Raw genomic sequence first — 55,780 nt, 5'->3', positions numbered from 1 at the left:
AGAGGCCCGTCGAAATACCGCACGGCGCCCAGGAGCAGGTGGGGCCGACGCTTCTCCTCGGGCAACCGCTCGATGAGCGAGAGCAACTCCTCGTCGCGGGCGACCCGGTCGGCCACTTCCTCCTAGAGGGGGAGTGCCCGCGGGCTTCCCGCACCGCGAAGTCCCTGTACCGGCCTGCTGTGTCCATGCTCCGCACCGCACAGCCAGGAAGGCACGACGGGCTCCTCCTCCCCCTACGACCTCCGGGGCTCAGGACCTCCGACTCCGGTGCCTGAGCGGCCCGCCGCGAAAACGCCTCGACACCGGCCCGGGAAGCGGGAATGCTTCGTGCGATGACTACCACGATCGACGACACGCCGCCCGCGTGGGACGAGCGCACCCAGCTCACCACGTTCCTCGACTACGCACGTGACACCGCCCGCGCCAAGTGCGAAGGCGTCTCCGAGGAGAACGCCCGCAAGGCGCTCCTGCCGGGCTCTCCGCTGATGACGCTGAGCGGACTGATCAACCACCTGCGCTGGGTCGAGTACTACTGGTTCCAGGTGGTCTTCCTGGGCGAGGAGGACCAGGGCCCCTGGACCGCCGAGGACCCCGACCGCGAGATGCGCATCGCCGTCGACTTCCCGCTCGCGCAACTCCTCGACGAGTACGCCGAACAGAGCGCCCGCTACCGTGAACTGGCCGCCGCCCACAGCCTGGACACCAAGGCCAAGGGCACCGTCCGCAACGGCCTCCACGTCGACCTGCGCTGGATCCTCCTCCACCTCACCGAGGAGACGGCCCGTCACAACGGCCACCTGGACATCCTGCGCGAGATGCTCGACGGCACCACCGGCTGAACCGGCAGACGTCGCCCCCCGCATGAGGAAACGATTGCATGAAGAAACGATGCTGTCCGACGGGGCCATCACGCTGACGCTCCTGCGCCTGGACGACACGGAGGCGCATCTCGCGGGAACGGCCGACCTGCGTCAGCGCAGTCGGCGGGCTCGTAGCACGACGTCGTGGGTGTGGTGCGCACCGGCGCCGCCTTCCGGCACCAGGCGGGGACGCTGCTCGTCCACCTCCACCCGCCAGTCGGCGTCGAGGAGCGCGGAGACCATCGAGGGCCAGACGTAGTCGGCGGGGTCGAAGGCGCTGTCGTGCGAGGAGTGGGTGTCCATGCCCGCGTGGTGGACGAGCAACAGCACGCCCCCAGGCGCGACGGCCGCGAGCAGCGCCCGTTCGGCCGCGGCCTCAGGGGTGCGCAGCAAGGCCGGGTACTGGGCGGAGACCAGGTCGAAGGAGGCCGGCGGAAGCGCCGCCTCGGTCAGCCCCGCGTGGACCCAGCGAACGCCCACACCGGCCTCCCGCGCATGGGAGGCCGCCCGCCGCAGCGCCACCCCCGAGACCTCGAGGGCGGTCACCTCCCAGCCCGCGCGGGCGAGCCAGATGGCGTCCGCCCCCTCGCCGCAGCCGACGTCGAGCACCCGCCCGGGAGCCAGGCCGGCGACCTCCTCCACGAGCGCCCCGTTGGGCTGCCCGCTCCAGAGCTGCTGCCGCTCGGCGTACCGGTTGTCCCACTCCTCCCGCACGGCGGGGTCGCCGACGTAACCGTCGGACAAGGACGGGGAGGACTCTGCTGTGATGTCATCGGGCATGCCCCTACCGTTACGCCGTCCTTCCCCACCGGACCACTCATGTTGCCGATCCGGCAAAAGCGCGGCCGCGTCGCGCCTCGCGGAGGCCGCACCGGGATCCCGCCCGGACCAGGAGCCAGTCCCTACTCCGCCCCCTCCGCCCCCTCCGGTCCCGCGTCGAGGTCCGGTTCGGGCACGACGTGCATCGCCGCCTCCTCCGCCCCCGCCGCGCCGCCGTCGATGCCGACGTCCGAAGCCAGGGGCGCCTGCTCGACGTCCTCCCGAGTACCCTCGTCCGGTGCGACGAGGCGCCCGGCCCTGCGGTCGCCGACCTCGCTGTCGAGGGGCTCCCCGGCACCCCCTGGCAGGTCGCCGACGCCGTCGGCATCCGTCTCGTCGGCGGTACCGGTGTCGGGCGTCTCCTCCCGGAGCCGATCGTCGAGGGGCTCGCCCTCCCGCTGTTCTCCGGCGGTCGTACCGGCCTTCTCCACGCCGAGCGGCCTCTCCGGGGGTGAGTAACCCTCGTCGAGCATGGCGTCGTAGTCGCGTTCGTCCAGGACGTTCTGGAGGTCCAGGGGCGCCGCGTCCTCCTGTTCCTCGTTCCCGCCGGTCTGTTGGTACACCTCGTCGCCCATGGCCTCGTCCGACATGGCGGACACCCCTTTCCGGCGGCTGCCGCACCGGCTTTGGGCACCTTCTACGACGACGCCGCCCCGCGAGGCCCGTGCGCCGCCTGCCGCGGCCATGCCCGGCATCCCCGGTCTTCGGCAGCAGCTTCGGTCGTTTCTCGTACGACACCGCCGCTACCCGCCCGGACGCACTTCAATCCCGTCGCCACCGGCCCCGCCAGGGCATCCGGCCAGAACGTACGGGGCGATCAGCCGACCGGACCAGGCGGACGCGCACCTGCCGTGCCCGGTTCCGTACGCTCCCGCCCATGGCCCGAGCACCGGTCCTAGGATCGGACCCATGATCGACCATGCGCTGCGGATCACCGTGCTCGGCTCCGCGACCCCCTTCCCCCGGCCGGGAAACGCCTGCTCCGGCTATCTCGTCGAGGGCGGCGGCGCCCGCGTGTGGGTGGATGCCGGAAGCGGCACGCTCGGAGAGCTCCAGAGGCACGCCCGGCTCGGCGAGATCGACGCCATCTGGATCTCCCACCTGCACGCCGATCACAGCGCCGACCTGCTCACCGCCTACTACGCCCTCCTGTACGCCGGACTCGATCTCGACCTCCCCGTCCCCCTCTTCGGACCGCCCGGCACCGCCGACCGGCTGGCGGCCTTCCTGACCAACGGCCCCGAACGAAGCCCCGTCGAGCGGGCCTTCGCCGTCGAGGAGCTGTACGACGGGCATGCCGCCGCCATCGGAGGACTCACCCTGCGCGCACGGGCCGTCGAGCACGGCATGCCCGCCTTCGCACTCCGCGTCGAGGACGATCAGGGGCGCTCCCTCGCCTACTCGGGCGACTGCGCGCCCTGCCCCGCCCTCGTCGAACTCGCCCGGGACTGCGACCTCTTCGTCTGCGAGGCCGACGGTGAGGGACCAGGCCACCACTCGGCCGCCCAGGCCGGCCGGAGCGCAGCCCAGGCCGGTGCCGGACGGCTCGTCGTGACCCACGTCGGCCCCGGTACGGAGCCGGCCGAGGCCACCGCACACGCCGCCGCCGAGTTTTTGGGGGAGGTCCGGCACGCCGATCCCGGCGCGTGCTTCACGGTCGGGGAAACCGGAACCCGGAAGCCGAAGGCGGACAGCCGCTAGCAGGTGGCCGCGCCGCAGGGAAGACGAGCGCGACGATACGGCCGCTCCGCCCCCGCCGCCTGGCCCGCCGGCCCACGGAACCCGCTCGCCGTGACCGTCCGGCGTCCACCGGCTACGGGACGCTCTCCAGCCACGTGATCCGGGTGATGGTCACCGCGTCCGGATCCCCGGTGAACCATTCGACGAGCACGGGGTGACCAGGGACGTCGAGGTCGTACACATCGCCCCACTGGTCGGTGGGGCTCGCCCCCGGCGGCACGGTGCCCCGCTCGTGCGCCGCCGCGACGACGGCCAGGACCCGGACGGTGGCGGTGAACGTCTCGGGCGCCTTGGCGGACATGGCCGAGAGGACCGCGGCGGCCTGATCGGTCAAGCCGTGACTCACCAGGCCCCGCTCAGCGAGCCCAGGACATCGTCGAGCGTGCGCACCCCACCACGGTCGCCGGTCCGCAGCGCGGCCGCCTGAGCACGGTCGGCGTCCGTACGACGGGTGTCGGCGACCGCCCGCAGATGCCAGCGCTCCATCACGGCCAACTGCTCGTCCCCCGCCTGAGCGGCAAGCAGCTCCTCCAGGAACACCCCCTTGCGGCCCGGCGCGAGAGCGGCCGCGATCGCGTTGGCGGTACGGGGGATCCCGGGCTCGCCAGGACGGGGCAGGGCACCCATGACAGGCTCTCCTTCCGGTCGGCCGAAGCCATCTGAGCAGGCGTCCGATCTCACCGTAGACCAGCACACCACCCGTGAGGCGCCCCGTGCGTGAACTGCCGTCAGACCCCTTCGAGCGCGTTCGACCACGACGGGTGGCGCGGGCGACGAAGACCGGCCGTCCCGCGGACGCCGACGCGATCCCCGCCGGTGGCACCGACTCCACGGAGAGCGACCATGGCGGCTTCGTCGAACAGGCCGTGGAGGAGTCGCGAACCGGACTGCTGCGGCCGCCGGTTGCCGTCGTACACCTTGAAGGCGTACGGGCGACCGGTGTTTTCGTCCGGATCTCGTGGACCGGTTCCCTGAAGCGTTCCCACCGGCCATGCTTGATCATCCATGGGGCCGGTAGCAGGGCCACCATGATCGGCTACCAGCGATGTTCTTGGGGGATGCATGCCGCGTATAGGGGTCTATCTCGCGCACCCACGGCCTGGCAGTTTCAACCACGCCGTGTTCGACACGGTGGTGCGACACCTGCGTGACCTCGGATGCGAGGTTCTCGCGCACGACCTCTGCGCCGAGGAGTTCGCAGCCGGGCTGTCCGCCGATGAGACGGACACGGTCCGGTCCGCCACGCGTGCTCACGATGCCCAGGTGGCGCTCCATCAGGCGGAGGTGGCCACGCTCGACGCCATGGTGTTCGTGCACCCGAACTGGTGGGGCATGCCACCCGCTGTCCTGGCGGGTTGGGTGCAGCGGGTGCTCGCGCCCGGAGTCGCCTACAAACTGGGAACCGCGGAGGGGGAGCCCGTGGGGCTGCTCAGAGCCGGCCGGGCGCTCGTCCTGAACACCTCCGACACTCCCGCCGACCGAGAGGAGACCGAGTTCGGGGACCCGCTGCAAAGGATCTGGGCGGCATGCGTACTGCCGTACATAGGAGTCGCCGACGTCCGCCGGGTCGTCTTCCGGACGGTCACCGACTCGTCCGGTGAAACCCGCGCCTCCTGGCTGGACCAGGCACGTCACCACGCCGCCGCGCTCCTGACCTGACCGCACGGCCTGCCGCGCCCGTCCGCTGTACCGCGCCGGGCGCCCGTACGGGAGCCCGGCAACGGTTCGGGTCAGCGGCAGGCTCCACCTCGGAGCACCGCCAGGCGGACGTGGACCCGGCGCCTGTCACGGCCGGAGAAGGACCGGGACGCGACACGGGCGGCGAGGGGGCCGGCCACCCCGCCGCCCTCAGAACCGTCGAACAGCACGGTCGGCCCTGTGCCGGCCTTCAGCGGTCCGCAGAGTGCGGAGTGCCCCGGTTACTGAAGAACGACGGTCGCACCGTAGCTCCTGAGCAGCCGAACGATGTCCTCGACAGAGGAGAGCCCTTCATCAGGGTCCGAGACGACGTCCGCCAGTGCTCGGCGCGCGGTGTCTGCTTCGTGCCGGACCCGGGTGAAGGGAAGGGCCACACCGAAACCACCCAGGCAGTCCTTGAACGCGTTCCACTCCCGGCCGAAGCAGCCCCCGGGCCCCACGAGGGCCTCCGCCATCACGCGGTGAAGGCCGGGGACGTCGGTGACGGGCGTCGCCGCCCGCTGAGACAGACGCGCCTGCGTCCTTCGTGGCACCAGCACCACAGCCGCCATCAGACGCCGGCTCCGCGCATGGACCGTCGGACAGGACTCGGAGCCGGTTCACCTCGGCGGGTCCTCTCCCGTGAGCCCGTCGACGGATTCGCGGATGAGGTCGGCGTGACCGGCGTGGCGGGCGTACTCCTCGATGAGGTCGAGAAGGATACGGCGGAGGTTGGGGCGTCCGCCGCTGCGGGTGGTGTAGGCGCCGAGCTGGTCCAGCCCGCCCGTGCTGAGCGCTTCGTCGACGATGGCACGGGAGCGGGCGACCGCTTCCTGCCAGAGGGCGAGCAGTTGTTCCGGTGTGTCCCCGGCGGCGGAGCGGTAGTCCCAGTCGGGAGTGCTGTCCCAGTCGACCGTGTCCCAGGGAGCCCCGACGGGGGCGCCGAGCCACAACCGGGCGAAGTGGCTGTCCTCCACGTGCGCCAGGTGCTTGAGGAGGCCGCCCAGGGTGACGGCGGACGTGCCGAGTGTGGCGCGAAGGCCGGAGGCGTCCAGGCCGGAGCACTTCCAGGCCAGGGTGGCCCGCTGGCGTTCGAGGGCGCCGAGGACGGCTGCTGCCTCGGTGCCGGCGAGCGGAGGTTCCGGCCACGCTTCGGCTGCGATCTCAGTCATGGCCGCAGACCCTAGCCCACGGAGCTGACAGCGCGGCCGACGGCTGAACTCCGACGCTCTGCTCCAAGGCGTCGACTTCGCGCACTTCCCCAGGGCGGCAGTCGCTCCGTGTCACCCGGCTCCGCGGGACCGTCCACGCCCGGGGCCCCGCAGCCTCCGGAACGCGCATCGGAAACCGGCCCTGGAGTCGGGCTTGACCCTCACGTCGGGTGAGGCTGGAAGGTGGGCGCATGAGCGACTACTACAACGGCGGCCCGGAAGCGAACCGGCTCGTCGAACGGCACCGTGAAGCCTTCACCGCCTCGTACTTCCCCCTCACCCGGCAGATGCAGGTCTGCCTCGGCCGCACGTACGAGACCGATCCGGGTTTCGCCGCCCACTACGACGCCATCCGCCCCGGCCTCGCCGCCTGGTTCCGCCGCATCATCGACGCCGGCGCACGTGCCCACGGCATCGACCCCGACACCGCGACCTGGCAGTAGGACATGGGGAGGGCCGCCGCCCGGCCCTCCCCATCCGCCGCGCCACGTGAGGCCGAGAGCTCGGGGACGCCGGACGCGAAGGCGAACGAGCAGGCCGAGGAGTCGCTCCGGGAAGAGGAGGGACGGCGTGCCACCGGGCCCCGCACCGAGCGGGGACGCGGTCCCGAGGGTGAACGGGGCGCCGGGACCCGATCCGCGTACCCACCCGCCCCGGCAGCACCTCGTCCCCTCCTGCCTCGGCCCGCCCTCTCGGCCTTTGCCGCCTTCGGGTGACGGATTCCGGATCCGTGGAGCGTCATTCAGCCGGCGGCCGGGCTCGTCGTGGGGAGGGACCTGAGCCGCGGGCGCGCGGACGGCAGGCTCACCGGGCGCGGGGAGCGGCCCGGGCGGTCGTGGTCGATGTGGTGAAGCAGGCGGCGCAGGGCGGTGTGGGCCTGCGGGGCGTCGAGTCGGGCTTCCAGGTGGGCCAGGGCGCGGTGCGCGCGGCGGCGGGCGCGGCCGGGGTGGCCGGCTCGGTGGTCCGCGAGGGCCCGGGCGGAGTGGGCGAGGGCCGTGGCCCAGGTGTCGTGGCCGCCGGCCGGTTGCGCGAGGGCCTGGCGGGCGGTGCGGGCGGCCAGGGCGGGGGAGGTGTGGGCCTGGACGACGGCCAGGGCGGCGAGGCTGACCATGGGGCCGGGGCCGCCGGGGGCGTGTGCGGGGACGGTGTCGGCGGCCTGCCGGTAGTGGGCGGCGGCCGCGGTCAGATCGTGGCGCTTCCAGGCGAGTGTGCCGTGCGCGTGGGCGATGCGGCCGATGAGCGCGTCGTCCCCGGCGAGCACGGCCGTCGGCCAGGCGAGATCCAGGAGGCGACGGGCGGTGGCGGGGTCCGCGTCGGCGGCGAGCCACCCGGCCAGCCACTGTCCGCGGGCCGCCGACGGGCTGTTCGCGGGCAGGAGAGGGAGCAGGGCGAGGAGGCGGATGACGGCCTCCGGGCCACGGCTGTGCGCCGCCCACCAGAACCAGACGTGGAGGACCGTCTCCACGGCCGTCTCGGCGTGACCGGGATGGCGGACGGCGTGGTCGAGGAAGGCGTGGAGGTCGTCGAGCGCGTCGCGGACGAGCCGGACGGCCTGCTGCTGAAGGCCGGCGTCCCACAGCGCTTCCGCGACCGCGGCCGTGCTCCGGCAGTGCCGGGCGTACCGGGCCCGCGCCGCGGGGGACTCGCCCGTCGCCGTGAGGCGTTCGGCGCCGAAGTCGCGGGCGGCGCGGGCCATCCGATAGCGCGGCTCGGGAACGGTGCCGGTCCCGCCGTCGGGGTGGAGCACGCCGACCGCGCTCAGCTCGGCGAGCGCGGGAGGAACCTCGGCAGGGGAGAGGTCGCCCCCTTCGCACACGAAGACCGCCGCCTGCTCGGTGAAGGTGCCCGCGAACACGCTCAGACGCCTCCAGACCGTACGTACGGCCGTGTCGCACAGCGCGTGTACGGCTCCGATCGACGCCCGCACCGACCGGTGACGCCGGAGGGGCGCCCCGGCAGCCGACAGCCAGCACTGCCCGCCCCGGAGGCGGTCGGCGAGCCGGCTCACGGTGAGGTCGCCCAACTGCGCCACGGCCAGTTCGAGCGCCAGGGGTACCCCCTCCACCAGCGCGCACACCCGGTCGACCGCTCCTCGGTCCGCCTCCTCCGCCCGGCCCCGCCGGGCCGCCAGGGCGTGGAACAGCTCCGCCGCCGGCGAGAGGCCTCCTCGTGAGGCGTCGGACGCCAGCGGGCCGAGCCGCAGCACGTGCTCGCCATCGAGCCCCAGCGGCCGGCGCGCCGTGACCAGGACCCGTAGAGCCGGGACGTCCCTCAGCAGCGACCGGACAAGACCGGCGCACTCGGCGAGCACGGGATCGACGTCGTCCAGGACGAGCAGCAGCCCGCCGCCCGGCAGAGACCGTACGGCGGCTGCCAGGTCCGGAGCCCCGTGACCGCTCTTCGTACCGGTCACCGCGTCCAGCGCCCGGGCGATCCGCGCCGCCGGCGCCCAGGGCCCCACGGGAACACCGTCATGCCACCGGACACGCGCCACGGCCTGCCGCGGACCGTCCTGCGGACAGGCGACCGCCTCCAGTGCCAGACGGCTCTTCCCGACCCCGGCCGCGCCCGTCACGGTGACGAGCCGGCACACCGCCAGCGCCGCCCTCAGCGCCGCGAGTTCACCCTCCCGTCCGATCAGCCCGACGCACCCGTGGGAGGACGCCACGGACCGGACGCCGTCACCCTGGCCTGCTGCCCACACGTTCGCCACTCCCACCGTCGTCGGATCGGTTCACCGCTGTGACGCCGGCCCAGGACCGTCGAGGTTCCTGCCGGGAACCCGCAGGTCTCCGCTGCAGAACCGTCACTGCAGGGCTGCAGAACCGTCACTGCAAAGGCGTCACCGCACCCCAACGCCCCACCGCCGTACGAGGTAGCGCCAAGACGCCGGACATCACCCGTCCCAGTGAAGCCGGAACCGCTGCGGGGCCGGTCAGTGGCCGCGCGGGGCGTACATGATGACGGCCATGCCGACGAGACAGACCAGGGCGCCGATGACGTCGAAGCGGTCGGGGCGGTAGCCGTCGGCGACCATGCCCCAGGCGATCGACCCGGCGACGAAGATCCCGCCGTACGCGGCCAGGATGCGGCCGAAGTGGTCGTCGGGCTGGAAGGTGGCCACCACCCCGTACAGGCCGAGTGCGAGGACGCCGGCGCCGATCCAGATCCATCCCTTGTGCTCGCGGATTCCCTGCCACACCAGCCAGGCCCCTCCGATCTCGAACAGGGCTGCGACGACGAACAGGGTGACGGAGCGGGCGACGAGCACGGTGCGGGTCCTTCTGAAGAGCAGGGAGAGCGGAGGGGCGGGGAGGCCTGGTCCGGGCTGGTCGAGGCGGAAGCCGGAGCCTTCGGCGAGCCGGGGATCCACATCGTGCCCATCCCACCCACGCTAGACCTTCGCCCCGACGCGAAGGCCAGGGAGGTGGTCCCTGAAGGAGCGGGCGCCTGCGACGTACCGCTCCTGACGGAGGACGGGCCTTGGCGGTCATGAACGTGGCTGCGGCCGACGGCGGTTTCGACACGTCGCATACGCGCGGGCGGAGCCGGTCCTCGGCGGGGCGGACCACCGACAGCGGCGCCCGGCCTTCCTCGCCCCCACCGATCGGCCCGGCGCGGCCGGCACCGGAACCTTCCGGCGGGGGTTCCGGTACGGCCGGGTGGCGCAGGACCGGACGCCCGAACCGGCGCTCCGGGGGCCGTCGGCCGAAGCTGGACGGGCCGGCGCATCCGGTCGCCGGCCCGTCCAGGAGGTCCCGCATGCCCCGATCCGCCCCGGCCCCGTCTCCGTACCGGCCGCGCCGGGCCGCCCTCACCGCCCTGCTCCTCGCCGCCGCGCTGACCGGCCCCACCCTCCCGTACGCCACCGCCGCCGGCGGCGAGAGGCCCGCGCCGCGCACCGGCGTCACCGGCACCTCGGACCAGGAGCTGCGGCAGGCCCTCGCCGGCCTTGTCGCCGCTCCCGGCGGACCGCCCGGTGCGATCGCCGTCCTGACCCGGGACGGCGCACCCCGGGTCTACCGTGCCGGCACCGCGGAGACCGGCACCGCCCGTCCGCCCCGCGCCCACGACCACATGCGGATCGCGAGTGTCGCCAAGGCGTTCAGCGGCGCCGTGGCCCTGAGCCTGGCGGACCGGGGCGCGCTGGGCCTGGACGACACCCTGGGCAAGCGCCTGCCGCATCTGCCGAAGGCCTGGCACGCCGTGACCCTGCGCCAGCTCCTCCAGCACACCAGCGGCCTGCCCGACTTCAGCCACAGCGCACGGTTCCAGGCGATCATCCGGGCCGACCCGCGGCACCGCTTCGACTCCCGGCGCCTGCTGGACTTCGCCGCCGGCCAGGACCTCGCCTTCCCGCCCGGCAGCCGCTACGCCTACTCCAACTCGGACAACGTCGCCGTCGCCCTGATGGCCGAACAGGCCACCGGCCGGCGCTACGAGGACCTCCTGCGCGAGCTGGTGTACCGCCCGCTCGGCCTCCGCGACACCAGCCTCCCCTCCGGGTTCCGGCTGCCCCGGCCCTTCCTCCACGGCTACGCCACGTCCCCCGGCGAAGCGCCCGAGGACGTCAGCGAGGCGATCAGCGCCTCCGGCGCGTGGGCCTCGGGCGGCATCGTCTCCACCCCGGCCGACCTGAGCGCCTTCATCGGCGGCTACACCGGTCCCACGCTGCTGTCCCCGTCCGCCCGGCACGCGCAGCGCCGATTCGTCCCCGGTGAGTCCCAGCCGGCCGGCCCCGGTGAGAACGCGGTCGGCCTGGGCCTCTTCCGGTACACCACCCGCTGCGGCACGGTCCTCGGCCATACCGGCAACACCCCGGGCTACACCCAGTTCGCCGCCGCCACCCGTGACGGACGGCGCACCGTGACGGTCTCCGTCACCAGCCAGGTCCCCCTCGACCCCGCCCTGCTCACCCGGCTGCGCGCGGTCGAGGAACGTTTCGTCTGCGCTCTCCTGGAGGACGGCCACCACGGCGGGTACGGCGACCGGACGGCCTGACCACCACTGCTCCGCCGGACTGCGACAGTCCGGCGGAGCAGGCCCCCAGAGGGGAGGGGAAGCGGTCAGGGACAGCTGATGCGGATGCCGCCGGAGTCCGTGGTGCAGGTGTCCGTGTGATAGCCGCCGTTCGCCGTGTCGTTGCCGTAGCCGCCGATCAGCGTGTCGGAGCCGGGACCGCCGATCAGCGTGTCGGAGCCGGGACCGCCGATCAGCGTGTCGTTGTGGTAGCTGCCGTCCACCCGGTCGTTGCCGGGCCCCGCGTGGACCGTGCCGTTGCCGAAGCCCGCGTCGACGGTGTCGTTGCCGCTGAGGGCGCAGATCACGTCGCTCCCGTACGTACCGTTGAGGGTGTCGTTGCCGCTGGTGCCGATGATGGTGCAGCCGCGGTTGTTGTTGACCGTCGTGGCGCGGGTCCGCGGTGTCGTTGCCCGTCGCCGGGTCGGTCTGGGCCGCGGTGACGGTCGTCGTGTCCGTGAGGGTGCCGGTCCGCGAGGGCTCGGCGGCGATCGTCACCGTGGCGGTGGAGCCGGAGGTGCTGCCGGTGGGGTCGAGCGTGCCGATCGCACAGGTGACCCGGCCCGGGGCGGTGGTGCAGGTGCCCCGGTCGGTGGTGGCCGGCAGGATGGTGGCCGTACCCGTCAGGACGTCGGTGAGCTGCACGTTCGTCGCCGTGGTCGTGGTGCTGTCGTGCGTCACGCGTGCGGTGTACGTGGCGGTGTCACCGATGCCGACCGCGCTCGGCCCGGTCTTCGTCATCGACAGGTCCACGCCGGCCGGCGGCTCGGCGCCGCCACCGCCCAGGTAGCGGGCCAGGCCGCGGTGGGCCTCGAAGCTGCTGGAGATGCCGGCGAGTCCGGCGGCGACGATCTTTCCGTCGGGCTGCACCACCGCCTCGGCGGTCTCGATCGCGTCGACGCCGATCTCGGTGAGCACCTTGCCGCCCTCACCGAAACTCGGGTCGAGGCTGCCGTCGGCGCTGTAACGAGCCGCTGCCCAGGCGCCGTTGCCGCCCCAGTCGGTGGACCCGCCGACCGCGACGATCTTGCCGCCGGGTTGCAGCGCCACGCCCCGGCCCTCGTCGTCGTCGGCGCCGACGGAGCCGGTGGTGACGATGCCGTCGCCGCCGAAGGCAGGGGCCGGATCACCGGGGCGGCCGTCGCCGCCGCGGGCAGCCCGAGGACGAGCGCCAGTGCGGTGGCGCTCGCCGCGCCGGCAAGCCCGGCCCGGTGTCATGGGGTTCTCAGGGACATGCGTGACCACTCCGCCGTCGGATCCTGGGGGCCACAGCTTTCTGGTACGGCGACGGGGACCGGCCCGTGACGGGCCGCACTGCGCCTACTGGACGGTGACGCGCCACCCCCAGGGGCGAGCACCGAAGACCTCTGCGACCGGTGGTGAGGGAGGGGCAGGAGCGGGCCCCGGGTCGCACGGGACACCTGGTGCGGCCGGCGCGCCGGCGGGCTTCCGTCCGGCCGGGAGAACCTGTGGTGACCCGGCAGATGGGCATCGGCGTTTCGGCCACCGGCGGCACCGCTCACGACCCGTGCCCCGCACGGATCGATGTACACGGAACGAACTCACTTTCGCCTGCTCCCGGGGTTCGAACACCGTCCGAATCGGATGTGCTCGGCACCCGGCGGCACGTCGTTGAGCCACACGACACCCCGACTCACCTGCCTGGAGGCCGTGATGCGTCCACACTCCGCCCCTTCCCTTACGAGGTGGGTGGCATGAGCGAGCACGCCGATGAGAAGACCCCGGTCGGCGGAGCCCCGGCCGGCCCGGTCCCTTCACCGCGTACGGCGACGCTCGGCCCGCCACCGCCGTCGGTGTCCACCGGGCGCCGGCCGGACGGCGGGGACATCACCGAGGAGATGGAGGAGGCGTACTGGTCCGTCCATGACGGAGCCGCCGCGCAGGCGACCGTCCGGGAGATCCTCGGCGGGCTGCCGCGGATCACCCGCCGGATCGGCCTGCTCGCCTGGCGGGCGGACCCGCGCGCCACCCTCGCCGTCGTCGTGGGCCAGCTCGCGTCCGCCGCCATGACCGCCTTCGGGCTCCTCGCCTCGGTCGCGGTGCTGCAGGAGCTGTTCGCCCAGGGCCCGACACCCGACCGGGTCCGTGCCGCGCTCCCGCAGATCCTGCTCGTCGTCGCCTGCCTCGCCCTGCGGGCCCTGATGGAGGCGGGGGTGGCGATGGCGCAGGCCCGGGTCACCCCCAGGATCCGGACCGAACTGGAGAAGGAACTCTTCCGGTTGACGGCCCATGTGCGGCTGGAGGCGGTGGAGGACGCCGACTGGCACGACGAGGTGTTCCGGGCCCACGACCGCGGGCTGTTCTACGCCCGCGAACTCGTCGGCCAGGTCGTCTCGCTCGCCTCCGCGACCCTCGGCCTGGCCGGCACCGTCGGCGTCCTCGGCCTCCTGCACCCCGCCCTGCTGCCGCTGATGCTGCTGTCCGTCCTGCCCGTCGGGGTGGCGGCGGTCCGCAGCGCGCGTGCCCGGTTCCACTCCTTCAAGCGGTGGAACGCCCTCCAGCGCCGTGTCCGGGTGTTCACCTGGCTGCTGCTCGACCAGGACGCCGCTGCCGAGGTGCGCTCCGACACCGTGCAGACCGCCCTCCTCGACGAGCACGACCGGCTGATCACCCGCATCGCCGAGGAGGACACCCGGCTCCGTGCGCAGGCGGCATGGCTCAACCTGGCCGGCCGCGGAGTCGGCGGACTGGGCACCGGGATCACCTACGGCGCGCTCGCCGCCATGCTGGTCGCGGGCTGGCTCCCCCTCGCGGCCGGCGCGGGCGCCGTCCTGGCGGTGCAGGCCGGGCAGGCCGCGCTGACCCGGCTCGTCGAGGTCGCCCACCTCGTGTACGAGCACGCGATGTGGGTGTCGGACCTCGAAGCCGTACTCGAACGCTGCCGCGGCCTGCAGCTGCGCGGAGGCGAGGTCCTGGCGCCCGAGCGCGTCAGGACGATCCGGCTGGAGGACGTGTCGTTCACCTACCGCGGGAAGACGGAGCCGGCCCTGTCCGGGGTGTCGATGACGCTCAGGGCGGGCGAGACGGTCGCGTTCGTCGGCTCGAACGGCGGAGGCAAGACCACGGCCTCGAAGCTCCTGGCCGGACTCCACGAGCCGCAGAGCGGGACGATCCGCTGGGACGGCGTCGACGTGCGGGCGATGGACGCCAAGTCCCTCCAGCGGCAGGTCGCGTTCGTCCTGCAGGAGCCCGTACGCTTCCCGTTCAGCGCCCTGGCCAACGTGACCGCCTCCACCGGAAGCCTCACCGACGCCGACCCGGAGCGCGCCCTGGCCGCCGCGCGGGCCTCCGGCGCCGACCAGGTCATCGCGCGGCTGCCCGAGCAGTGGGGCACGCTGCTGTCCAAGCGGTTCCGCGGGGGCCAGGACCTCTCCGGCGGGCAGTGGGCCAAGATCGCCGTGGCACGCGGCCTGTACAACAACGCTCCGCTGCTGCTGCTCGACGAACCGACCGCGAGCATGGACCCGCCGTCCGAGCACGCCGTCTACGAGGCGGTCCTCCGCGGACGGCTGCGCGAGGACCAGATCACCGTCCTCATCTCCCACCGTCTCGCCAGCGTCGTCGGCTGTGACCGGATCTACGTCTTCGACGCCGGCCGGATCGTCGAGGAAGGCTCCCACGAGGAACTCATGGCACACGACGGGCTCTACGCCCACATGTTCACCCTCCAGGCCGCCGGCTACCAGGCGTCCTCTCCGGCCGGCGTCGAGGGAGCGGGCCGATGACGGACACGAGGTCTCACGCCCCTTCGAGACGGCGACGCCGCCGACCTCCGCCGGACCGAGGCCGCACCGTGGGCGCGCTTCGGTCTCGCGCCCGAGCCGGACCGGCCGTAGTGTCCTGACCCGTACGGACACGACCGGAGGAAGGACGGACACATGCCGAGGCCGCCCGCCGTCGAATTCCTCGACACCGCCGTCGGTTTCGTCGAGCATCCGACGCCGGAACTCACCTCCTGGGAGCAGAGCGAGGTGGACCGCCTCTGGGAGGAGACCCGGTCGCGCAACCCGGCCGTGTTCGACGGGCCGATCGCCGCGGCTCTCGGGGTCGACCGTCCGGACACCGGCCCGCTGCTGGTGAAGTGGGCCCCGATGACCTACCGGTACCGAGCGCTGCGACGCCTCCGCCCGCCCGAACAGGTCCCCGGGTCCCTGTACGTCACCGTGCTCGTGCCGACGGAGCGCGGGATCCTGGTCGGCCGCGGGTCGCCCGGCACCGCGCGTCCCGGCTGCTGGACGCTTCCCGGCGGAGCGGTCGAACCCCCTGCGCCGGGCAGGGTCCTGGACGTGGCCGGGCTGCGTCGGCATGCCGCCCGTGAACTGCTGGAGGAGGTCGGTCTACGGGTCCCCTCCGGCGAGTTGCGGTTGTGGGCCCTGGCGCGGGGACGGCGGTTCGGCAGCCTCGGTTTCCACTTCGTGTGCCCCGCCACGTCCAGCGAGCTCGTCCGCCGGCATCATGCGGGCCTCCCCGAGGCGCCGGACGGCCACGGTGCGGGGCCGGAACTCGACGAACTAGCCTTCGTCACCTCGCAGTCCGAGGCCACCGGTCTGGGACCGACAGCGGACTACCTCCCTCAGGTCCTCCACAGGTACTTCTCCTCTCCCTGACCGGTGAACCTGGTCAGGGGGAGGGGGAGGGGGAGGCGAGCCGCTCCGCCTCGGTGAAGCGCTCCTTCAGGTTCCGTACCCACGCCCGCGGGGCGAGCGCGTAGCGCTCGCGCGGGGCCTCCAGGTCGCAGACCTCGAAACTCCCGGGGCAGCCGGACCGCGACGGCCTTCCTTGCGCTGCTGCGGCTCGAGGTCACGTCCGGCGAGGCGCTGAAGACCGTCACCGAGGGCTACGGTATGGGGACTTCACGGCCGGTCGTACCCCGGTCGGTACCACCCCACGCCGCTGGCCCCTCCGGTGTACGCCTCGTCCCGGCCCGGCCCGACCCGATGGCGACGGGGCAGGCCGGGCTGTCGATCTTCGGCCGTGATGCCTCGTGACGCCTGCGAACGGTGCGTCAGGAGAGCGGCTCCAGGGCGTCCTGTCTGCTGTCGTACGAGGCGCGGGCCACCGCGATCTCCTCCTGATGGTCCTCGGTCCAGTCCACCAGGGCCTGGATCGTGGAGTGCAGGGTCACGCCGAGCGGCGTCAGCGTGTACTCCACGCGGGGAGGAACCACCGGATGGACCGTACGCGTCACCAGCCCGTCCCGTTCCAACTGACGCAGCGTCACGGTCAGCATGCGCTGGCTGATGCCTTCGATCCGCCGGCGCAGCTCGGAGAAGCGCAGGGTCTGGCGCTCCAGGTGCGCTATGGCGAGCAGCGACCACTTGTCGGCGACCCGGTCGAGGATCTGCCGCACCTCACACCCCTCACGGGTGTCCCATTGGCGAACCGCGTAGTCCTGCTCGGTACCCGTGCAGTGACTCGGTGACTTTAAAGTGCGTTCTTCCATGCCTCCCCACAGTGCCCCATGCTGCGAGTGGTTACAAGTGGGAACCGGCAGGCTTTTCCGTAACTCACCCCGCCTGCCCGGACGTCACGTGGGTCTCATGGGAAATCGAAGCGCATACGGCAAGGATGCGGATGGTTCCCCGCGACTGTTCCTCCGCGTATGACAAGGAGAAATTCTGTGTCCACACTGCATTCCCCCTCGAACGGCGGCACCGACCGCATGAGCGGGCGCGCGTGGGGCGTGCTGTTCGTGCTGTGTGGCGCGATCTTCCTCGAAGGCATCGACGTCGCCATGCTGAACGTGGCCCTGCCTTCGATCCGCGAGGACCTGGGCATGTCCACGGGCATGCTCCAGTGGGTGATGAGCGCCTACGTGCTGGGGTACGGCGGCTTCATGCTGTTGGGCGGCCGGGCCGCCGACCTGTTCGGCCGCCGTCGGATGTTCGTCTTCTGGCTCGTGGTCTTCCTGCTCTTCTCCGGCCTGGGCGGTCTCGCCACCGAGGGCTGGACGCTGATCGTCGCCCGGTTCGTGACCGGTGTCGCCGCGGCCTTCATGATCCCGGCGGGCCTGTCGATCATCACCACCGGTTTCGAGGAGGGGCCGCAGCGCAACAAGGCCCTGCTCGTCTACTCCGGCACCGCGGCCGGCGGCTTCTCCCTCGGTCTCGTCGTCGGCGGTCTGCTGGCCGCCATCAGCTGGCGCTGGGTCTTCTTCGCCCCGGTCATCCTCTCGCTGCTCGTCCTCGTCGCCGCGGTGGCGCTCATCCCCAGGTCGCCGCGCCCGGAGCGTACGGGCGAGGGCGTCGACCTGGCCGGCGCCGTCAGCGTCACCGCCGCCATCCTGCTCCTCGTCTTCGGCGTCGAGCGCGCCGCCCACGCCTCGGCGGCCATGACGACCGGCACGATCGCCGCCGGCCTCGTCCTCTTCCTCGTCTTCATCGCCATCGAGCGCAGGTCGTCCTCGCCGCTGGTGCGCCTGGGCATCTTCCGCCACGGGGGGCTGGTCCGCGCCAACCTGTCCGGCATGCTCCTCGCCGCCGGCTTCTTCGGCTTCCAGTTCATCGCCGTGCTCTACCTGCAGGAGCTGCGCGGCTGGTCGACCCTGGAGACCAGCTTCGCCCTCATCGTCATCGGCGTGGACGCGATCCTCTCGCCGACCCTGACGCCCAAGCTGGTGGCCAGGTTCGGCAACACCCGGGTCATCTTCGGCGGCCTGCTCCTCGCCGCCCTGTCGTACGCCCTGTTCCTGCCGGTCGGCGCGGACTGGACGTACATGGCGATGTTCCCGAGCCTGATCATCCTGGGCCTGGCGTTCTCCCTGGCGTACGGGCCGCTCACCATCGTCGCCACCGAGGGCATCGCCGAGGAGGAACAGGGCGTCGCCGGCGGTCTGCTGTACACGTCCTTCCAGTTCGGCGCCGCGCTCGGCCTGTCCTCCGTGGCCGCCGTGAACATCGGGGCCACCCACGGCACCACACCCGCGGCGCTCCTGGACGGCTACCAGGCCGCCCTGATCGTGCCGCTGGCCGCCGCCCTGGCCGCCGCCTTCGTCAGCGCCTTCGGGCTGCGGAGCCGGCCCGGTACCGAGGACGCCCAGCCGGCCGCTGCGGAGGCCACCGAGGTCGGGGTTCCGGCCGTCGAAGCGTCGCGGTGACAGGCTGGTACCGCAGAGACGAAGTCCGGACGGCGATTCGGAACGTGAACCGCATTTCCCTGGCCCTCGTATCCTCCGGGGGCCAGGGTGGTGCCTTTTCGTTGCCGAGTTTTTCTGGCGGTGCGGTCCGACCTTTCGCGAATCGTCCGCACATGGTTTTGTGGAATTTCCGGAAGGGCGCCTGGTCGGCTGGGCACGACATCGAATCCGCAAGAGCAAGGGCGCCGTCGGGGTGGCACGGTGAGGGAGACGTACGGCGTCTCGGCCCACCGGCACGGGAGCCTCGTCGGTTCCCCTCCTGCCACACTCGATCGACCAGGCCCGGGTGGGGCCGGATCTGCTTGAGGCTGCGTCTGGCGCGCGGGTGATCTGGCCGAGGGCGGCTGCGGCGAGGCTGTGGATGTCGCGCCCGACCGGCGGTCAAATGCTCTCGTTTCGGTTCAAGTTCGGTGTACGGATTGGGAGTCGGGGGCAGGTGCGTACGCCGGTTGTTCCGCACGAGCACGATCGGGCCGCCGAGCCGATGGGTGCTCTGACCGGCGGGCCGCGCAGGCCGCGCCCTCCCGATGTCCTTGGGCTTGTCCTTGCGGCCCCCGGTGGCCGCAGGCCGAGGAGAAACATCCTGGACCGCTTCCTGGCGTGGGCAGGCCAGTCCGGCCACAGGTATTCGGCCCGAGCTCCGGCCACGGATCCGGTCCGCCAGGGGGCGGTCCTTGCGTCCGCAGCTTCTTGCCTGTGGCCAGGTCTCCTTCTGCCGGAGCGCCACCGCTGCGTCATCGCGTTCGACCGCCCGCCGGGCGGGCTGCTGCCAGGACCGGCCATGCCGTTCCAGCAGGAGCATCCGAGTGCCTCCGCTTTCGCCGCGCTCGTGCCACCGGCGGCGTCACTGCTCCACGGGCCGATCGCCGACTCGCAGGGCGGCAGCGATCTGCCGCCCTGCGCGTATCTCACGGTGCGGGCCCGCCGGAGCGGGCCGGCCGCCGTCAGACGAACGGCTCCGACATCACCCAACCGTCTTCAGCGGTGGGTCACGGCCGTGACCAGCCTGCCAGCCGGCCATATGCCGGGCCTGCTCGGAGGTTGTCTCACGTGGCAGGTTTCGCGAGCCGCTTGCAGCGGACCAGGGCGGCGGTCGTGGCCAGGCCTCGGCCCTGCCGGTCGTCGCGGACCGCGTACGGGATCTTGAGAGCGTGAGCGGCCCGTGGCAGAGTCGTGCCGCATGATCGATGCACGCGCGAAGGGCAATCTGCACGGGAGACTGCGGCGGGACCGTGAGGCGCTGCTCTGGAAACTCGACGGCCTGTCCGAGTACGACGCCCGTCGGCCTTTGACGGCGACCGGGACCAACCTCCTCGGCCTGGTCAAGCACGTGGCCACCGTCGAGGCCAGGTACTTCGGCGAGGTCTTCGGCCGTCCTTCCCCGGAACCGCTGCCCCGGTGGCAGGACTCCGACGGCAGCGATCTGTGGGCGACCGCGGACGAGACCCGCGATCAGATCATCGGGTTCTACCGGCGCACGTGGGAACACTCGGACGCGACGATCGAGGCGCTTGCCCTCGACGCCCCCGGCCGCGTGCCGTGGTGGCCGGAGCCTCATGCCGACACGAACCTGTTCGCCGTCATGGTCCACGTTCTCGGCGAGACCATCCGGCATGCCGGGCACGCCGACATCCTGCGCGAGGGCCTCGACGGCCGGACCGGGCTGCGCCCCGAACACGAGAGGCGGATCGACGAGGAAGCCCGTGCGGCCTACCGCGCGAAGATCGAGCGGGCCGCCAGGTCGGCCGCACCGGTCAAGGAGTCAGAGGTCGGCCCCGTGACGTGATGTTCGTGCGGCATGCTGCCGGGCGTGGGTGCCGATCCGTCGACGCGTCTGGTTCCTGCGGAGCTCTGGGGCGGCCGCTCCGTTGCTGCCGTCGTTCGCTGCTCGTCCGCAAGGCGGTGGAACCGCTCCGTGCGACGCGCGGGCCGTGTCCGCGGCAGTGGTGTACGCGCTGACCGGCGGCGGTGCCTGGCCGGATCTGCCGCCGACGTCCGGCGCGCCGCCCGCCACCGCGCATCGCCGCTTCACGGTGTGAACCGGGGCCGGCCTGCGGCGTCGGCCCGTCGGACGCCGCGCGGACAAGGCGTACTTCTTCGTCGGACACCTGGCCTAGCTGCGCGAGCGCGGCCGGCATCGAGTCCGGCGGGCGCCTCGGTCGGCAGCGCTGGAAGACCGAGCGGTCGCTCGCCCGGCTCCTCGGCCACCGTCGCCTCACCGCCCGATACGAACGGAAGGGCCTGCACTTCCTCGCCTTCCTCGACTTGGCCGCCCTACGAGACTGCGCGAGCGCGATCCGGAGGCCGTCCAGCCGGAGACGTACCGCTCGGCCAAGCACCGTCCGAACGTTCACCCCGTGCCGTTGATGCTTGTGGGAGTGGTCCGCGCGTGAGTCGCCGACCCGGTCGTACTTGGCGAGGCTGCCGTCCAGCGGAATGAAGTCGGGGTCGGCCTCGCGCAGGGTCTTCAGCAGGCCCGGTGCTCGTTCGGCGAGAGGCCGAGGGCCGCGCTGGTGCGGGTGCGGGGCCGCATCAGCGCCGTCCGCCCGGTGGGCGTCGTCGATGACGCCCACGACTGGTTCGAGATCGTGGCCCGGTTCCAGGCCCGAGGCCCCCGGCCAGGGCCGATCCGGGCCCGCTCGTAGACGGTGAGGATAGGCCACCCCGCAGGCCGAGTCCCTCCCGCAGCAGCCGTGCCGCCGCCTCCGGCGAGGGCGTGACGCGCGCGGCCCGGCCCTCGGCCACCCGCCGGCGGTGGGCCGGCGGGTCCACGTCCTCGGGGGCGACACACAGCACGTGGCCCGGTGCCCCCGCCCCGCCTCCCGTGCGGCGGGGCGGAGGTCGGGGCCGGCCTCCGCGGCGTGGGCGCGTGGGTGTTCAGCGGAGGGTGAGGGGGGTCGTGGAGGTGACGTGGGACAGTTTCTCGGGGTTGCGGACGTAGTAGAGACCGGCGATGCGGCCGTCCTCGACGCTGACCGCCATGACGCCGTCGATCTCGCCGTCCAGGCGGACGAGGAACGCCGGGCTGCCGTTGATCACGGTCGGTTCGACGCCGATCGTGCCACCGACCTTGCCGATGCCGCCGGCGAACATCCGGGACACCCGCTCGGCGCCGGTGACCGGACGCAGCGCGGCGTGCTTGACGCCGCCGCCGTCGCTGATCAGGACGACCCCGGGGGCGAGGACCTCCAGGAGGGCCTGCGGGTCCCCGGTCTCGACGGCCCGCCGGAACGACTCCAGGGCCGCCCGGCCCTCCTGCGAGGAGACCGCTCGGCGGGGGCGGCGCGCCTCGACGTGCCGGCGGGCGCGGTGGGCGATCTGGCGGACGGCCGCGGGGCTTCTGTCGACGGCGGCCGCGATCTCGTCGTATCCGACGTCGAAGACCTCGCGCAGCACGAAGACGGCCCGCTCGGTCGGTGACAGCGTCTCCAGGACGAGCATCAGCGCCATCGACACGGACTCGGCGAGCTCGACGTCCTCGGCCACGTCCGGCGCGGTGAGCAGCGGCTCGGGCAGCCAGGGGCCGACGTACGCCTCCCGGTGGCGCTTGATGGTGCGCAGCCGGTTGAGCGCCTGACGGGTGGTGCTGCGGACGAGGTACGCCCGCGGGTCGCGGACCTGTCCCCGGTCGGCCCTGACCCACTGCAGCCAGGTCTCCTGGAGGACGTCCTCGGCGTCCGACGCCGAGCCCAGTACCTCGTAGGCGACGGTGAAGAGCAGGTTGCGGTGGACGAGGAACGCCTCGGTCACCTGTTCGACGGCCTCGTCGCTCATCTCTCGTCCCCTCTCCTCGTCCCTCGGGAGATCGTCGCGGCACCGCACCGGTCAGACCGCCCGGTCGGCGGCGGCCGGAGCGTCGACGCCCTGGGTACGCAGCAGCTCCCGGCGCTTGGCGACGCCACCCGGCGCGCGGTGCAGGCGGAACGAACCGGGCTTGCGCGCCTCTCCGGACAGGTGCCCGGGGATGCTCTTGCAGACCATTTCCTTGATCCGGGCGCCCATGCCTTCGTCGACGTGCAACCACACGGCGACGTCGGACCGGTTGGCGAACTGGTAGATGCCCGCCTTCCGCCCCAGGCTGATGCACTGGGCGTAGAACCCCTGGTGGATGTGGTCCGGCTGCTCGCCCGCGAGCCGGCTGAGCAGCGTGTCGGCGGCCCGCGCGCCCAGCGGCGTCGCGTTCAGGCAGCTCATCCGCAGCGGCAGGCCGGACGGTGCCGCCGAGTCCCCGGCCGCGAGGATGCGGTCGTCGTCCACGCTCGTCAGCGTCTCGTCCGTGAGCAGGCGGCCCGCGGCGTCGGTGCTCAGCCCGCTGCGCGCGGCCAGGTCCGGGACGCCGAAGCCGACGGTCCAGACGGTGACCTCGCTCGGCAGCTCACGGCCGTCCGCGAGCCGCACGGTGTCGTGGGTCACCACCGTCACCTTCGCGTCGGAGCCGTCGACGACCGTCGCCCCGAGCGCGGCCAGCCGCTTCGCGACCGAGCGCCGGCCCCGGGTGTGCAGATACGGTCCGAGGACGCCGCCGCAGACCAGGGTGACCCTGCGCCCCTGCTCCGCCAGCTCGGCGGCGGTCTCGATCCCGGTGGGACCGGCCCCGACCACCGTCACCGGGGCCGTCGCGGGCGTGGCGTCGAGGACCGCGCGCAGCCGCCGGGCCTCCTCCAGGGTGGCGAGCGGATGGGCGAACTCGGCCGCCCCGGGCACCTCCGGTACGGCGCTGCCGCTGCCGACGGCGTAGATCAGGTAGTCGTAGTCGAGCGTGCCGCCGGCCGCCAGCGCCACGCCGCGCCCGGCCGCGTCGATCCGGGTCACGGCGTCGACCACCAGCCGGACGCGCTCGGACAGGACGTCCTCGTAGGCGACGACCGCGTCGTGGGATCCGCCCACCAGCTGGTGCAGACGGACCCGGTGGACGAAGTCCGGGCGCGGGTTGACCAGCGTCAGGGTCACGTCCTCGCGCTGCGTCAGCCGGTTCGCGGCCATCACGCCCGCGTATCCGCCCCCGACCACGACCACATGCGTGTTCCCCGTCATGATGCCTCCTCCGGTTCCAGGTGTTCGCCCTTAAGTCACCGCCTCCTCGTCCGCTGTGACACGATGTGAACCAGATCACTCCGATGGGTGTCGCGGGTCTGCCGCAGGACGCGAAGAGCCCCGGCGTTCGCCGGGGCTCTTGCGGCTGCTCGGATCGCGCACCGCCGGTCGGTCAGTCGGTCCGCCGGCCAGTCGGGCCGTCAGTCCGTCGTCTCGTCGACGAGCAGGCCGGTCCTGAGCTCGTCGAGGATGCGGGCGAGGATGCGGGAGACGTGCATCTGGGAGAGGCCGACGCGGCGGCCGATCTCGGCCTGGGTCAGTTCCTGACCGAAGCGGAGGGAGAGGATCTCGCGGTCGCGGTCGTCGAGGTGGGCGATCAGCGGCTGGAGGGATTCGAGGTCGTCGATCAGTTCGTAGGCGGGTTCGGTGACGGCGGCGCGGCGGCCCGCGGTGCCCTCCGGGGCGCGCGAGTCGTCGTCGGCGTCGCCCACGGGGGCGTCGAGGGAGTGGACGGTGTGCGCGTGGGCGGCCAGTTCCGCCTCGGCGACCTCCGCCTCGGTCAGGTCGAGCCGGCCCGCCAGCTCCGCGCGGCTGGGCCGGTGGCCCGAGGACTGTTCGAGGGCGTCGCTCGCCTTGGCCAGGTCGATGCGGAGTTCCTGCATGCGGCGGGGGACGTGGACGGCCCAGCCGGTGTCACGGAAGAAGCGTTTCATCTCGCCGACCACGGTCGGCAGCGCGAAGGTGGAGAAGTCGGTGCCGCGGCCGGGGTCGAAGCGGTCGATCGCCTTGATCAGGCCGATGGTGCCGACCTGGATGATGTCCTCCGTCGGTTCGGGCCGGCCGCGGAAACGGCGGGCGGCGAACTTCACCAGGCTCAGGTTCAGCTCGATCAGCGTGCCGCGCAGGTAGGCGTGCTCGGGGGTTCCTTCGTCGAGTTCGGCCAACCGCTCGAAGAGTGCCGCGGACAGGGTGCGGGCGTCGTCGGTGGAGACGGCTGTGGGGCGTTCCGGCGCGGGCAGGCCGCCGAGCGCGCGGCTGCGGACGGCCGCTGCCTGATGGGGGTCGCGGCGCCGGATGGTGGTTCGGCCGGTGGTCATGGGACTCCTCCCGGGGTTCCGGCGGACCGGCGCCGTCCGGAAGGAGCAGGGCGCGGCCCGACGGTGGAATGTCCCTGAAAACGTCTGCCTAGGGTGCTGCGGAGAGGGCCTCCGGGGGGCGGAGGGCTGTACTCCGAGTTTCCGCCCCTGCGACATATACGTCAATAATTACCTGAAAGTCATCTCGTGTGATCGACAGGGGCGGCGACGGCCGCCGACACCGGCTCGCGCGTACTCTGGCCGGATGGACGGCACGAGCGTGTTCTGGTGGGTGGCCGCGGCGGTGGTCGTCGCGGCCACCCTGGCGGTGGCGGTCGTCCTGGCCGTACGTCTGGTCCGGGCGCGCAGGCTGCTCGGCGACTCCGGCATCCCGATGTCCCGCAAGGTGCTCTTCTGGGGCGCCCTGCTCTACCTGGTCAGCCCGGCAGACCTGCTGCCCGACCCCGTGCTCCTCGACGACATCGGCATCCTGCTGGCAGCGCTCCGCTCCCTGAAGCAGGCCGGAGCGCGCGCGGACGCGCGGGAACCCGGCGGGACGGGCTGACCGGGCCCCAGGGGCCGTGCCCTTCCGGCCCTCGCCCCGCGCGGGCCGTCAGCCCGGCCACGTACCCGTCAGACGCCGGGTGGCGACGGCCCCGGAGCGCTCCACGGCGGCCTTGACCACCGCGAAGATCGCGCCCTGGAGGGCCGAGGCCACCAGGATCTCCTTCCACGCGCGGTCCTCGTCCGTCGAGTGGGGCGCGTCGTCGTCGTGCCCCAGCAGTTTCCACGCCTGCTTGAAGACCACGCCGGCGATCAGACCGCTCGTGGCGCCGAGCGCGAGCCCCACCGGCTTGTAGGCGATCTTTCCCTTGTTCATCCGTTCACTCCTCCGCCGTGACGCGTACGGTCCCGGCCTCGGGGTCGGCGGCGTCCGGGACGACCGTTCCCGCCTCGACGCCGCTGCGCAGACAGCGCAGGACCTCGGAGGCCGGCCTTTCCCCGGGCGGCGCGGCCGGGATGCCGGGAGGGCAGGGCGTCAGCATCTCCGTGCTCACACGGCCCACGGCCTTCCCCCACGGCACCTGCTCGGCCCGCCCGAAGAAGGCGTCGCGCGGCAGCGTCACCCGCTCCAGCCGGGGCCGGGCGGGATCCGGCACCTCCACCACGGCGACCCTGACGTCGGACCGGAGCACGGCCTCGCCGAGGACCACCCGCCCGCGCGGGTCGGCGCCCCGCCCCTGTGTGTGGCCGGGCGGGGTGAAGGGGGTCTGGTTCTCGGCGTGGTACGAGACGAGCGCGTCGAGCACGGGTGCCTGTGAGTGATCCATGCCCCTGCGGCTTCCCCGGGAGGCCGGGGAACACGCGGAAGGATCTCGTACGGCCCACCCCGACCCGGGCACGGGAGCGGGCGCGCCCGGCCCTCACCCACCGCGTCCGGCCCTCACCCACCGCGTCCGGCCCTCACCCACCGCGTCCGGCCGTCACCCACCGCACCCGCTCCTCGACCGGGAGTCCGTTCCGCTACCGGGAGTCGCACCAGGAGCACGGCACGTCGGCGGTCCCGCTCCCCAGGCGCGCCCCACCCGACGGACCGGCCGGAGGAGGCATGGTTCGCGCGAGCCGGGGCATCCGGACGGGCACGAGGGACCCCGCCACCGGACTCCGGACCGCGCGGTGGGGAAGCAGCCCGACCGCAGGGAGTCACCGTGATCGTCCGCATCGGGGTCGAGGAAGAGTTCCACGTGATCGACATCGAGAGCGGGCAACTGGTGCCCCGAGCCGCCCTCCTGCTGCGAGCGCTGGAGCGCTACGGGGCCACCTTCACCGGGGAACTGCCGCAGTCCGTCGTGGAGTCGAACAGCGGGGTCCACGCGACCCTGGACGGACTCTTCGCCGACCTGACCACCACCCGCGCACGGCTCGACCGGGCGGCCGCCGCCGAGGGCCTCGCGGTCGCCGCGGCCGGCACCGCTCCCCTGGCGCGGCTCGGCGCCGTGCCGGCCGCCGACGTCCCGCGTTACGCGCACATGACCGGCGAGTACCGGCGGCTCGTGGACGAGCAGCTGATCTGCGGTGTCCACGTGCACGCCGACGTGCCCGACCGGGACACCGCGGTCCGCGCGATGTGCGCCGTCGCTCCCTGGCTGCCGGTCCTCCTGGCGCTGTCCGCGAGCTCGCCGTACTGGCTCGGCGAGGACACCGGGTACGCGAGCTGGCGCACCATGGTCTGGCAGCGCTGGCCCACCTCGGGCCAGCCCGCCTGCTTCCCCGACGCCGACGCGTACGACCGGACGGTGCGGGAGCTCGTCGACTCGGGCGTCATCAGCGACCCCGGCATGATCTACTACGACGTCCGCCCCTCCGCGCACCTGCCCACCCTCGAACTGCGCGTCTGCGACGCCTGCCCGAAGGCCGAGACGGTGGTGCTGATCGCCGCGCTCTACCGCGCCCTCGTGGCCGACGCCCTCGCGTGCCTCGCCGCCGCCGGGGAACCCGGCTGCGACGGGAACCACACCTGGCTGCGCGCGGCGAGCTGGCGCGCCGCCCGTTCCGGCATCGAGGGCGACCTCGTCGACCCCCTCACCCGCCTCCCCGCCCCCGCCCCCACGGTGGTGCGCGGCATGCTCCGTCACCTGCGCCCCGTCCTTGAGGCGTACGGCGACTGGACGGCCGTACGGATCCTCGCGGAGGAGGCCCTCGCCCGGGGCAGCGCCGCCGAGCGGCTGCGCGCCACCGCGGCCCGCGAGGACCTCCTGGCAGGAGTGGACCACCTCCTCGCGGAGACCCGGGGCCGGGCCCGTCCGGTCGCCGGCGACCGGCTCCCGCACCACCCTGCGAAGGTCCCGGCCGGCCTCCGGGACGGGCGTGCGGCGGCGCGAGCCCCGTGAACCCGGGCCGGCCGAGACGGCCGGTGTGGGAACGGTGAAGAGGGGAAGGCGGAGTACGAGGGGCCCAGCGCGCCCACCCAGCCGTACGAGGGGAGCACCGGGCCATGACGGACGCGATCACCGCGGAGCGCGCGGCACCGGCACCCCTGCTGTCCGCGAGCGCCGTCTACGGCGACGCGGCCGGCGGCGGCACGATCGCCTCCGCTCGCGCCCTCACCGCCGACTTCCTCGCGGCCGCCCCGGCCGTCCGGCACGGACCGGTGGCGGACGACCGCGTCGAGCTGGCGAGGCTGGTGGTCAGCGAGCTGGTGACCAACGCGGTCCTGCACACGGACGGCCCCTGCCGGCTGCTCCTCGAACTGCGCCGGGACGCCCTGGAGATCACGGTGTCCGACCGGGCGGCGGCCGCCCCCGTGCTCCGCGGCCACGACCCCCGCCGCATCGGACAGCACGGCGTCGAGATCGTCGTCGCCGTCTGCGAGAGCGTGACCGTGGAGCCGACCCCGGAGGGGAAGCGGGTCAGGGCGCGCCTCTCCCTCCTGCCCGACCCGCCGGGGCGGGGCGGCTCGTTCAGCCGCCCGTAGGGGCCGGGCCGAGGAAGCGGATGTGGGGGCGGCCGTCCGGGCCTGGCCGTGACACCGCCGCGCGTACGCCGTAGACGTCCGCGACGAGCCGCTCGGTGAGGACCTCCTCCGCCGGTCCCGCCGCCACCACCCGCCCGTCCCGCAGGACCACCAGGTGGTCGCAGTACATCGCCGCGAGGTTGAGGTCGTGCAGTGCCAGGACGGAGGTGAGGCGCAGCCCGGCGAGCAGGGCCAGGAGGTCCAGCTGGTGCTGGATGTCGAGGTGGTTCGTCGGCTCGTCGAGCAGCAGCTCGCGCGGTTCCTGGGCGAGGGCGCGGGCGATCTGGACGCGCTGCCGCTCACCGCCGGAGAGGGTGCGCCAGGTCCGGTGGGCCCGGTCGGTGAGCCCGGTGCGGGCGAGGGCGGAGCGTACGGCCTCCTCGTCGGCGGCCGTCGACGGCGCCCACGCCCGGCGGTGCGGGATCCGGCCGAGTCGTACGGCGTCCGCGACGGTGAGGTCGACCTGGGTGTCGGCGTGCTGTTCGACGACGGCGACGCGCCGGGCGAGCGCGCGGCGCGGAACGGCCTCCAGCGAGGCGCCGTCCAGGGTGACGACACCGGCGTCCGGCGCGAGGACGCCGGACAGGATCCGCAGGAGGGTGGACTTCCCCGAGCCGTTCGGTCCGAGCAGCCCGGTGAGCGTGCCGGGGCGCGGCGCGATGGTCACGCCGTCCAGGACGAGCGCGCCGCCGGCGGTGCGGGAGACGCGGTCGGCCCGCAGCCCCGTTCCGCTCCCGGTACGCGTCGTGGTCTCGGTCATCGGACGCTCCGGGTGCGGTACAGGACGAGGACGAAGGCGGGGACGCCGACGAGCGAGGTCACCACGCCGACCGGGACCTCCTGCGGATCGAGGACGGTACGGGCGAGGGTGTCGGCCCACACCAGGAAGACCGCCCCGGCCAGGGCGGCCAGGGGCAGCAGCCGGGCGTGACCGGGACCGGCGAGGGCGCGGACCGCGTGCGGCAGGACCAACCCGACGAAGCCGATCGCGCCGGCCGACGAGACCAGGACGGCGGTGAGCAGGGCGGTGACCGAGAGGAGGACCAGACGGGTCCGCGCCACCGGGACGCCGAGCGTCGCCGCCGCGTCCTCGCCGAACGCGAAGGCGTCGAGGGTACGGGCGTGCCCGCCGCAGACCAGCAGCGCCACGGCGAGGACGGCGGCGCACACGCCGACGTCCGCCCAGCCGGCGCCGGTGAGCGAACCGAGCAGCCAGAAGAGGACCCCGCGGGTGGTCTCGGCGTCGGCGGCGGTCATGACCACGAAGGAGGTGAGCGCCGAGAAGAGCTGCATCGCCGCGACCCCCGCCAGGACCACGCGGTCCGTCGCCCCGCCCAGGGTGTGGCTCAGGAGCAGGACCAGGGCGAAGGAGCAGAGGGCGCCCAGGAAGGCACCGCCCGCGACGGACACCAGACCGCCGCCCACGCCGAGGACGACGACTGCGACGGCGCCGGTCGAGGCGCCGGAGGAGACACCGAGGACGAACGGGTCGGCGAGCGGGTTGCGCAGCAGGGACTGCATCACCGCGCCGCACACGGCGAGCCCCGCCCCGCACACGGCCGCCAGGAGTGTCCGGGGCAGCCGCAGGTCCCAGACGATCCCGTCCCGGATGGGGCTGAGACCGGACGGGGCCCCGCCTAGGTGGGAGACGACCACGGACCAGGTGTCGGCGACGCGGAGGTCGGCCGGCCCGACGGTGACGGCGAGGGCGACGGAGAGGCACAGCAGGACGATCCCGACGGCCCCGGCGAGCGGCGTGACCGCCGACGAGGAGCGGGAGATGCGGCGGATCCGCGGGCTCCGGGAAGCGACCTCCCCGGAGTCGGCGGGCGACCCCGTACGGTCAGGAGATCCCGTACCGGTGGGCGATCCCGCGCGGCCGGGAGGCTCTGCGCGGCCCGGGCGGCTCACTTCGCGAGTCCGTACGTCCGCAGCGCGGCCGCCACCTTCTCGATGCCCTCCACGGTGCGGATCGTGGGGTTCATGGCCTGGCCGCTGAGCACCACGTACCGCTTCTTCCGCACCGCGCTCATGTTCCGGGTGACCGGGTGCGACTCCAGGAACTCGATCTTCTTCGCGGCGCTCTCGGCCGACTGGGCCCGGCGGGTCAGATCGGCGATCACCAGCACGTCGGGATCGCGGTCGGCGACCGTCTCCCAGTTGATCTGCGGCCACTCCTCCTTCGTGTCGTCGAAGACGTTCTTCACCCCGAGCGCCCGGCTGACGATCCCGGGGGCGCCGCAGCACCCGGCCATGTACGGCCCCTGCGAGTCGGAGAACCAGTAGAGGACGGACGCGTCGCCGAAGTCGGAGCCCGCCGTGGCCTTCTCCACCCGGGCGCGGAGCTCCCCGACGAGCTTCTCGCCGCGCTCCGGCACGCCGAACACCCGGGCCAGGTCGCGGATCTCGCCGTACACGGTGTCCATGGTCAGCGGCGCGGTCCGCACGCCGTCGCCGTCCCCGCTGTTGTCCTTGCCGACGCAGTCGGCGGGGGAGAGGTACGTGGGCACGCCGAGCTTGGTGAACTGCTCGCGGGGCGCCACCCCGCCCTTGCCCAGCGTGTAGAGGAAGGAGGCGCTGACGAAGTCGGGCTCGGTGTCGAGCACCTTCTCGAAGGACGGGTAGCGCTCGGCGAGCCGCGGGACCGAGGCGTTCGCCTTCTCAAGTCCCTTGAGGACGGGGTCCGTCCAGGTGGCGGTGCCCGCCATGCGGTCGGCGAGCCCGAGGGAGAGCAGGATCTCGGCCGACCCCTGGTCGAGGGCGACGGCCCGGCGGGGCGCGCGGTCGACCTCGACCCGCTGACCGCAGTTGTCGAGGGTGACCCGCTGGTGGCCGGAGTCCGGCCGCTTCGCCTCGGAGGGGGCGGCGGGGCCGCCGGTTCCGCAGCCGGCCAGGAGGACGGCGCAGGCGACGGCCGGCACGGCGGAACGGACGGGATGCGCGTGGGGCATGGAGGAGTCCTCTGCGTCACGGCTCATGCGCGGAGCCTGTCGTACGGTGCTCCCCGGACGACGGCGTACGACGCCGGGGCCGCCAGCAGGTCTTCGGACTCGGGATCCTCCGGACGGAGCGCCTTCCCAGACCCCTCGGGGCCCAGTGGCCGATGCTCCGCCCGTCACCCTCACCGCTGCGCGTCAGCTCCGGATTCCCACCGGATTCCCTGACCCGTGCGCATGCCGCTTCGACACGCGCAGAGGTACGACTGGCCCGCGCAAGCTACCACAGGAGGACCACGCCCCTACCGGGGCCGGTCGCCCGCGAGCACGCACAGGAGACGTGCCACCTCGTCCGCCACGGCGGCGCGCGCGGGATCGAGGTACCTGCGGGGGTCGACCGTGTCGGGGTTGCCGTCGAGGTGGCGGCGTACGGCACCGGTGAAGGCCTTGTTGAGGTGCGTGGAGACGTTCACCTTGGTCATCCCGGCGGCGACCGCCCTGACCAGACCGTCGTCGTCGACGCCGGAGGAGCCGTGCAGGACGAGCGGGGCGGCGATCGCGGCCCGCAGCCGCGCGATGAGGCCGAAGTCCAGGACGGCGTCGCGGGTGAGCATGGCGTGGGAGCTGCCGACGGCGACCGCCAGGGCGTCCACCCCGGTCGCGGCGACGAAGGCCCCCGCCTCGTCCGGGTCCGTACGGACGCCCGGGGCGTGGGCGCCGTCCTTGCCGCCGACCTCGCCCAGCTCCGCCTCGACCCACACGCCCGCCCGGTGGCAGTGGGCGGTGATCTCGCGCGTCGCCGCCACGTTCTCGTCGTAGGGGAGCTTCGAGGCGTCGAACATCACGGAGGTGAGGCCGAGTTCGACGGCCTGGTGGACCAGGTCGGCCGATTCCGCGTGGTCGAGGTGGACCGCCACCGGGACGGACGCGCCGTCGGCCAGGGCGAGCGACGCCAGGGCTATCGGGGCGAGCGCACCGTGGTAGCGGGCGGTGTTCTCGCTGATCTGGAGGATGACGGGCAGTCCGGCCCGCTCCGCCCCGGCGACGATGGCCTCGGCGTGCTCGATCTGCACGACGTTGAACGCACCGACCCCGGAGATTCCCGCGTACGCGGGCGCGACGATCTCATGGGTGGTCGACAGGGGCATGGGTTCCCTCCTCCTCTCACGCGCGCGGAGCCTTGAGGACCACGGACCGGGTCAGGTTGCGGGGCCGGTCGGGGTCGTAGCCGCGCGCCTCGGCGAGCCGGACGGCCAGGCGCTGGACCAGGATCAGGTCCGCCAGGGGGTCGAGGGCGTCGGAGCCGTCGCCGGACCCGGCGACGAACGTCCCCCCGACACGGGCGACGTCGTCGGCGAGCCCGGCCGGGGGCCGGCCGAACAACCAGGCCACACGGCCGGGGCCGGTGATGCTGATCGGCCCGTGCCGGTACTCCATGGCCGGGTAGGACTCGGTCCACGCCCCGGCGGCCTCGCGCATCTTCAGACCCGCCTCCAGCGCCAGACCGTAGGTCCAGCCGGTGCCCAGGAAGGTGAACTGCTCCGCGGCGCGCACGGCGGGGGCCAGGTCCCGGGCGATCGCCTTCCGGGCGTCGGCGACGGCCTCGTCGAGGGGGCGCACGCCCGCCGGGAGGGCGTCCTCCGCCTCCAGGTGGGCGCGCAGCAGCGCCAGTACCGTCGTGGCGAAGCGGGTCTGCACCACCGACTCCTCGTCGGCGAAGTCGAGTACGGCGACCTCGTCGGCCACGCGCATGACCGGGGTCCGCGGGTCGGCGGTGAGAGCCCCCGTGGGGACGGAGCCCTTCAGCCGGCGCAGGAGGTCCAGGACCTCGGTGGTGGTGCCGGAGCGGGTGATCGCGAGCACGCGGTCGTAGCGGCGGCCGTGCGGGAACTCCGAGGCGGCGAAGGCGTCCGTCTCACCGTGACCGCCGAGCTCGCGGAGCGAGGCGTAGGCCAGGGCCATGAACCACGAGGTGCCGCAGCCGACGACGGCGACGCGCTCACCGCGGCGGGGCAGGACCGACGCGTGGCGGCCCGGCGATTCCTTCGCCCGCGCCCAGGTGTCCGGCTGCGAGGCGATCTCGAGCGCGGTGCGGGACGACGCTGTGGTGGTCATGGCACGACTCCTCAGGACAGGCCCGTACAGGAAACCGTCATGCGTGAAAACGCGCACACAGGGCGACCTCCGAGCATTTTCGAGCAGATTCGATGCGAGGAGTATGGTGGACGGGCAGCGCGTGGGTCCAGAGGCCGAAGGAGTTCCGAGCCATGTCCAAAGGCGAGCGGTGGCATGCTCTGTTGGAGATGCTGGCCGCCGAGGGCAGGCTGGACGTCGAGGAGACCGCCGCCGCCCTGGACGTCTCCTCCGCGACGATCCGGCGGGACCTCGACGAACTGGCGGAGCAGCGGATGCTGGTCAGGACGAGGGGCGGGGCCGTCGCGCACGGCGTCTCGTACGAACTGCCCCTGCGCTACAAGTCCTCCCGGCACGCCACGGAGAAGCAGCGCATCGCGGCCGCCGCCGTCGAACTCGTCGGGGACGGGGACGTCGTGGGGCTCAACGGGGGGACGACCACCACCGAGGTGGCCCGCGCGCTGTCCCTGCGGGCCGCCGGGGGGCGGCGGGGCGCGCCGGCGACGGACGGCACGGCGCCCGTCTTCACCGTGGTGACCAACGCCCTCAACATCGCCGGTGAACTCGCCGTGCGGCCCCAGGTGAAGCTCGTGGTCACCGGCGGAGTGGCCCGCCCCCAGACGTACGAGCTGGTCGGCCCCCTGACGGCGGGGGTGCTCAACGAGGTCGTCCTCGACGTCGCGGTCCTGGGCGTCGACGGGCTCGATCCCCGGCTCGGCGTGATGACCCGGCAGGAGGACGAGGCGAGCATCAGCCGCCTGTTCGCCGAACGCGCCCAGCGGGTCGTCGTGGTCACCGACTCGTCGAAGCTGGGCAAGCGGGCCTTCGCCCGGATCTGCGGACTCGACGCCGTCGACGTCGTGGTCACCGACTCGGCGGCCCCCGCGGACCTCGTCGCCCGCCTCGACGGCATCGGCATCAAGGTGGTCACGGTCTGAGGACCCGTGTCCTCCGCCGGCCGTGTCCTCCGCCGACTGACGGAGGGCACGGAGGCCGGGAGGTCAGGGGGCGATGGCCATGTCGAACAGATGGATGTTGCCGTTGTTCGGCAGCACCACGAACTCCACCCGCTTGGCGGGGTCGAGCGGGATCGCGTGGGCGAAGACCCGGTACGCGATGCCGGCGTTCCCGTATCCGCTCGGCCTGTTGCGTCCGTCGCTCGACGCCACCAGGGTCGCCCCGTGGGCGTTCACCGGATCGAACGACCAGTTCGGGAAGCCGAACGAGCCGGTACCGCTCGTCCCGTCGGTGTAGTACACGGTCGCGGTGCCCGAGGCCCCGCCGGTGACGCCCGAGCCGAGCAGGACGAGCCTGCTGCCGCTGCCGTCCAGGGCGATGGCCTGCCCGGTGGTGGAGACGTTGCCCGGGGTGCCGCTGGGGACGTCCGGCCAGCGCAGTTCCGCGCCCAGGGCGTGCACCGTCGCGCCGGGCCGCAGTCCGACGTCGGCGAGCTTCTGCGCGGAGAAGCTGTTGCCCTCGCCGTCGTAATCGCCGGGCGCGGTGTCGCTCTCGTCGGTCACCCCCACGTTGTCGTACGCGGCGGCCAGGTCCGCCAGGGGAGTGCCGCTGCGCTGCGTCCTGGTGACGGTGGCGGAGCCGGCCCCGTCACCGCCGCGGTACGTCGCGGTCGCGGTGAACGTCCGGACGGTGAAGCCGGAGCGCCGCTCCGGCACCTGGATCCGGAAGACGGCCTCGGCGGTGGCGCCCCGGGCCAGGGAGCCGTCCACCCGGACGGCGGAGGGCTGGACGGCCCAGCCGGCCGGCCCTCCGAAGGTGACCTCCAGCGCGCGCATCCGGTCGGGACCGGTGTTGGTGACGGTCACCTTCACCGTCGATATGGCGGGCCCGTCGAGATCGACGGGGGAGAGGGCCATCCGCGTCCCCGTCTCCGCCGCGGTGACCGCGGCGGGCGCGCTCCCCGGGGCGGTGGCGGTGGCGGTGGCGGTCGAGGCAGGGAGGAGGAAGAGCGCGCCCGCCACGGCCATGGCGCCGAGCGATCCGATCAGTCGTGCTGGTCTCACGTGCTGCTCCTTCGAGGGAGGGGCGGAGGCTGCGTCAGGCGACGGGAGGCATCTCGGAGGTGCGCGAGTCGAGGCCCGGGCGGAGGTTGACCCAGGCACCCCGGGTGAAGTCGGGGACCTCCACCGGACGCCCCTTCGCTGCCAGGGACATGACACTCAGGGGGACGGGGGCGCACCAGGCGGCCGAGTCGTACACGTCGATGTCGGGCACGAGCCCTGCCCGCATCAGCTGGACGGTCCGCCACTGGAGGACGTAGTCCATGCCCCCGTGACCGCCGTTGTTCGCGGCGTCGTCGCCGATCTTCTTCCACAACCAGTGGTCGAACTCCTTGCGGTAGGAGCCGAAGTCCCGCCAGGTGTGGCCGCTGTGGTCCGGTTCCACATAGATGCGCCCGCCGCCGGCCGACACCACGCCCGCGTAGTCCTCGAAGATCCCCCGGCTGCCGGCGAGGGTGTTGATCCGGCTGTACGGCCGGGGCGAGCTCACGTCGTGCTCGGCGCGGATGATCCGGCCCCTGGCCGTCTCGATCAGGCAGGTGACCAGGTCGCCGTTGACGTACGTCTCGTTCCACGAGGGGTGGTGGCGGGGGACGAACCGGGCCCGGTAGTCGGCCAGCCCCTTCGGTTCGGTCGCCGTGGCGGTCAGCGTGGCCATCCGGTCGCCCCGGTTGACGTCCATGGCCGCGGCGATCGGCGCGAGGCCGTGCATGGCGTAGAAGGAGGCGGTGCTGCGGGTGTGCCACAGCCGGCGCCACGCGTCGGTGTAGTACGTGTCGGAGAACAGCAGCGCGCGCAGGTCGTGGAGGTACCCGCCGTGGCCGTTCGTGATGTCGCCGAACAGCCCCTCGTGCGCCATCTTGAGCATGGCCAGCTCATTCCGTCCGTAGCTGCAGTTCTCCGCGAGCATGAGGTGCCTGCGGGTGCGCTCGGAGGTGTTGACGAGGTCCCACAGTTCGTCGAGCCCGGTGGCGATGGGCAGTTCGACGGTGACGTGCTTCCCGGCAAGGAGAGCGGCCCTGCCCTGCTCGTAGTGGAACTCCCAGGGCGTGGCGATGTAGACGAGGTCGATGTCGTCGCGCCGCAGCATGTCCGCGTAGGAGTCGGCGGAGCCGCCGTACGTGGCGGGCCGCGGCTTGCCCGCGGCGGCCAGCCGGTCGGCGGTCCGCCCGGCGCGGTCGGCGCGGATGTCGCAGACGGCGGTGACGGCGCAGCCGGGGACGACGGACCAGCCGGTGGTCATGCCGGACCCGCGGTTGCCCAGTCCGATCACGCCGACGCGTACCGTCCGGTGGACGGGGTAGGGCACGTCGATCATGGACGTCTGACCCGGCCGCCGGCCCGGGGCGGGCGCCGCCCCCGGTGCCGCGGCGGCGACGGCGGAGGACCCCGCTCCGGCCGCGAGGGCCCCGGTGGTCGCCAGAGCACCTCCCAGGAGCAAGCGGCGTGAGACTGCGCGGATTTCTGGCATGTTCGTCATCGCTCCTCGATCCGTACGGGCGGAGGGTGCGGCAACGACTCTGGCGGGGTGCTCACCGGCGTGTCAAGAGATGCTCATTCAGTGCTTGTTTGACGCATTCTCGCGCAAGGAAGGTCCGATTCCCGCATGGGTCGGGCCCGGGCGGAAACGTCCGCCCGGGCCCGACCGCAGAGGGAGAGGGGTCAGACGCAGGCACCTCCGTCGAGCGCGAAGCCCGTGGGGGAGGGGTTCGAACCGGTGTGGGTCCCCTGGACTCCGAAACTCACGGCCGCGCCGGGGGCGATCGTCCGGTTCCAGCCGGCGTCACGGGCGTCGACGGCGGTGCCGTCCTGCGTGACGGTGGCGTTCCAGGCGCTCGTGACGCGCTGGCCGCCCGGGTAGGCCCAGGTCAGCCGCCAGCCGTCCACGGCCGTCGGGCCGGTGTTCCTGACGGTGACGGTCGCGGTGAAGCCGGTGTTCCAGACGTTGTTCACCGTGTACGTCACCGCACAGGCGGCGGTGGGCGGTTCTTCGCCGCCGGTGGAGGACCGCTCGGCGGCGTAGGCGGCGAGCCAGGCCAGCGGGGCGTTCCAGTTGACGGCCACTTCGTTGGTCGAGTACGAGTCGATGTGGTCGATGTAGCAGGCGGCGGGGGCGCAGCCGGCCAGCTTCTCCGCCGCGATCGGGTCCTGGAGCGCGCTGTTGGGGCCGCCCGCCAGTGAACCGGCCGGCGGGTGGGGCAGCGAGGCGTCCAACTGGTGCGCCCAGAAGCGGTGGTGCTGGTTCTGCGCGGAGGTCTCTCCGTGGCCGGTGACGTACGACAGGCCGAGGGCGTTGCGGCCGAGCAGGTAGTCCATGGTCTCCAGGGCTCCGGCGCGGTAGCGCTCGTCGCCGGTCAGCTCCCCGGCGACGGCCATGACGATCGCGTCGTTGGCGACCTCGCCGTTCGAGCCCCAGAAGTACCCGTCCGCCGGGACGGGCACCGCGTAGCCCTGGGCGGCCATCCGGGCGAGGTAGCCGTCGGCGGCCGCGGTCACCGAGGCGCGGATCCGGGCCACGTCGGCGGCGGGCAGGCCGTTGGGGACGGTGGCCAGGACGATCCGGCCGAGCGCGGCGGTGTCCGCCCAGCCGAAGCCGTACGCGCTGAAGGCGTCGGCGGAGGTGTGCCAGGGCGAGGCGGTGACCGCGTCCCGGTAGGAGCCTTCACCGGTCGCCGCGTACAGCTCGGCCGCCGCCCAGTAGAACTCGTCGGTGACCCGCGAGTCCTCGTAGGCGCCGCCGCCCGTGCTGTCCGAAGCCGGCGCGTACAGCGCAGGGTTGGCCCGGGCCGCGGTCCATGCCTTGCGGGCGGCGGACAGGCAGCGGTCGGCGTACGCCGGGTCGTACGGCCGGAAGACCCGGGCGCACTGCGCGGCGGCCGCCGCGAGGTTGAGGGTCGCCGCCGTGGACGGGCGGTGCAACTCGCGCGGCTGGGGGTCCTGTTCGGGGCGCATCGGCATGGCGGTCCAGGCCGCGTCGTGGATCTTGTGGAACACCATGCCCGCGTACGGCTTGCCCTCGGGCACCTGCATCCGCATCAGGAAGTCGAGCTCCCAGCGGGCCTCGTCCAGGACGTCGGGCACGCCGTTGCCGCGCTCGGGGACGCGCAGGGTCGAGTCGCCGAGCGCCGCCTCCTTCCCCGCCCGCTGGGCCCGCTCGAAGGAGTTGACGACCAGCCAGGTGGAGATGCCGCCGTTCACCACGTACTTGCCGTGGTCGCCCGCGTCGTACCAACCGCCCCGCACGTCCTGGGTGTAGTCGCACACGGTGGCCTGGCAGGGGACGGCGGTGTCGCCCTTGTTGGGCGCGATGCCGAGGTGCCCGGCCGGGCGGGCGTAGGCGGAGCCCACCAGGGAGGCGTCGATGGCGATGCCGCTGCGCTGGTGGTGGAAGAACGCCATGGAGTCGGAGCGCAGCGCGTCGTAGAGGTCCGCGCGGATGTCGAAGGGCGCGCTGCTGTGGCCGTCCACCGTCAGGACGTAGCCCGCGCCCGTCTCCCGGTACGAGGAGAAGTCGGCCACCTGGAGGGACTGCCCGGAGGGGGCGTCGGCGCCGCGCGGGGTGGTCGGGCCGGAGGCCACCACGGTGCCGGAGGCGTTCCGCAGCTGCCAGGTGAGCGACTGCGTCGCCGTGGTGACGACGGTGGCGCGCTTGGGTCCGTCCGGCAGGTAGCCGACCTGGTTGACGCGTACGGCGGCGGTCGCCGCCGCGGCGGCGGGGGCGCCGGTGGCCGCCGGCGCCGTCATGAGGCCGCCGAGGAGAAGGGCGCCCGTCAGCAGGGTGGCGGGGAGACGTAACGACGGGGAGAGTGACATGTGCGGCTCCTGTAGGGGGTCATGGGCGATCGGCAGGGGGAGTGGGGCTCGTCGCTGCTCGCTGATCGCGACGGATCGTATGGGAGCGCTCCCAAACGACGGAATGCCGAACGCGGGTCGATGGGCGGGGATCTGGAGCGCACAGTAATCACGCCCGCCGTCACCGTCAACGGCTCCACCGCGGCAGCGGGATGACCGGGGCGCCCGGCCACGGGCGGGAGGCTTCCGTGGCCGGGCGGGGGAGAGGGACGGGGCTCAGCGGTTGAAGGTCAGCCGCGGTGCCGCGTTGCGCGCGAGGGTGTGGGCCTGCTCGGGCCACCAGGTGCCAGCGGGCGGGTCGACGATGCCGTACTCGGGGTCGATCGTGCCGCCGGTGTTGCGGGTGCAGCTGCCGTCGGACTCGCCGGGGATCTTGATCCACAGGTAGGCGTCGACGAGCGGGACGCCGGTGTCGGCGGTCGGGCGCGGGCCGAGGCCGCGGCCGGGCGCGTTGCACCAGATCTCCGGGTCCCCGGTGTACTTGCCGGGCTCCGGGGTCCAGGCGCCCAGACCGTTGCGGCTGGTGTCGATGACGAAGTGGTGCAGCGCCTCGCTCGGCGGAGCGCCCACGCTCTGGTCGAACCAGGCGTCGGTCCAGCGCCAGGTGGCGGGGTCGGCGGAGTCGACCGCGTTCCCGGGGGCACCGTCGTTCGGGGCGGCGGGCGAGTAGTACTGGGTGGCGCACCAGTCGGTGTGGCCCCGGGCGTGCTCGGGCCCTTCGGTGGCGAACCACATGCACTTGGCTATCCAGGTGCCGTAGCGCGCGTTGTGGTCGGTGGGGTGGGTGTTGGACACGTTGAGGGCGAAGCCATCGCTGTCCTGGACGCCGGCGTCGAGCAGGCGCCGCGCCATCTCGCCGACCGGCCGCCACAGGACGTTGCCCGCGTCGAGGTAGACGGCGGTGCGGGACTTGGACTTGATGGTCCTGACCGCGTACGCGAGATCGGCGATGCGGGCCTCCGTGAGCTCGCCGGTCGGGTCCACGTCGGGGCCGCAGTCGTCCGGGAGGAGGGCCAGGCCGTCGGGCTCGACCACGACGACGGCCTTGCTGTCGCCGATGCCGGCGGCGAAGGCGTCGATCCACTGCCGGTAGGCGGCGGAGGAGGCGGCACCGCCGCTGGAGTACTGGGTGCAGTCCCGGCCCGGCACGTTGTAGGCGACCAGGACGGGGGTCCGGTTCACCGCCCGGGCCTCGCGGACGAGGCGCTTCACCTTGCCCCGGACCTCGTCGGGCGTGCCCTCGGTGAACCACTCCGCCTGCGGCCAGCTCGCGAGCTTCGCCATGTTCACGGCGTTCGCGAAGTCGCCGTTCCGGAGATCGGTGAGGGCCTGCTTGGCTGCCTTGCTGTGCGGGTCCACGTAGAACTTCGTGGCCGGGGTGAGCGTGTCCCCGGCGGGCGCGGCCTGCGCCTGCCCCTGCGTCGCGGTGAGGGCGGCACAGGCGGCGAACGCCGCGAGGGCGGCGGTGGCGCGGCGCCGTAGGCTGCGTGGCTTCATTGAGGGCTCCTGGTCGGAGGGACGGGGGAGGAGAGGGGTCGGTGGTACCTGTGGCCCGGTCGCGGGGCGGTGGTCACCGGGCCACAGGAGTCGGATGTCAGCGGTCGCCGGTCAGTAGCCGTAGATCATCTTGTAGGCGACCTCCGGGAGGAACTGGCCGGCCGTGGAGCCGGTCCCGACGCCGCAGTTGCCGTCGGACTCGCCCGGGGCCTTGATCCACAGCAGCATCTCGGCACCGCCGCCCAGCCGGGTGGGCGTGCCGATGCGGCGGCCGGCCGCGTTGCACCACTCGCCGTTGGAACCGTTGCCGTTGCGGCTGGTGTCGACGACGAACGGCTTGGTGTAGCCGTAACGGGCGGCCAGTTCGCTGTTGACCGCGTTGCCGTAGGCGGTGTTCTGAGCGGTGGTGTAGTAGTTCGAGATGTTGAGGGAGAAGCCGTGGGCCTGCCGCAGGCCGGCCTCGTGGAGGCGCTGGGCCATCGTCCCGGCGCTCACCCAGCCGGGGTTCCCGGCGTCGAGGTAGACCCAGGTGTTGGGGGCCTGGCGGTTGAACTCGGCGAGGGCGCCGCTGATCATGCCCTGGCGTTCGCGGATCTGGGCCTGGTTCATGCAGCCGTAGTCCGCGAGGGAGTCCGGTTCGAGGACGACGACGGCCGGCCGGTTGGCGATCCCGCCGGCGAACTGGGCGATCCAGCTCGCGTAGGCGGACGGGGAGGAGGCGCCGCCTCCGGAGTGCCCGCCGCAGTAGTCGCGGTGGTAGATGTTGTACGCGACCATGATGGGCAGCTTGTCGTGGTAGTCCGCCGCCCCGGCGTACGCCCCCGTGGCGGTGCCGATGGTGCCGCTCCAGGAGCCGAACCAGCGGGCCATGGGGGTGTTGGCGAGGGACGCGTTGATGGCGGGCGCCCGGCCGTCGCCGGGGTTGGCGGCGACCCACTGCTTCGCACTGGAGTTGGGGTCCACGTAGAACCCGCTGGTCATGGTGGTCGGGTCCGCCGCATGGGCGGACGGCGCGACGGCGAGCGCCAACGGCAGCGCGGAGAGGGCTGCCACGAGGGCGCGGATTCTGCGGCGCATGACTGTACCTCGGTTTCCTGACGGCGGATGCGGCGCGCGGTCTCGTCCCGACCGGGCGACGCACTGAGGAAGTGCGGTGGTACGGGGACCCATGGAAGCGCTCCCATTGGAAGCGGTCCCAGTGCGCGTTCTGTGGGTCCGGAGCGTGGCCGTATCGTGTGACGCACTGATCGGCACTGTCAAGTACCGTCCCGTAACCCACACTTCACATGACGGCGGGAAGGCTTTACAGTCCTGGAACTGGAAGCGCTTCCAGCCTTCCGGGTGTTCAGGCCGCGACAGGAAGGCGGATCATGGCCGAAGGTGTGCCGCGTCGGCAGTCGACCCTCGACGAGGTGGCCGAACTGGCCGGAGTCTCACGGTCGGTGGCCTCGCGTGTGCTCAACAACGCCCCGCACGTCAGCCGCGCCAAACGCGAGGCGGTCGAACGGGCCGTCCACCAGCTCGGTTACGTACCGAACCCGACCGCCCGGGCGCTGGCGACCCGCCAGACCGGCGCGGCGGCCCTGGTCGTCTCGGGAGAGGATCCGTCGATCTTCGCGGATCCGTTCTTCGCCCAGGTGATCGTGGGCGCCTCGGCCGCCCTGGAGGAGGCCGACCTGCACCTGATGCTGTGTCTGGCCGCCTCCGACCGGGGGCGCGGAAGAGTGGAGAAGCTGCTCCGCTCCAAGGGCGCCGACGGTGTGATGCTGATGGCGCTGCGCGAGGACGATCCGCTGGCCCACATGGCGGAGGAGGCGGAGATGCCCGTCGTGTTCGGCGGCCGCCCGGTCGGTTTAGACCCCCGGTGGTACGTGGACGTCGACAACCTCGGCGGAGCGCGTGCCGCGACCGAGCGCCTGATCTCGCTCGGCCGGACCCGGGTCGCCACGATCTGCGGACGGCTCGACACCGAGGCCGGGCGAGCCCGGTATCGCGGGTACCAGGACGCCGTCCTGGCGGCGGGCCTCGAACCGTATCCGCCGGAAGCCGGTGACTTCACGGAGTCCAGCGGAGCGGCCGCCATGGCCGCGCTGCTGGCGCGGCACCCGGACCTGGACGGGGTGTTCGCCGCCAACGACAACATGGGGGCGGGGGCCCTGCGCACCCTGCGCGAGGCCGGCCGCCGCGTCCCCGCCGACGTCGCCGTGGTCGGCTTCGACGACCTGGCCGTGGCCCGGATCGCCGATCCGCCCCTGACCACGGTGCACCAGCCCATAGAGGGTCTCGGCCGCGAGATGGCGCGCATGCTCGTGGCGCTCATCAACGGACAGGCCCCCACCCCGCTGATCCTCCCCACGCGTCTGGTCACCCGCGCCAGCGCCTGACGGCCCGCTTCGCCGCCTCTCGACCCTGCCTGACCTGCCGCCTTGACAGACCGTCAACGGGGCGGCAGGGTTTCGACGCCACCTTTTGGGAGCGCTCCCAAACCGGGAAGGGACCCCGAGAGCGTGGCCTCACCCCGGCCTCCGAAAGCCGAATCCCAAGGCCCCATTCGTAGGCCGAATCCCAAGGCCGCATGCGTAGGCCGAATCCGAAGGGCGAACCCCAAGGCCGCCCCTTCCGCGCCGACCACCGACCGCCGACACGGCGATCTTCCGGCGTACCCCTCACCCTCCCCCGACGCATCGAGGAGATGCCATGCCCCGCCCGTCCGTGCCGCGCGCCCGTGTCCGCTCCGCCGCCCTCGCCTCCGCGGCGGCGACGCTCGCGCTCGCCCTCGCCGGCTGCTCGTCCTCCGACACCGGATCCACCTCCGCCGACGGGAAGATCACCCTCACCGTCGGCACCTTCGGGACCTTCGGGTACAAGGAGGCCGGCCTGTACGACGCCTACATGAAGCAGCACCCGGAGATCGTCATCAAGGAGAACCCGACGACTGCCGAGGGCAACTACTGGACCGCCCTGCAGACCCGGCTGTCGGGCGGCGGCCTGGACGACGTCCAGGCCCTCGAAGTCGGCCGCATATCCCTGGCCACCTCCGAGGACCTCGCCGACGCCTTCGCCGACCTGTCCGACGCCCCCGGCGTCGAGAAGAAGAACTACCTGCCCTGGAAGTGGGACCAGGCCACCACCGCCGACGGCAGGACGATCGGCCTGGGCACCGACGTCGGCCCGATGGCCATCTGCTACCGCCAGGACCTGTTCAAGGCCGCCGGCCTTCCCTCCGACCCCGAGGCGGTCGGCAAGCTGTGGGCGGGCGACTGGGCGAAGTTCGTCGAGGTGGGCAAGGAGTACCAGGCCAAGGCACCCAAGGGCACCTCCTTCATGGACAGCGCCACCGGGCTGTTCAACGCCGTCGTCGCCAGCAGCCCCGTCCAGTACTACAAGGACGGCAAGCTCGCCTACAAGGACTCGCCGAGCGTCAGGACCGCCTGGGACCTGGCCGTCAAGGCCGTCCAGGGCAAGACCAGCCAGGGCCTGAAGATGTTCGACACCCCCTGGCAGACCGCGTTCTCCAAGTCCACCTTCGCCACCACCGTCTGCCCCTCCTGGCAGCAGGCCAACATCCAGCAGTTCTCCGGCCCCGGCAACAAGGGCAAGTGGAACGTCGCCCAGCCCCCGGCCGCCGGCAACTGGGGCGGCTCCTTCCTGGCCGTGCCGGCCTCCGGCAAGCACGTCGACGAGGCCAAGAAGCTCGTCGCCTGGCTCACCGCGCCCGAGCAGCAGGCGAAGGTCTTCCAGAAGGTCGGCAACATCCCCGCCAACCAGGCCGCCTACGACCTGCCGGGCGTCGTCGACTACAAGAACCCCTACATCGGCCCCGACGCCGCCACCGGCCAGGTCTTCTCCGCCGCGGCCAAGGCCATCAAGCCCGCCGAGATCGGACCGCGGGCGGGCGACCTGACCGGGGCGTTCAGCACCGGAGTCCAGCTCATGGAGCAGAACGGCAAGAGCGCGGAAGAGGCATGGAACGCCACCGTCCGCCAGATCGACAGCACCATCCAGTAACCCTTCCCGCCTCGCCCGCCTCTCCCCGGCCGCCGTCGCGAGGGGAGGGGCCGGCCGGCCGCAGGGGAGCCGGCCGCCCCTCCCCGTACCGATGCGCCGTACCGATACGACGCACCGATGTGACATACCGGCACGCCACACCGACACGACGTACCGGCACGCCACACCGACACGACGCACCGACAAGCCCCGCCGACACGGCCCGCCGTGACCACCGAAGGAACCCGCCCGTGGCCTCCACGACCGCACCCAGCCGCAACGGCCCCGCAGACAGGAAGGACACCCAGCCGCCCCCGGCCCGCCCCTCCGGCCCCTCGGCCTGGCGCAGCCGTCTGCACCGCTGGGACACCAAGGGCACGCCGTACGCCCTCGTCGCCCCGTTCTTCCTCGTCTTCGCCGCCTTCGGGCTCTTCCCGCTGCTCTACACGGGATGGCTCTCCTTCCACCGGGTGAGCCTGTACAACGTCGACCGCACCGAATGGGTGGGCCTGCGCAACTACACGGACCTGTTCACCGGCCAGGTCAGCCACTACTTCTGGAACGCGCTCCTCAACACCTTCACCCTCGGCGTCCTGTCCACCGTCCCCCAGCTGCTGATGGCACTGGGCCTCGCCCACCTGCTCAACTACCGGCTCCGTGCCCGCGGGTTCCTGCGCACGGCGCTCCTCGCCCCGTACGCGACCTCCGTCGCCGCCGCCACCCTCGTCTTCGCCCTGATCTTCAGCCCCGAGGGCGGCATGGCCAACTGGTTCCTCGGCCTCTTCGGCGCCGGGCCCGTGCACTGGGAGGCCGGACGCTGGAGCTCGCAGTTCGCGATCTCCGTGATCGTCACCTGGCGCTGGACCGGCTACAACGCCCTCATCTACCTCGCGGCCATGCAGGCCGTGCCGCGCGAGCTGTACGAGGCCGCCGCCCTGGACGGCGCCAACCGCTGGCAGCAGTTCCTGCACGTCACGGTCCCCGCCCTGCGCCCCACGATCCTCTTCACGGTGATCGTCTCGACCATCGGCGCCACCCAGCTCTTCGGCGAGCCCTACCTCTTCGGCGGCCAGAGCGGCCACCAGGGCGGCACCGACCACCAGTACGAGACCCTCGGCATCCTCATGTACGACCAGGGCTTCCACTCCAGCATGCTCGGGCGCGCCAGCGCGGTCGCCTGGATCATGTTCGGCCTGCTGCTGCTCATCGGGCTCGTCAACGCGCTGATCACCCGCCGCCTGCGCGCCTCCCAGTGACGTGGAGTACGACATGACCACCACCGCACCCGTCTCCGACCGCCCTCGCCCGGCGGCGCGACCGTCCACCCGCGCCGGCCGGGCCGGCGGCCAGCACCGCGCCGGGCCGCTCGCCCACATCGTCCTCGGACTCGCGGCCCTGGCCTCGCTGTTCCCGCTGTACTGGACGCTGGTCGCCGCCTCCACCGACAGCCACGCCGTCGTCTCCAGCCCGCCGCCGATGCTGCCCGGCGGCAACCTCTTCGACAACCTCACCTACGTGTGGCACAACGCCGGCGGGCGCGGCATGGGCGTCGCCCTGCTGAACTCCACGCTCGTCGCGGGGACCGTCACCGTCAGCACGGTGACCTTCTCCGTCCTCGCGGGCTTCGCCTTCGCCAAACTCCGCTTCCGGGGGAAGAAGGTGATGCTCGGCCTGGTCCTGTCCACCCTCGCCGTGCCCGCGCAGCTCAGCGTGGTACCCCTGTTCATCCTCACCAAGAACCTGGGCCTCGCCAATCACCTCGGGGCGCTGATCCTGCCCGTCCTGGTCACCGCCTTCGGCGTCTTCTTCATGCGCCAGTTCCTCTCCCAGGCCCTGCCCACCGAACTCCTGGAAGCCGCCCGGGTCGACGGCGCCAACTCGCTGCGCGTCATCTGGCACGTCGTCTTCCCCGTCGCCCGCCCGGCGATGGCGGTCCTGGGCATGCTGACCTTCGTCCAGTCCTGGAACGACTTCCTGTGGCCGATCATCGTCATGAACGGCTCCACCAACCCCACCGTCCAGGTCGCCCTCGCCGGCCTCGGCACCGGCTGGTCGACCGACTGGTCCGTCATCACGGCCGGAGCGCTCATGGGCACCCTGCCCCTGCTCCTGGTCTTCGTCCTCTTCGGCCGTCACATCGTCGGCGGCATCACCCAGGGCGCCGTCAAGGGCTGACCTCCGCCCGCTCTCCTCGTCCCGCACCCTCCGTCAGCTCTGTCAAAGGGAGACACCACCATGACCGCGACCCCCGTCACCACCCCCGCCTCCACGGCCGTCGACCGACTGCACTTCCCGCCCGGCTTCCTGTGGGGCGCGGCCACCGCCGCCTACCAGATCGAGGGCGCCGTCGCCGAGGACGGCCGCACCCCCTCCATCTGGGACACCTTCTCCCGCACCCCCGGCAAGGTGGTCAACGGCGACACCGGCGACATCGCCTGCGACCACTACCACCGCTACCGCACCGACGTCACCCTGATGTCCCATCTCGGCCTCCAGGCCTACCGCTTCTCCCTGTCCTGGCCCCGCGTCCAGCCCGGCGGCCGGGGCCCCGCCAACCGGGCGGGCCTCGACTTCTACAGCCGGCTCGTCGACGAACTCCTCGACGCCGGCATCCAGCCCGTCGCCACCCTCTACCACTGGGACCTCCCCCAGGAACGGGAGGACGAGGGAGGCTGGACGGTACGCGAGACCGCCGAACGGTTCGGAGAGTACGCCGCCCTGGCCGCCGACGCCCTCGGCGACCGGGTCGCGCTGTGGACCACCCTCAACGAACCCTGGTGCTCGGCCTTCCTCGGTTACGGCTCCGGCGTCCACGCCCCCGGCCGTACCGACCCCGCACTCGCCCTCCGCGCCGCCCACCACCTGAACCTCGCCCACGGCCGCGCCACCGCCGCGCTGCGTACGACCCTGCCCGCCCACGCCCAGGTCGCCGTCACCCTCAACCTCCACCAGGTCAGGGCACTGACCTCCGACCCCGCCGACCTCGACGCGGCCCGCCGCGTCGACGCCGTCGGCAACCGGATCTTCACCGGTCCGATGCTCTCCGGCGGCTACCCGGCCGACCTCATCGCCGACACCGCCCACCTCGTCGACTGGGACACCCTCGTCGCACCGGGGGACGAGGCCGCCATCGCGGCCCCCATCGACCTCCTGGGCATCAACTACTACACCCCCACCGTCGTCTCCGCCCCCACCCCCGGGGCCGCCGCGGCCGCCCACGCCCACGGCGAGAGCGACCACTCCCCGTGGCCCGGTTCCGAGAACGTCAACTTCCACCTGCCGCCCGGCGACACCACCGACATGGGCTGGGCCATCGACCCCACCGGCCTGTACGACCTCCTCATGGCCGTCTCCCGCGCCCACCCCGGCCTCCCGCTGGCGATCACCGAGAACGGCGCCGCCTTCCCCGACCTCCCCGCCGAAGACGGCCGGATCCACGACCACGACCGGATCGACTACCTCCACCGGCACCTCGCCGCCGTCCACCGGGCCATCGCCGACGGCGCCGACGTGCGCGGCTACTTCCTCTGGTCCCTGCTCGACAACTTCGAATGGGCGTACGGCTACGGGAAGCGGTTCGGGGCCGTCCACGTCGACTACGCCACCCAACTGCGCACCCCGAAGCGCAGCGCCCGCTGGTACTCCAGGGCCATCGCCGCGAACTCGATCCCCGGCCTCTAGGGGCACTGTGGCTGTTAGCGCTCACAAATCTAGTCCTCCCGCTCCTCGCCTCCTCGTATCAAGAACGGGTAACTGCCGTGAAAACCCTTGAGTTACATCTCTGTTAGCGCTCACAATGTCTCGCACTCGCCAGCCAGCCGGTCGCCGGGGCCCCCTTGTCTTCAGGGCCCCGCCTGGTACGACGCACGTCCCGAGAGGAACCACGCCATGGCCCACAGAGCCCTCCGCGTCATCGCCGCCGCCGTCCTGGCAGGCGGTGCGCTGACCGCCTGCACCACCGAACCCGCGACCACCGGCACCACCGGCGGCAAGGGCTCCTCCGACGGCAAGCTCGTGCTCGGGTTCGCCCAGGTGGGGGCCGAGAGCGGCTGGCGTACCGCCAACACCACCTCCATCCGCGAGGCGGCCGAGAAGGCCGGCGTCACGCTGAAGTTCTCCGACGCGCAGCAGAAGCAGGAGAACCAGATCAAGGCGATCCGCACCTTCATCCAGCAGAAGGTGGACGTCATCGCCTTCTCGCCGGTGGTGGAGTCCGGCTGGGACACCGTCCTGAAGGAGGCCAAGAACGCCGGCATCCCGGTGATCCTCACCGACCGCGCGGTCGACTCGCAGGACACCTCCCTCTATCGGACCTTCCTCGGCTCCGACTTCGTCAAGGAGGGCCAGGAGGCCGGCAAGTGGCTCGTGAAGGAGTACGAGGGCACCTCCGAGCCGGTCAACGTGGTGGAGCTCCAGGGCACCACCGGCTCCGCACCCGCCAACGACCGCAAGGCCGGCTTCGCCGAAGTCGTCAAGGGCGACCCCAAGTTCAGGATTGTCGCCTCCCAGACCGGGGACTTCACCCGCGCCAAGGGCAAGGAGGTCATGCAGGCCTTCCTCAAGTCCCACAAGGACATCGACGTCCTCTACGCCCACAACGACGACATGGCCCTGGGCGCCATCCAGGCCATCGAGGAGGCGGGCAAGAAGCCGGGCACCGACATCAAGGTGATCTCCGTCGACGGCATCAAGGACGCCTTCGTCGCCATGCAGGAGAAGAAGATCAACGTGGTGGTCGAGTGCAACCCGCTCCTCGGCGACCAGCTCATGGAACTCGCCAAGAAGGTCGCGGCCGGCGAGACCGTCCCCCGCCGGGTCGAGGTCAAGGAGGGCGTCTTCACCCAGGACCAGGCCGCGGCCGCCCTGCCCGGCCGCCAGTACTGACCCTCCGTCCGCACCGGGGGCGGCCCTCGTGCCGCCCCCGCTCCCTCAGGAGAATCCTCAGGAGAGGAGGGCGGATGGCAGCCCCACCCACCCCTCGCACCCCCACCGACCGGCCGGTCCTGGAAGCCCACGGCATCCGCAAGGCCTTCCCCGGAGTCCTCGCCCTCGACGGCGTGGACCTGCGCCTCTTCCCCGGCGAGGTCCACGCCCTGATGGGCGAGAACGGCGCCGGCAAGTCGACCCTCATCAAGGTGCTCACCGGCGTCCACCCGCCCGACGCGGGAACGGTCGCCGTCGACGGCGGCCCCCGGCGGTTCGCCGCGCCCCTGGACGCCCAGCACGCCGGAATCAGCACGGTCTACCAGGAGGTGAACCTCTGCCCCAACCTCTCGGTCGCCGAGAACATCCTCATCGGCCGTGAACCCAGGCGCCTGGGCCTCGTCCACTGGTCGGCCCTCCACCGGCGCGCGGCACGGCTCCTCACCGAGCTGGAACTCGACCTCGACGTCCGCCTGCCGCTGAGCGCGTACTCCCTCGCCGTCCAGCAACTCGTCGCGATCGTCCGCGCCGTGGACGTCCAGGCGAAGGTCCTCGTCCTGGACGAACCCACCTCCAGCCTCGACCGGGACGAGGTCGCCCAGCTGTTCGCCCTGGTGCGCCGCCTCCGCGACCGGGGCGTCGCGATCCTCTTCGTCACCCACTTCCTCGACCAGGTCTTCGACCTGTGCGACCGGGTGACCGTCCTGCGCAACGGACGCCTCGAAGGCGAGTACCGGATCGACGAACTCACCCCCGTCACCCTGGTGCACCGCATGGTCGGCAGCGAACTGGACACCCTCGACGAGCTGGCCGAGACCTCCCGCCCCGACACCACGGCCACCCCCGAGAGCGCGGACGCCCCCCTCCTGAGCGCCCGCGGCCTCGCCAGGACCGGCTCCGTCCAGCCGTACGACCTGGACATCCACCGCGGGGAGGTCATCGGCCTGGCCGGACTCCTCGGCTCCGGCAGGACCGAGGCGGCCCGGCTGCTCTTCGGGGCCGACCACGCCGACGGAGGCGAACTGCGGATCCACGGCGAACGCGCCGTCCTGCGCTCGCCGCGCGCCGCGATCGCCCACAAGATCGCCTTCTGCTCGGAGAACCGCAAGGCCGAGGGCCTGATCGGCGAACTCACGGTCCGCGAGAACATCGTGCTCGCCCTCCAGGCCGCCCGCGGCTGGACCCGGCCCCTCTCCCGCGCCCGGCAGGACGAGATCGCCGCCCGGTGGACCGAGGTCCTCGACATCCGCCCGGCCGACCCCGAGGCACAGGTCCGCAACCTCAGCGGAGGCAACCAGCAGAAGGTGCTGCTCGCCCGGTGGCTGCTCACCGACCCCGAGCTGCTGATCCTGGACGAACCCACCCGGGGCATCGACATCGGCGCCAAGACGGAGATCCAGAGGCTCGTCACCCGCCTGGCCGCGGAGGGCACCGCCGTCCTGTACATCTCCGCCGAACTGGAGGAAGTGCTGCGGCTGAGCCACCGGATCGGCGTCCTGCGCGACCACCGGCTGGTCGCCGTCCTCCCCAACGACACGACCCTGACGCCCGACCGGATCCTGGGCGCCATCGCCACCGGAGCCACCTCATGACACCACCCGACGACACGGGCGCCGGGGCGCGCCAGGGCCGGGCGCCCGCCGCCCGGCGGCTCACCGAGCACCGCCTGTTCTGGCCCGCCGCCGCCCTCGCCGCCCTGCTCCTGGGCAACCTCGCGCTCACCCACGACTTCTTCGCCGTCCGCGTCCAGAACGGACACCTGTACGGCAGCCTCGTCGACATCCTCCAGTTCGGCGCCCCCCTGATCCTGGTCTCGCTCGGCATGACGCTGGTCATCGCCACCCGGGGCATCGACCTCTCGGTCGGCTCGACGGTCGCCATCGCCGGCGCCCTCGCCTGCGAGCACATCGCCACCGCGCAGGATCCCGGCAGCCTGTCCACCGTCCTGTCGGCGGTCGCGGTGGCGATCGCCGCGGCCGCCGCGATCGGATTCCTCAACGGCTTCCTCGTCGCCCGGCTCGGCGTCCAGCCCATCGTCGCCACCCTGGTCCTCATGGTCGCCGGGCGCGGCGTGGCCCAGCTGATCACCGACGGCCAGATCATCAGCGTCTCCAGCGCCGCCTACAAGATGATCGGCGGCGGCTACTGGCTCACCCTCCCCTTCGCCGTCCTCCTCGCCGCGGCCCTCGTCGCCGTCGCCTCCCTCGTCACCCGCCGGACCGCGCTCGGCATGCTCATCGAATCGGTGGGCGGCAACCCGGTCGCGAGCCGGCTCGTCGGCATCAGGGCGGGCGGCCTCCTCGTCATGGTCTACGTCGTCAGCGCCGTGTGCGCCGCGGTGGCCGGCCTGATGATCAGCTCCAACGTGTCCAGCGCCGACGGCAACAACGCCGGCCTGTGGATCGAACTGGACGCCATCCTCGCCGTGGTCATCGGCGGCACCGCCCTCACCGGCGGCCGCTTCTCCCTCGGCGGAACGGTCCTGGGCGCGCTGATCATCCAGACCCTCTCCACCACGATCTACACCCTCGGCGTACCGCCGGAGACCACCCTCGTCTTCAAGGCCCTCGTCGTCATCGTCGTGTGCCTCGTCCAGTCGCCCGCGTTCCGTGCGCGGCTCCCACGCCGTCGCCGGCCGGCCGCCCCGGCCCCCGCGGCTGGCGACGTGGGAGCCCGCCGGCAGGAGGTCCACCCGTGAGCACCACCCTCGACTCCCTCGGCAAGCCGCTCCACCGGTTCTCGGCACGGCACGCCGCCCGCCTGCCGCTCCTGGTGACGGCCACCCTGCTGGTCGCGATGTTCTCGATCGGCTCCCTGCGGTACGAAGGCTTCTTCTCCGCGCAGGTCCTGCTCAACGTCCTGATCGACAACGGCTTCCTGCTCGTCGTGGCGATCGGCATGACGTTCGTCGTCCTCACCGGCGGGATCGACCTGTCCGTCGGCTCCATGGTGGCCCTGTCGACCATGCTGACGGCCTGGCTCGTCGAACAGAACGGCCTGCCGCTCGCCCTGGCGGTGCCGCTGGTCCTCCTGGTGGGGGCCGGAGGCGGCGCCCTGATGGGCTGGGTGATCCACACCTTCGAGATCCAGCCCTTCATCGTCACCCTCGCGGGCATGTTCCTCGCCCGCGGCCTCTGCTACATGATCAGCACGGAGTCCCTCTCCCTCACCGACCCGACGACCACGCGGATCGCCCAGACGCGGGTGCTCCTGCCCGGCGGCCTGTTCGTCTCGCCCGCCGTGGTCATCGCCCTGGTCGTGCTCGTGCTCGCCTTCCTCGTCCTGCACCACACCCGCTTCGGCCGCACCGTCTACGCCCTGGGCGGCAACGAGTCCTCGGCCCGTCTCATGGGCCTGCCGGTGGGACGCACCAAGGTCGCGGTGTACGCCGTGAGCGGCCTGTGCTCCGCCCTCGGCGGCCTGCTGCTGACGTTCTACATGCTGTCCGGCTACGCCCTGCACGCCGTCGGCATGGAGCTCGACGCCATCGCGGCCGTCGTCATCGGAGGGACGCTGCTGAGCGGCGGCTCCGGTTTCGTCCTGGGGACCGCGCTTGGCGTGACGGTCCTCGGCCTGATCCAGACCGTCATCAGCTTCCAGGGCACGCTCAGTTCGTGGTGGACGCGCATCGTCATCGGTGGCCTGCTGTTCGTCTTCATCCTCCTCCAGCGCCTCTTCGGCGGATCCCGCCCGGCGCGATAGCCCCGCCAGGGGGCGTACGCACACACCGAAAGGGCCGTGCCCGCCGGGTTCCTCCACCGGCGGGCACGGCCCTGTCAGGGAGCGGTGTCAGGCGCCCGCCCTCCGCTTGTTCCACACGTCGAAGCCGACCGCGGCGAGCAGCACCAGGCCCTTGATGACCTGCTGCCAGTCGGTGCCCACCCCGACCAGGTTCATGCCGTTGTTGAGCACACCCAGGACCAGGCCGCCGATGATGGCCCCCAGGACGGTGCCGACGCCCCCGCTCATCGACGCCCCGCCGATGAACGCGGCGGCGATGGCCTCCAGTTCGAAGTTCACGCCGGCCTTCGGCGAGGCCGCGTTGAAGCGCGCGGCGAAGACGAGGCCGGCGAGCGCCGCGAGCATGCCCATGTTGAGGAAGACCGCGAAGGTCACCTTCCTGTCCTTGACGCCGGACAGCTTCGCGGCGGGCAGGTTCCCCCCGATCGCGTACACATGACGGCCGATCACCGCGTTGCGCATCACGTAGCCGAAGCCGACGAGCAGCACGGCCAGGATCAGGAGGACCACGGGGGCGCCCTTGTAGCTGGCGAGCAGCAGGGTCGTGACCAGGACCGCGGCGACCAGCGCCGTCACCTTCAGCGCGAACAGGCCCGTGGGGAGCGTCTCCAGGGCGAACTCCCGCTGGCGGCGGCGGTCCCGAACCTCCTGGAACACGACGTAGGCGATCAGCCCCAGACCGAGGAGGAGGGTCAGGTTGTGGTAGTTGGTCCGCGGCCCGACCTCCGGCAGGAAGCCGTTGGCGACCTTCTGCAGTCCCTCCGGGAAGGGGCCGAGGGTCTGTCCCTTGAGGAAGATCTCCGTGAGCCCGCGGAACAGCAGCATCCCGGCGAGGGTCACGATGAACGACGGTATGCCGACGTACGCGATGAAGAAGCCCTGGAGGGCGCCGGCGGCGGCGCCGAGCAGCAGGGTGAGCAGCACCGCGACGGGCCAGGAGAGCCGGTGCTCGACCATGAGCACCGCCCCGACGCCACCGACCAGGGCCATCAGGGAGCCCACCGACAGGTCGATGTGGCCGGAGACGATGACGATCATCATGCCGATGGCCAGGATGAGGATGTAGCTGTTCTGCAGCACCAGGTTGGAGACGTTGCGCGGCAGCAGGAGGTCGCCGCCCGTCCAGACCTGGAAGAGGAGCACGATCAGGCCGAGCGCGAAGAGCATCCCGTACTGGCGCATGTTCCGCCGGACGCCGTCCAGGAGCACCCGGACCACCGGCGCCCCGGTGGACGGGGAGCCGCGGCCCGGGGGTGCCGGGGTGGTCGTCTTGCTGCTGACGTCGGTGCTCATGCCTGCTGTCCTTCGCTGGAGGCGGTGGCGGCGGGTGGGGCGGGGGTGTCCTGCGTCATGTGCCGCATCAGGACTTCCTGGGTGGCGTCCTCGCGGCCGACCTCGCCGGTCAGCCGTCCCGCGGCCATGGTGTAGACGCGGTCGCACATGCCGAGGAGTTCGGGCAGTTCGGAGGAGATGAGGAGGATCGCCTTGCCCTCGGCGGCGAGCCGGTCGATCACGGTGTAGATCTCGAACTTGGCTCCCACGTCGACCCCGCGCGTGGGCTCGTCGAGGACGAGGACGTCGGGGCCGGCGAGGATCCACTTGCTGAGGACGACCTTCTGCTGGTTGCCGCCGGAGAGGCGGCCGACCGGTTCGAGGACGCTCGGCGTCTTGATGTTCATGGTCCGCCGGTACCGTTCGGCCACCTTGCGTTCCTCGTGCCCGTCGACGATCCCGCGGCGGGCGAGGGCGCCGAGCGAGGCGAGCGAGATGTTCCGGCTCACCGAGTCCCCGAGGTCGAGCCCGTAGTGCTTGCGGTCCTCGGTGACGTACGCGATGCCGTGGGCGACCGCCTCGGGAACCGTACGCGTCCGCACCTCGCGGCCGTCCCTGAGCACCGTGCCCCGCTCGTAGTGGCCGTAGGAACGGCCGAAGACGCTCATGGCGAGTTCGGTGCGGCCGGCCCCCATGAGCCCCGCGACGCCGACGATCTCCCCGCGGCGGACCCGGAGCGAGACGCCGTCGACGACCTTGCGGCCGCGGTCGAGCGGATGGCGCACGGTCCAGTCCCGGATCTCCAGGGCGGGCTCGGCGTCGGCCGGGCCCTCGTACGGCGTGCGCTCGGGGAACCGGCTGTCGAGGTCCCGCCCCACCATGCCGCGGATGATGCGTTCCTCGGTGGTGGCCGGGTCCCGGACGTCGAGGGTCTCGATGGAGCGTCCGTCGCGCAGGATGGTGACGGAGTCGGCGATCCGGGCGATCTCGTTCAGCTTGTGCGAGATGAGGATCGAGGTGATGCCCTGGTCCTTCAGCTCCCGCATCAGCCGCAGCAGCTTCGCGCTGTCCTCGTCGTTGAGCGCCGCGGTGGGCTCGTCGAGGATCAGCAGGCGGACGTCCTTCGCGAGCGCCTTCGCGATCTCCACGAGCTGCTGCTTGCCGACGCCGATGTCGGCGACCCGGGTCTCGGGGTGCTCGTCGAGACCGACCCGCCTGAGCAGTTCGGAAGCGCGGCGCAGCACCTCGCGCCAGTCGATCACCCCCCGCCGGGACGGCTCGTTGCCGAGGAAGACGTTCTCGGCGATCGACAGGT

Annotated in this window: 48 protein-coding genes, 4 pseudogenes and 1 riboswitch (1 of these 53 running past the window's edge); of the genes and pseudogenes, 23 read left to right on the top strand and 29 right to left on the bottom strand. The window is 72.6% G+C overall.

Annotated features, from left to right (window positions below):
* The first annotated feature begins 332 nt into the window (after positions 1–332).
* Entirely contained in the window at positions 333–839 is a 507-nt protein-coding gene (locus QK442_RS26725; RefSeq protein WP_282696621.1) for a DinB family protein, read from the top strand.
* 132 nt (positions 840–971) lie between these two features.
* On the opposite strand, the gene QK442_RS26720 is transcribed toward QK442_RS26725, so the two are convergent.
* Positions 972–1,640 (bottom strand): class I SAM-dependent methyltransferase, encoded by a 669-nt coding sequence (locus tag QK442_RS26720; protein WP_282696620.1) that lies wholly within the window; start codon positions 1,638–1,640, stop codon positions 972–974.
* Positions 1,641–1,762: 122 nt separating this feature from the next.
* Positions 1,763–2,269 (bottom strand): DUF5709 domain-containing protein, encoded by a 507-nt coding sequence (locus QK442_RS26715; protein WP_282696619.1) that lies wholly within the window; start codon positions 2,267–2,269, stop codon positions 1,763–1,765.
* Between the two features lie 319 nt (positions 2,270–2,588).
* On the opposite strand from QK442_RS26715, the gene QK442_RS26710 reads away from it, so the two are divergent.
* The gene (locus tag QK442_RS26710) at positions 2,589–3,380 is read left to right on the top strand and encodes an MBL fold metallo-hydrolase (protein ID WP_282696618.1); all 792 of its coding nucleotides are present in this window, start codon (positions 2,589–2,591) and stop codon (positions 3,378–3,380) included.
* Between the two features lie 112 nt (positions 3,381–3,492).
* On the opposite strand, the gene QK442_RS26705 is transcribed toward QK442_RS26710, so the two are convergent.
* Positions 3,493–3,753 carry a hypothetical protein gene (locus QK442_RS26705; protein ID WP_282696617.1) on the bottom strand — a complete coding sequence of 87 codons (261 nt, stop codon included), beginning with the start codon at positions 3,751–3,753 and terminating at the stop codon, positions 3,493–3,495.
* Between the two features lie 8 nt (positions 3,754–3,761).
* Positions 3,762–4,046: a hypothetical protein gene (locus QK442_RS26700; protein WP_282696616.1), complete on the bottom strand. Its 285-nt coding sequence runs from the start codon at positions 4,044–4,046 to the stop codon at positions 3,762–3,764.
* Positions 4,047–4,481: 435 nt separating this feature from the next.
* Between QK442_RS26700 and QK442_RS26695 the strand changes: the two genes are divergently transcribed.
* The gene (locus QK442_RS26695; RefSeq protein WP_282696615.1) at positions 4,482–5,078 is read left to right on the top strand and encodes an NAD(P)H-dependent oxidoreductase; all 597 of its coding nucleotides are present in this window, start codon (positions 4,482–4,484) and stop codon (positions 5,076–5,078) included.
* Positions 5,079–5,338: 260 nt separating this feature from the next.
* On the opposite strand, the gene QK442_RS26690 is transcribed toward QK442_RS26695, so the two are convergent.
* A complete protein-coding gene (locus QK442_RS26690) occupies positions 5,339–5,668 on the bottom strand; it encodes a barstar family protein (protein WP_282696614.1) in 330 nt (109 codons plus the stop codon).
* 48 nt (positions 5,669–5,716) lie between these two features.
* Positions 5,717–6,268, bottom strand: coding sequence for a DinB family protein (locus QK442_RS26685; RefSeq protein WP_282696613.1), 552 nt, complete (start codon positions 6,266–6,268; stop codon positions 5,717–5,719).
* Positions 6,269–6,522: 254 nt separating this feature from the next.
* Between QK442_RS26685 and QK442_RS26680 the strand changes: the two are divergent.
* Positions 6,523–6,750, top strand: a pseudogene (locus QK442_RS26680) (TipAS antibiotic-recognition domain-containing protein); the annotation flags it as partial.
* 299 nt (positions 6,751–7,049) lie between these two features.
* On the opposite strand, the gene QK442_RS26675 reads toward QK442_RS26680, so the two are convergent.
* Both QK442_RS26675 and QK442_RS26670 read right to left on the bottom strand, forming a co-directional pair.
* Positions 7,050–8,975 carry an AAA family ATPase gene (locus QK442_RS26675; protein WP_282696612.1) on the bottom strand — a complete coding sequence of 642 codons (1,926 nt, stop codon included), beginning with the start codon at positions 8,973–8,975 and terminating at the stop codon, positions 7,050–7,052.
* A gap of 267 nt (positions 8,976–9,242) precedes the next feature.
* Positions 9,243–9,578: a YnfA family protein gene (locus QK442_RS26670; protein WP_282696636.1), complete on the bottom strand. Its 336-nt coding sequence runs from the start codon at positions 9,576–9,578 to the stop codon at positions 9,243–9,245.
* A gap of 491 nt (positions 9,579–10,069) precedes the next feature.
* Between QK442_RS26670 and QK442_RS26665 the strand changes: the two genes are divergently transcribed.
* Entirely contained in the window at positions 10,070–11,308 is a 1,239-nt protein-coding gene (locus tag QK442_RS26665) for a serine hydrolase domain-containing protein (RefSeq protein ID WP_282696611.1), read from the top strand.
* Positions 11,309–11,373: 65 nt separating this feature from the next.
* Here QK442_RS26665 and QK442_RS26660 read toward each other — a convergent pair whose 3' ends face one another.
* On the bottom strand, positions 11,374–11,634 hold the full coding sequence (locus QK442_RS26660; protein ID WP_282696610.1) for a hypothetical protein: 261 nt from the start codon (positions 11,632–11,634) through the stop codon (positions 11,374–11,376).
* 148 nt (positions 11,635–11,782) lie between these two features.
* Positions 11,783–12,544 (bottom strand): annotated as a pseudogene (locus QK442_RS26655) (hypothetical protein); the annotation flags it as partial.
* A 497-nt stretch (positions 12,545–13,041) separates the two neighbouring features.
* Between QK442_RS26655 and QK442_RS26650 the strand changes: the two are divergent.
* Complete coding sequence (locus QK442_RS26650) at positions 13,042–15,072, top strand: ABC transporter ATP-binding protein (RefSeq protein ID WP_282696609.1); 2,031 nt, start codon at positions 13,042–13,044, stop codon at positions 15,070–15,072.
* A 153-nt stretch (positions 15,073–15,225) separates the two neighbouring features.
* Positions 15,226–15,954, top strand: coding sequence for an NUDIX domain-containing protein (locus QK442_RS26645; RefSeq protein WP_282696608.1), 729 nt, complete (start codon positions 15,226–15,228; stop codon positions 15,952–15,954).
* 398 nt (positions 15,955–16,352) lie between these two features.
* On the opposite strand, the gene QK442_RS26640 is transcribed toward QK442_RS26645, so the two are convergent.
* On the bottom strand, positions 16,353–16,790 hold the full coding sequence (locus tag QK442_RS26640; RefSeq protein ID WP_282696607.1) for a helix-turn-helix domain-containing protein: 438 nt from the start codon (positions 16,788–16,790) through the stop codon (positions 16,353–16,355).
* Positions 16,791–17,009: 219 nt separating this feature from the next.
* On the opposite strand from QK442_RS26640, the gene QK442_RS26635 reads away from it, so the two are divergent.
* From QK442_RS26635 to QK442_RS36410, 3 genes are all read left to right on the top strand, one after another.
* Complete coding sequence (locus QK442_RS26635) at positions 17,010–18,443, top strand: MFS transporter (RefSeq protein WP_282696635.1); 1,434 nt, start codon at positions 17,010–17,012, stop codon at positions 18,441–18,443.
* 1,219 nt (positions 18,444–19,662) lie between these two features.
* Entirely contained in the window at positions 19,663–20,268 is a 606-nt protein-coding gene (locus QK442_RS26625; RefSeq protein WP_282696605.1) for a DinB family protein, read from the top strand.
* Positions 20,269–20,296: 28 nt separating this feature from the next.
* On the top strand, positions 20,297–20,521 hold the full coding sequence (locus tag QK442_RS36410) for a transposase (protein WP_349239683.1): 225 nt from the start codon (positions 20,297–20,299) through the stop codon (positions 20,519–20,521).
* Positions 20,522–20,824: 303 nt separating this feature from the next.
* Here the strand turns inward: QK442_RS36410 and QK442_RS26620 are convergent.
* The 4 genes and pseudogenes from QK442_RS26620 to QK442_RS26605 all read right to left on the bottom strand — a co-directional run.
* Positions 20,825–20,977: pseudogene (locus tag QK442_RS26620) on the bottom strand (IS5/IS1182 family transposase); the annotation flags it as partial.
* A 382-nt stretch (positions 20,978–21,359) separates the two neighbouring features.
* A complete protein-coding gene (locus QK442_RS26615; protein ID WP_282696604.1) occupies positions 21,360–22,256 on the bottom strand; it encodes an RNA polymerase sigma-70 factor in 897 nt (298 codons plus the stop codon).
* A 51-nt stretch (positions 22,257–22,307) separates the two neighbouring features.
* Positions 22,308–23,516, bottom strand: coding sequence for an FAD-dependent oxidoreductase (locus QK442_RS26610; protein WP_282696603.1), 1,209 nt, complete (start codon positions 23,514–23,516; stop codon positions 22,308–22,310).
* A 200-nt stretch (positions 23,517–23,716) separates the two neighbouring features.
* A complete protein-coding gene (locus tag QK442_RS26605) occupies positions 23,717–24,613 on the bottom strand; it encodes a SigB/SigF/SigG family RNA polymerase sigma factor (protein WP_282696602.1) in 897 nt (298 codons plus the stop codon).
* Positions 24,614–24,857: 244 nt separating this feature from the next.
* Here QK442_RS26605 and QK442_RS26600 point away from each other — a divergent pair, with 244 nt between their 5' ends.
* Positions 24,858–25,157, top strand: a complete 300-nt coding sequence (locus QK442_RS26600; RefSeq protein ID WP_282696601.1) for a YkvA family protein — start codon at positions 24,858–24,860, stop codon at positions 25,155–25,157.
* A gap of 48 nt (positions 25,158–25,205) precedes the next feature.
* Here QK442_RS26600 and QK442_RS26595 read toward each other — a convergent pair whose 3' ends face one another.
* A complete protein-coding gene (locus QK442_RS26595; RefSeq protein ID WP_282696600.1) occupies positions 25,206–25,472 on the bottom strand; it encodes a DUF4235 domain-containing protein in 267 nt (88 codons plus the stop codon).
* A 4-nt stretch (positions 25,473–25,476) separates the two neighbouring features.
* Positions 25,477–25,758 (bottom strand): annotated as a pseudogene (locus QK442_RS26590) (ornithine decarboxylase); the annotation flags it as partial.
* 543 nt (positions 25,759–26,301) lie between these two features.
* On the opposite strand from QK442_RS26590, the gene QK442_RS26585 reads away from it, so the two are divergent.
* Both QK442_RS26585 and QK442_RS26580 read left to right on the top strand, forming a co-directional pair.
* Positions 26,302–27,483, top strand: a complete 1,182-nt coding sequence (locus QK442_RS26585) for a glutamate--cysteine ligase (protein WP_282696599.1) — start codon at positions 26,302–26,304, stop codon at positions 27,481–27,483.
* A 104-nt stretch (positions 27,484–27,587) separates the two neighbouring features.
* Positions 27,588–28,067, top strand: a complete 480-nt coding sequence (locus tag QK442_RS26580; protein WP_282696598.1) for an ATP-binding protein — start codon at positions 27,588–27,590, stop codon at positions 28,065–28,067.
* Here the strand turns inward: QK442_RS26580 and QK442_RS26575 are convergent.
* The 5 genes from QK442_RS26575 to QK442_RS26555 form a co-directional block, all read right to left on the bottom strand.
* Positions 28,054–28,866 (bottom strand): ABC transporter ATP-binding protein, encoded by an 813-nt coding sequence (locus tag QK442_RS26575; protein WP_282696597.1) that lies wholly within the window; start codon positions 28,864–28,866, stop codon positions 28,054–28,056. The two genes, QK442_RS26580 and QK442_RS26575, sit on opposite strands and share 14 nt — an antisense overlap.
* Positions 28,863–29,897, bottom strand: coding sequence for an iron chelate uptake ABC transporter family permease subunit (locus tag QK442_RS26570; RefSeq protein WP_282696634.1), 1,035 nt, complete (start codon positions 29,895–29,897; stop codon positions 28,863–28,865). Before QK442_RS26570 ends, QK442_RS26575 begins: the two co-directional genes overlap by 4 nt.
* A gap of 116 nt (positions 29,898–30,013) precedes the next feature.
* On the bottom strand, positions 30,014–31,057 hold the full coding sequence (locus tag QK442_RS26565; RefSeq protein WP_282696633.1) for an ABC transporter substrate-binding protein: 1,044 nt from the start codon (positions 31,055–31,057) through the stop codon (positions 30,014–30,016).
* 87 nt (positions 31,058–31,144) lie between these two features.
* Positions 31,145–31,268, bottom strand: a riboswitch (cobalamin riboswitch).
* Between the two features lie 76 nt (positions 31,269–31,344).
* Entirely contained in the window at positions 31,345–32,190 is an 846-nt protein-coding gene (locus QK442_RS26560; protein WP_282696596.1) for a class II fructose-bisphosphate aldolase, read from the bottom strand.
* A gap of 16 nt (positions 32,191–32,206) precedes the next feature.
* Complete coding sequence (locus QK442_RS26555) at positions 32,207–33,157, bottom strand: sugar isomerase (protein ID WP_282696595.1); 951 nt, start codon at positions 33,155–33,157, stop codon at positions 32,207–32,209.
* 152 nt (positions 33,158–33,309) lie between these two features.
* On the opposite strand from QK442_RS26555, the gene QK442_RS26550 reads away from it, so the two are divergent.
* Positions 33,310–34,113: a DeoR/GlpR family DNA-binding transcription regulator gene (locus QK442_RS26550; protein ID WP_282696594.1), complete on the top strand. Its 804-nt coding sequence runs from the start codon at positions 33,310–33,312 to the stop codon at positions 34,111–34,113.
* Between the two features lie 63 nt (positions 34,114–34,176).
* Here QK442_RS26550 and QK442_RS26545 read toward each other — a convergent pair whose 3' ends face one another.
* From QK442_RS26545 to QK442_RS26525, 5 genes are all read right to left on the bottom strand, one after another.
* The gene (locus QK442_RS26545; RefSeq protein WP_282696593.1) at positions 34,177–35,196 is read right to left on the bottom strand and encodes an NEW3 domain-containing protein; all 1,020 of its coding nucleotides are present in this window, start codon (positions 35,194–35,196) and stop codon (positions 34,177–34,179) included.
* A 34-nt stretch (positions 35,197–35,230) separates the two neighbouring features.
* Entirely contained in the window at positions 35,231–36,664 is a 1,434-nt protein-coding gene (locus tag QK442_RS26540) for a Gfo/Idh/MocA family oxidoreductase (protein ID WP_282696592.1), read from the bottom strand.
* 191 nt (positions 36,665–36,855) lie between these two features.
* Positions 36,856–39,006: a glycoside hydrolase family 9 protein gene (locus QK442_RS26535; protein WP_282696591.1), complete on the bottom strand. Its 2,151-nt coding sequence runs from the start codon at positions 39,004–39,006 to the stop codon at positions 36,856–36,858.
* 255 nt (positions 39,007–39,261) lie between these two features.
* On the bottom strand, positions 39,262–40,542 hold the full coding sequence (locus tag QK442_RS26530; protein ID WP_282696590.1) for a glycoside hydrolase family 6 protein: 1,281 nt from the start codon (positions 40,540–40,542) through the stop codon (positions 39,262–39,264).
* Positions 40,543–40,653: 111 nt separating this feature from the next.
* The gene (locus QK442_RS26525; RefSeq protein WP_282696589.1) at positions 40,654–41,619 is read right to left on the bottom strand and encodes a glycoside hydrolase family 6 protein; all 966 of its coding nucleotides are present in this window, start codon (positions 41,617–41,619) and stop codon (positions 40,654–40,656) included.
* A gap of 293 nt (positions 41,620–41,912) precedes the next feature.
* On the opposite strand from QK442_RS26525, the gene QK442_RS26520 reads away from it, so the two are divergent.
* The 9 genes from QK442_RS26520 to yjfF all read left to right on the top strand — a co-directional run bounded on the left by QK442_RS26520 (position 41,913) and on the right by yjfF (position 53,154).
* Entirely contained in the window at positions 41,913–42,926 is a 1,014-nt protein-coding gene (locus tag QK442_RS26520; protein WP_282696588.1) for a LacI family DNA-binding transcriptional regulator, read from the top strand.
* A 313-nt stretch (positions 42,927–43,239) separates the two neighbouring features.
* The gene (locus QK442_RS26515; protein WP_282696587.1) at positions 43,240–44,550 is read left to right on the top strand and encodes an extracellular solute-binding protein; all 1,311 of its coding nucleotides are present in this window, start codon (positions 43,240–43,242) and stop codon (positions 44,548–44,550) included.
* A gap of 230 nt (positions 44,551–44,780) precedes the next feature.
* On the top strand, positions 44,781–45,785 hold the full coding sequence (locus QK442_RS26510) for a sugar ABC transporter permease (protein ID WP_282696586.1): 1,005 nt from the start codon (positions 44,781–44,783) through the stop codon (positions 45,783–45,785).
* A gap of 13 nt (positions 45,786–45,798) precedes the next feature.
* Complete coding sequence (locus QK442_RS26505; protein ID WP_282696585.1) at positions 45,799–46,704, top strand: carbohydrate ABC transporter permease; 906 nt, start codon at positions 45,799–45,801, stop codon at positions 46,702–46,704.
* Between the two features lie 60 nt (positions 46,705–46,764).
* Positions 46,765–48,210: a GH1 family beta-glucosidase gene (locus QK442_RS26500; protein WP_282696584.1), complete on the top strand. Its 1,446-nt coding sequence runs from the start codon at positions 46,765–46,767 to the stop codon at positions 48,208–48,210.
* A 207-nt stretch (positions 48,211–48,417) separates the two neighbouring features.
* Positions 48,418–49,413: an ABC transporter substrate-binding protein gene (locus tag QK442_RS26495; RefSeq protein WP_282696583.1), complete on the top strand. Its 996-nt coding sequence runs from the start codon at positions 48,418–48,420 to the stop codon at positions 49,411–49,413.
* Between the two features lie 74 nt (positions 49,414–49,487).
* Complete coding sequence (locus QK442_RS26490) at positions 49,488–51,044, top strand: sugar ABC transporter ATP-binding protein (protein ID WP_282696582.1); 1,557 nt, start codon at positions 49,488–49,490, stop codon at positions 51,042–51,044.
* Positions 51,041–52,150, top strand: a complete 1,110-nt coding sequence (locus QK442_RS26485) for an ABC transporter permease (protein WP_282696581.1) — start codon at positions 51,041–51,043, stop codon at positions 52,148–52,150. Before QK442_RS26490 ends, QK442_RS26485 begins: the two co-directional genes overlap by 4 nt.
* The gene (gene yjfF, locus QK442_RS26480; RefSeq protein ID WP_282696580.1) at positions 52,147–53,154 is read left to right on the top strand and encodes a galactofuranose ABC transporter, permease protein YjfF; all 1,008 of its coding nucleotides are present in this window, start codon (positions 52,147–52,149) and stop codon (positions 53,152–53,154) included. Before QK442_RS26485 ends, yjfF begins: the two co-directional genes overlap by 4 nt.
* A gap of 87 nt (positions 53,155–53,241) precedes the next feature.
* On the opposite strand, the gene mmsB is transcribed toward yjfF, so the two are convergent.
* Both mmsB and mmsA read right to left on the bottom strand, forming a co-directional pair.
* Positions 53,242–54,486, bottom strand: a complete 1,245-nt coding sequence (gene mmsB, locus QK442_RS26475) for a multiple monosaccharide ABC transporter permease (RefSeq protein WP_282696579.1) — start codon at positions 54,484–54,486, stop codon at positions 53,242–53,244.
* Positions 54,483–55,780, bottom strand: the 3' portion of a protein-coding gene (mmsA, locus tag QK442_RS26470; RefSeq protein ID WP_282696578.1) for a multiple monosaccharide ABC transporter ATP-binding protein. It continues 265 nt past the right edge of the window; only the last 1,298 of its 1,563 coding nucleotides appear in the window; its start codon lies off the right edge, out of view; its stop codon occupies positions 54,483–54,485. Before mmsA ends, mmsB begins: the two co-directional genes overlap by 4 nt.

It is taken from the genome of Streptomyces sp. CC208A (assembly GCF_030010625.1).
Lineage (GTDB): Bacteria > Actinomycetota > Actinomycetes > Streptomycetales > Streptomycetaceae > Streptomyces.
Note: the sequence above shows the minus strand (reverse complement) of the source record. Positions and strands in the feature narration are given on the sequence as shown.

What these genes read in the sequence shown, in the direction of transcription:
- QK442_RS26565 (WP_282696633.1), bottom strand. Translation starts at nt 31,057, where the DNA reads ATGCCCCACGCGCATCCCGTCCGTTCCGCCGTGCCGGCCGTCGCCTGC.
- QK442_RS26700 (WP_282696616.1), bottom strand. Translation starts at nt 4,046, where the DNA reads ATGGGTGCCCTGCCCCGTCCTGGCGAGCCCGGGATCCCCCGTACCGCC.
- QK442_RS26560 (WP_282696596.1), bottom strand. Translation starts at nt 32,190, where the DNA reads ATGCCCCTGTCGACCACCCATGAGATCGTCGCGCCCGCGTACGCGGGA.
- QK442_RS26525 (WP_282696589.1), bottom strand. Translation starts at nt 41,619, where the DNA reads ATGCGCCGCAGAATCCGCGCCCTCGTGGCAGCCCTCTCCGCGCTGCCG.
- QK442_RS26605 (WP_282696602.1), bottom strand. Translation starts at nt 24,613, where the DNA reads ATGACCACCGGCCGAACCACCATCCGGCGCCGCGACCCCCATCAGGCA.
- QK442_RS26715 (WP_282696619.1), bottom strand. Translation starts at nt 2,269, where the DNA reads ATGTCGGACGAGGCCATGGGCGACGAGGTGTACCAACAGACCGGCGGG.
- QK442_RS26580 (WP_282696598.1), top strand. Translation starts at nt 27,588, where the DNA reads ATGACGGACGCGATCACCGCGGAGCGCGCGGCACCGGCACCCCTGCTG.
- QK442_RS26625 (WP_282696605.1), top strand. Translation starts at nt 19,663, where the DNA reads ATGATCGATGCACGCGCGAAGGGCAATCTGCACGGGAGACTGCGGCGG.
- QK442_RS26495 (WP_282696583.1), top strand. Translation starts at nt 48,418, where the DNA reads ATGGCCCACAGAGCCCTCCGCGTCATCGCCGCCGCCGTCCTGGCAGGC.
- QK442_RS26720 (WP_282696620.1), bottom strand. Translation starts at nt 1,640, where the DNA reads ATGCCCGATGACATCACAGCAGAGTCCTCCCCGTCCTTGTCCGACGGT.
- QK442_RS26650 (WP_282696609.1), top strand. Translation starts at nt 13,042, where the DNA reads ATGAGCGAGCACGCCGATGAGAAGACCCCGGTCGGCGGAGCCCCGGCC.
- QK442_RS26695 (WP_282696615.1), top strand. Translation starts at nt 4,482, where the DNA reads ATGCCGCGTATAGGGGTCTATCTCGCGCACCCACGGCCTGGCAGTTTC.
- QK442_RS26535 (WP_282696591.1), bottom strand. Translation starts at nt 39,006, where the DNA reads ATGTCACTCTCCCCGTCGTTACGTCTCCCCGCCACCCTGCTGACGGGC.
- QK442_RS26550 (WP_282696594.1), top strand. Translation starts at nt 33,310, where the DNA reads ATGTCCAAAGGCGAGCGGTGGCATGCTCTGTTGGAGATGCTGGCCGCC.
- QK442_RS26665 (WP_282696611.1), top strand. Translation starts at nt 10,070, where the DNA reads ATGCCCCGATCCGCCCCGGCCCCGTCTCCGTACCGGCCGCGCCGGGCC.
- mmsB (WP_282696579.1), bottom strand. Translation starts at nt 54,486, where the DNA reads ATGAGCACCGACGTCAGCAGCAAGACGACCACCCCGGCACCCCCGGGC.
- QK442_RS26595 (WP_282696600.1), bottom strand. Translation starts at nt 25,472, where the DNA reads ATGAACAAGGGAAAGATCGCCTACAAGCCGGTGGGGCTCGCGCTCGGC.
- QK442_RS26555 (WP_282696595.1), bottom strand. Translation starts at nt 33,157, where the DNA reads ATGACCACCACAGCGTCGTCCCGCACCGCGCTCGAGATCGCCTCGCAG.
- QK442_RS26685 (WP_282696613.1), bottom strand. Translation starts at nt 6,268, where the DNA reads ATGACTGAGATCGCAGCCGAAGCGTGGCCGGAACCTCCGCTCGCCGGC.
- QK442_RS26635 (WP_282696635.1), top strand. Translation starts at nt 17,010, where the DNA reads ATGAGCGGGCGCGCGTGGGGCGTGCTGTTCGTGCTGTGTGGCGCGATC.
- QK442_RS26575 (WP_282696597.1), bottom strand. Translation starts at nt 28,866, where the DNA reads ATGACCGAGACCACGACGCGTACCGGGAGCGGAACGGGGCTGCGGGCC.
- QK442_RS26490 (WP_282696582.1), top strand. Translation starts at nt 49,488, where the DNA reads ATGGCAGCCCCACCCACCCCTCGCACCCCCACCGACCGGCCGGTCCTG.
- QK442_RS26505 (WP_282696585.1), top strand. Translation starts at nt 45,799, where the DNA reads ATGACCACCACCGCACCCGTCTCCGACCGCCCTCGCCCGGCGGCGCGA.
- QK442_RS26710 (WP_282696618.1), top strand. Translation starts at nt 2,589, where the DNA reads ATGATCGACCATGCGCTGCGGATCACCGTGCTCGGCTCCGCGACCCCC.
- QK442_RS26485 (WP_282696581.1), top strand. Translation starts at nt 51,041, where the DNA reads ATGACACCACCCGACGACACGGGCGCCGGGGCGCGCCAGGGCCGGGCG.
- QK442_RS26615 (WP_282696604.1), bottom strand. Translation starts at nt 22,256, where the DNA reads ATGAGCGACGAGGCCGTCGAACAGGTGACCGAGGCGTTCCTCGTCCAC.
- QK442_RS26600 (WP_282696601.1), top strand. Translation starts at nt 24,858, where the DNA reads ATGGACGGCACGAGCGTGTTCTGGTGGGTGGCCGCGGCGGTGGTCGTC.
- QK442_RS26725 (WP_282696621.1), top strand. Translation starts at nt 333, where the DNA reads ATGACTACCACGATCGACGACACGCCGCCCGCGTGGGACGAGCGCACC.
- QK442_RS26645 (WP_282696608.1), top strand. Translation starts at nt 15,226, where the DNA reads ATGCCGAGGCCGCCCGCCGTCGAATTCCTCGACACCGCCGTCGGTTTC.
- QK442_RS26520 (WP_282696588.1), top strand. Translation starts at nt 41,913, where the DNA reads ATGGCCGAAGGTGTGCCGCGTCGGCAGTCGACCCTCGACGAGGTGGCC.
- QK442_RS26540 (WP_282696592.1), bottom strand. Translation starts at nt 36,664, where the DNA reads ATGCCAGAAATCCGCGCAGTCTCACGCCGCTTGCTCCTGGGAGGTGCT.
- QK442_RS26610 (WP_282696603.1), bottom strand. Translation starts at nt 23,516, where the DNA reads ATGACGGGGAACACGCATGTGGTCGTGGTCGGGGGCGGATACGCGGGC.
- QK442_RS26500 (WP_282696584.1), top strand. Translation starts at nt 46,765, where the DNA reads ATGACCGCGACCCCCGTCACCACCCCCGCCTCCACGGCCGTCGACCGA.
- QK442_RS26640 (WP_282696607.1), bottom strand. Translation starts at nt 16,790, where the DNA reads ATGGAAGAACGCACTTTAAAGTCACCGAGTCACTGCACGGGTACCGAG.
- QK442_RS26690 (WP_282696614.1), bottom strand. Translation starts at nt 5,668, where the DNA reads ATGGCGGCTGTGGTGCTGGTGCCACGAAGGACGCAGGCGCGTCTGTCT.
- QK442_RS26530 (WP_282696590.1), bottom strand. Translation starts at nt 40,542, where the DNA reads ATGAAGCCACGCAGCCTACGGCGCCGCGCCACCGCCGCCCTCGCGGCG.
- QK442_RS26515 (WP_282696587.1), top strand. Translation starts at nt 43,240, where the DNA reads ATGCCCCGCCCGTCCGTGCCGCGCGCCCGTGTCCGCTCCGCCGCCCTC.